Consider the following 57,671-nt stretch of genomic DNA (forward strand, 5'->3'; position numbering starts at 1 on the left):
AAACCGTTCTTCGCCATCCCTCGACTGGCTCGGGATGGCGTCCTGAGCTCGTCGAAGGACGCCATGTCCGGAGACTGCGGGCCTTGCTGCGCGGCTGAAGATAGGGTGTCCCCTTTTAGGCTGGCCCTGTTTTGAGGAACGCTCGCAATATAAGGGTCCAGATTATTGCCAATGCCAAGGTCCTCGGTCTCCATTTCAAGCTCTTCGAGTTTTTCCTTCAACTCCAAATCCAGGTCGTCAAAGGCGATAATGTTTACGATGTAATCCGCGTCCAGGTCTTCAATCGCAAGACCGGCATTCCTGCGCGTCTCCCCCTCCTCTACCAGCGCGTCCTCCAGGCGGTCGGTTACATCGCCGTATATGTTTTCGGTCACGATCCGCATCCTTGTTTCTTCATCAAGCTGGGGAGTGACCCATGCGGTACAGGCATTGAAGTATTTTTTCAGGTCCGGCGTCAACCCGGCGCCGTCCGGGTTCGTCTTTTCGAGGGCCTTGAACGTCTGGTATTCCGCCCAGAATTCGACGGCGCACGCGTATTCGAGACTGTGGTCATACGAAATAAGCAGCCTTCTGAAGTGTATGTAATTCAATATACGATGCTCGAACCACTGCGGCGTATGCGCCGCGAGGCATTTGTAGGATATATCTATCGTCTTCCCGTCAGGGGATATATCCAGCAGGTCCGGGTTCCGGGCAGGGCTGCCGAGTCTTAATATCTCTATCTTAAGTCCGTTATCGATGATATATTCTATCGCCGCGTTGGGCAGCCTGCGCATAATCTCCCCGGAGGCTGTTGGGAAAAGCCCCCATTCGTTTGTAAGAAGATATTCCAGCTCTTTGCGGCATGCCGACTGATGAAGCCTCTTTCTGGCCTCAGCGGCTTTGTCCTTATTTACAAGCATGCCTTGGGCGTCTCTTTTATTGGCCCATTCCATGATCCTGTCGCCGAGCACAGACTTCTCGACGATATCTTCCTCGGACGCGATACCTTCGCTTTCGGCAAAATGCATCCACCCTTTCAGCTCCGACTTCTCATGGATGACCTTGGATCGTTTACGGGCATAAACGGTCAGCTCATTGCGGCCTGCATGGTCTACGTCGAAACCGGGGTTCAGTATTACTACGATGCCGTCTTCCAGCCATAACTTTACAGGGTGCAGCCCCGTAAAAAGGACTATCTCCTGTCCGTCTACATCGTCATCGACTTTGCCTGCGCGCAACATGCGCCTGCGCTCTTCCTCCACTATATCCTTTATCGCTTTTTCTATATCATAATGCATTATGCCGCCGCGGTGAGGACGAGAACCGAGCCGTAAACCGTATATCTTAAGCCTGGCATCCAGCGTGTCCGAGATCTTACGCATCTCCTGAGAGATGTTGCTGTGGTACAGGTCATGCGCCTGCCTGGTCGTGACCGGCGCCAGGCTCGCGGGCATAAGTATATCCCTTGGATAGCGCAAACTGTAGAGCTTCGCGAAAATATTGCCTGTCAGGTGAGCGATCATAAAATTAGCGGCAATATCCGGGAAAGTATTTTTAATACCCGTAAAACAGGAAAGGGCCGCTACAAAAAGCGTTCCAAGCATCACCGCTACAGGTATGCCAAAAACGCGCTGGTACATATCGGCTCCGCCGGGCGGCTCCTCGCCATTATTCATCTTCTTATACAATTCGATGTAGGCGGATTTATTGAAGTAATGGACAGCGATCAAAGTAGCCGATATATAGAAGAAACCAACCCAACCGCCGTTTACATAAAACAAGGCGCGCAACAGCTCCTCTATCAGTGGAGACACAGCCAGGCTCGCGAACCATCCGGTTCCAAATATTGATCCGGGCATTATTGCCGGTTTATCCCACAATTCATTCATGTCGGCCGGCAGTACCGCATACCCCACGCCTATGCCTTTCTGGCGGAGCCTCGTTACTGCGAAATTGACGATAAAGTGCGAGACAGCGGTAATGCCTATGGCTATCCAGGGGCTTGATGCGAGGAAAAATACGGCGATTGTGTCGAAGATGCTTACTATGGCTGGGGCTATCGATTGCTTGAATATCTTATCGGGAGGCGCCCTCATGCTCTTCAAGTGCAAAATTGTAAATATAAGCCCACCTATACCTATAATAGAGGTGAGTATGCCTGTACGGAATATTGATATGGCCGGGAATAAATATTCTAATACCGCAAAGAGGCCGAAAGGTGCGCCTATCTTAAGTATCTGCTCAAACCATGGGGCTATCTCTATAGCTGTACCCCTAAGAAGCTCCTCTTCACCCAGGTTAAGCTTAAGCACTTTGTTATACCACCACCTACCAATAGACTGGGTAAGAGGTAGAGTAGCGGGTTGCCACGGCCTGGCAAACCGAATCTTTATGCGATCCATAGCAGACCTTATCGTCTGTTCAAACGGATACACCCATTTCCCGCTTCTTATCCGTTCGGCATGAAGATAGTCATTATATCTTATGACGATCTTCGGCGCCGCACCCACCTCTTCCGACCGCAAAGACAATTCGTTTATTCCGTCCAAATCCATTCCAAGGGTTGCTATCGTATCGAGGAAGTCGGATCTGGAATCAATTAGATTTTTGCTCTTCTCGAAATACGGCCTTACGATCACTGTATCCTTATAAGTCGATTCAAACTGCCCGAATGAGGCGTCAATATATAAAGACGGCTCCTCGTCTCCCGTATACACGGCTATCCATTGATGATATACAGGAAGCGCGTCTTTATACTTATAATACCCGGGGATAATTTCAATCCTCACACTATCATTGCCTCCTATCGGAATATTAAATCGCGCGGACAATATTTCCGCCAGGATATTGGATGTTATTATACATTCTTGTCTTGCGTATTTAGGCAGAAGCAGCCCTTCCTGTTTCAGCGCGGCGAAGAAATCGCTTTGGATGCTTCCGGCAAAATCTCCCGCCATGTCCGGGCCTTCCTTCTTCATGTGTGCTTTAAAAAAGTTCATTAACCGGGGTTTTGCAGATGCGTTATTTGTAACGAAATAATAACCGAACAGCCCGCTGTTTCCAAACTCCTCTCTACGGGTAAAAAGTGCGCCCTTGTATCCGTTATTTCTGAATAGATAACTTACTATAAAATAGGCCATCCTGTTATGAGCGCCTGCCGGATGAGGTAAATAAGAATTAAAGGCGTTTACCGGCCGATATTCCCTGACTGTATCAAATCCCGGCAAACCTGGTTTTGCATGCGCCCTCCCTTCGCCTTTCTTAGCATGATCTATCAATATCTGCCGGCCGATGATATAAATATACAGATCGACTGCCGCGTCGAATAAATCATTCTCATTGTCGAATCTGGTATTGGCTATTTTCAATATATCCGTATCAACCGGCAACCTTTCCTTTAGCGTGCGTAATCTCTCTGTCCTGATCTCATCGCTATACTCTTTATTTTTTCTGTCCCCCCTGAATAATTCGACCACATCCAAAACCTTCTCCCAGGTAAGCGGTTCCAGCGGCAGGCCCGAAGGCTTGGATGAAACCAGCACTTCAGAGTTGAAATAATGGACTGCTTCCATAAAATTGTCATCGACTATTCTATTATCCACATTTAACCGCAGAGACGGCACCACCGAAACTACTCCAACCTTAGCTGTTGCCTGCAGCGTCGCGTACCCTATTTCATGGCCTCGCATGCGCAGCCGCATGATGATGAAGTTTACGATAAAGTGCGAAATTGCGGTAACACCTATGGCTATCCAGGGGCTTGTAGGCAGGAAGAATACGGCGATTGTGTCAAATATGCTTATGATGGCTGGGGCGGCGAGTTGCTTAAATAGGGACTGTCCCCGGACTGTAGAATCCACCGAGGTGGGGACTGTCCCTATTCTTACCGGAGGCGCCCTCATGCTCTTCAAATGCAGAATTATGAATATAAGACCGCCTATACCTATAATAGAGGTGAGGATGCCTGTGCGGAACAGGCCTATGGCCGGGAAGAGACGTTCGAGTATAGCGAATAATCCGAAAGGTATGCCGACTTTGATGAGTTGCTCGAACCATGGGGCTATCTCAAGAGCCGTTACCCTTAGAAGCTCTTCCTCGCCAAGGTTAAGCCTCAATACTCTGTTATACCACCATCTGCTTATAGACTGGGTAATGGGCAGAGTTGATGGGGCAACTAATCCTTTTGCTGCCGTGGCCGCGGCAAGCGCCCTGCTCTCGCGTAAGCTAGGCAGATACATATCTCTCTCATAATCGCCGGCGAACCTTCCCATCGTAAAGTGCGCCATAGTATCGTATACGGCATTCTTTGAAAGCTCTGCCCAGCGGTTTTTATTGTTCGCGTAAACTTCCATGACTTCTGTAAGCGCCTTTAACATATTGTCGGCCGTCTCTTCATTCCTTCTATTGGCCGACTCAATATCCTTATCGTCTTTTACTTTTATTGAACTTTCATTAAACAGGAACGCCGCCCCCTTTATCTCGCTTAAAGGTTTCGGTTGATTCTTCTCCTCATCCCACGCGTTCTCGGCTTCCAGGACCCATCCGTCCGGCGTAGAGACGCTCAAGGCTCCGCATAATCCGGCCTTCATACCGCTCGTTCCACTCGCCTCAAGCGGCGGTATGGGATTATTCAGCCATACATCGGCTATAGAAGCGAGGTGTTTCGCTACGTCGATATCGTAATTCTCAACGAAAAAGACATCACCCTTGTTACGGTCGCTCAAGATAAACTCATTGATACTTCTTATTATATCCTTCCCTTTATCATCGGCCGGGTGCGCCTTACCGGCGAAGACTATCTGTAGCTTTAAACCGCGTTTTGTTGCTTCCGCGCGTAATGTCTCTATCCTCTTCAATACCAGGTCGAGACGCTTGTATGGAGCGGCGCGCCTCGCGACGACGATGGTAAGGGCGTTATCATCAAGGCCTTCGAGCCGGCTTGCCGGACGCTTCTGCCTCAGATCCTCAATAGCGGCCTTCTTTGCGGCTTTTCGCATCGCGAGATATTTGTCCGGATCAGCGTAGCCGATGAGCTGGCGTATCTGCTCTTCATTCAGCCTATCCATTGCCATCCTTTTCAAATAACCAAGGGATTTCGCATGCTTAAGCAGGCCCTCGAGGAAGGCCTGCATCGGTTTCATCTGCCAGAACCTGCGGTGGACAGCGTTTGTTATGGCTATTATCTTGTTGCCGTTCTTATAAAGCGTCCGCGAAACCCTCGCATGGCTCTTCGCCACTGCGTTGGCCCTGCATGACAGTTCTAATGCCGCGTCCGCCATACAGACCATATCTTGATTGTTAAATCTTCTGCTCGGATGCAGAAATATCTTCTTTATATCCTCATAATTCAAGCCGTTCAGATTCGCGTAATGCTCAAAATAATCCCTGAATAACTCTTCGTCAAATTGTTCGTTGCCGGCTTCTATGGGCGTGTGGGTCGTAAATATCATGCGGTCATGCGCGGCGCGTTTCGCGTCTTCGAACCGGGACCCTGCCGGCGCCCCCGCCGATCGCCTTTTTTGCTCCTGACTTATCAATTCAAGACCGGCGAAAGCGCTGTGGCTCTCGTTCATATGCACAAGCGCCGGCCGCATCCCGCAGGAGGCTACCGCCCTCATGCCTCCCACTCCAAGAAGAAGCTCCTGCATAAACCGCAGCTCATCCTTGTGGGCGGGCACAATACTTCCGGAAGCGTCTTTGCCGCGATCGTAAAGATTATTCGTAAGCTCTTTAGCCCTGGGATGCGCGTCGTCTTTAGTATGGTTCTCGGGAATGTTTGTATCCAGCAGGTACATCTCGACCCGGCCCACCCTGATCCGCCAGATCTTCGCGTAGATATATTTGTCGCAGCCCGCTTCTATCTTAAGGACGATGTCGTTCTTTTTGCCGGTCAGGGCATCCGTCTCCTGGACAATCTCCCCTAATTTTGAAAAATCTGTAGGCACGTTAATTTCGACCTGAGATCCTACCGGTACGTTTCTATGATGATCGTTAGCATGGTCTTCGGCAGTCACTATATGCTGTTCAAAATATCCGTTCTTATACGCCAGGCCTACACCGACAAATGTGTTGGGGCCGTATCGGTCGTTCAGTCCCCGTATAGTGTCGCCCGACAATATACCCAGGCCCCCGCCGTATATCCTAAGCCATTCCGAAAGGCCGTACTCGAGGCTTAAATATACCACCCTCTCGTCATCTTTAAGCCCAAGCTTCCTTGATGCCTGCCTCTGTATCCCGGTTCCTTCGATGTATTTGCGGTATGCCGATTCAAGGCGGAGATAGTTGTCGAAATTCAACCGCGCCGGGTCGGCGAGGACAGCCGCGAGTTCCTCTCTAAATGGGACCGCTGCGCCTTCCTCATTCACTACCAGGCCCTCGACCACAGCAAGGTCCTTGCTGATCGTTTCCAGCCGCCTTCGGGCGGCCCCCGGCATCTGAACATCCTGCCGGGCAAAGAATCGCGTAATAGTTCCGGCGACTACTTGATTAGCCGCGACAAAAAGCAGCCTTGCCGCCAGCTGGCAATAGAATATAGTATCTTCGCCGGGAGCACCGGTTTTTGCGCGCGAGATGACCTCATCTGTTAGGCGCCTGTTAAGCCCTGCTATCTCTTTCGCGTCATGGAGGAGGACCTCCAGGGTACCTGAAGCGGCAGCGTCCTCTGCCTTGACGCTTTCTCTCATATCGTCGATCATTCTTTTATATTTATCAAAAAACTTTTCGGAGAACGGCGATTCGGCTTTGAAGAGCATCCACTGCGCGGCGTCGACGGTATCTTTATTATCGCTTTTATTGTACGTGAGGATAACAGCCCTGAACACTTCCAGGAAATTTTCTTCCTGCCAGTGATTCCGGTGGCCGCTGACAAATTCCCTGGCCCAACCGGCCTGGTATTTCTGACGCAGGAGATCGGCCTCCATATCGAGCAATCTGCCAAGAAGAGCCTTCAAATCACTATCTGCCTTAATATGGCCTATGACCATCCGTACCGTGCCGACGGCTTTGTCAATAAGGCACTCATTTAAACCGGGCATCTTCTCGGCGGCCGCGAGGTACTCCCTCAATCCATCCAGCGCCGACTGATCGCCCTGCTTAAGTCTCTCGCCGAAACCGGCAAGCGTGTCGGTGTGTTCTCTCATGAATATAGCGGAGAATGCCGAGGCAGGATCAAAAAGTATCCACTGGGCGGCATCATGAAGAGCATCGTCTTTTTCAAGGTTCCATTCAAGGACCAATGATTTGAAGGCAGAGTACCGGCCGGGTTCGGTCATGTCATACTTATGGTTTTCGATGATCGCGCGCGCCCAGGCGATATTGAGCGTCTGACGCAAAAGCATCGCTTCCGCCGAATAGAGCGTTCTCAATTGCTCATGCTCATTGAAATGGGCAATACCGGAACAGACAGCGTTTACCATCTCGCTGGAAACGCGCCTTGCCAGACCCGGTATTTCGATAACTTCGTCAATTAGGCCCTTGAGAGCTTCGATGGCCTGTATATCGTCATGCTCAAGCCTGTCTTTTACCGCGGATATCCTTGCCAAATAATAATCCCTGAATCTGGAAGAGAGCTCTGATTGCGGATCATAAAGCATCCAGCCTGCGGCATCGCGGTCGGCCTGAACGGCGCTGCGGCTCCAGGCAGCAACAGCCTGATAGCAGGATGCAAAGAATGTCTCATTACCAAAAGCTCCTTTGCGCGATTCGAGGAATTTGCCGGCCCACTCCGGGCCATGCTCCTGTTCGAGTAGGGCTTTTTCCAGGTGTAGAAGATTCGTTATCTGCGGTATAGAGAGCCCTCCGAGGTCTGGACCGAATGCGTGAGTTATTTTAGCCAGGATCCGTTCCCTCAATCCGGAAACAATGACCGCATCCGCTACGAGCTGGCCTAACGCTATTCCGGCTTTCATATCACCCGTATGCAGAGAGTCCCTTACGATAGCGAAATTACCTTCCTCAGCGTAGTCGAATTCCTGCTTAAATCCTCCATCAGCACCTGTCAGTATCCAGAGAGAGCCTTTTTTCATGTTCTCGTCGCCGTAGCGCAGCATGAGCCGGACAGCCCTTCGGACCTCATTGAGGGGCGCCTGCCATGCGCGGCATTCATCGCACAGCTGCAGGGCCCACGCATGATTGGTCCCGTCGCCAAACAGCTGCCGGGCGCGCCTGTACAGCATACTGCCGTTTACGATATCCCGTTCATGCAGTGTTGTGCCGTCGACAAAGTAGACGCGCACTTCCCATGGCAGAAACTCGGCCACGGTCTTTTCAACATCCGGCATATTGAGATATTTCGTGATCTCCAGCGTACGGGGTTCGGGAGAACGGTTTGCCACAACGATAGCGGTCCTGCCCTGATAAGAACGCGTGAAATATACGCACTCATCCTGCGGAGGAGCGTTAAGCATCACCCCTTTACGGAATATGGGATCGCCCTTGGCATTTATCACGTTTGCCACGCCGCCGGCTATCGATGTGTCATACGGCAGGGCTTCGTATGTCTCGCCGTCCAGCGGCCTTCCCTCATTCGTCTCCTTTACAAGCTGCCGGAATTTCTCATAGGTCGCGTGTCTTCGTATATCATGCCGGAGCTCGCCGGTATGGCGATCACGATATCCGGGCATCATAAACCCAAGCGCGTCCGGGAAGTTGAACATAAAGTATCCCGGCAAAAACGCCGTTATTGCCAGGTCACACAGGTATTTTTCCCTGTTGCCTTCATACATGCTAAGGGCAACGTCTTCATCGTGGTTTGATACGAAATTAACAAAGATGCCTATAGTAAGGTACTTTTGAGCATTATATAACCACCTCTGTACCGGCGCGGCAGAGTCTTCTTTCGAAAATTGATCGCGCAGGCGCGTCCAGAGTTCCGAATAATCATAGAATTCATCAATGCCGCTTTTCCTGAAAATATCGATAAGCGCCCCGAAAAGATTGTAATGTTCGGTGATGAACCTTGCCTGCGGGAATTCTTTTCTAAATTCAGCCAGAAGTTCTATCGGAAACCTGTCCGCCATATCGATACGGAAAACGGTAACCCCTGATTCGATCCACGCCCGGATAGTATTGAGTAAATACCGGTGCACTTTGGGATGGCGCAAATCTAATGCAGCGGTGCTGGTCATAGCGCGATGCGTCCGGTTGTGGCTTATCAGAACACGGATCCTGCCTGTTGGTTTACCGCCGATCTTCTCTATACCCGAAACAAAACCGCGTTCTTTTAATTTCACGACCAACGGATCATTGGGATCGTTGCAGGGAACGTATAGCAGGAATGCGGCACTGCGCGGCCCTTCGCTGACTCCCTGTGTTTCCAGTATCTGCTGTTCGGACAGGCCTTCAGGTATGCCGTCGGCGCGCCACTGGACCGGGACATTCGTATGTGGAACGCACCAATAAGGATGTTTAACGACGAGCGGGCTATCGGGAGTTAAATGGCCGGTGATATCCACTGCCGTGGTTATTTTGCGGCCGGCCAACCATTGGCTACACGTTTTTACTTTGTCAATAACATCAGGGTCAGCCATATCAGAAACGGAAAAAGCCGAAGCCGTCTCGTTTTTCCGGGCCTTTGGAGTATCGCGCACTACCACCCTGTATTGAACCCTTTCCCCTCCTATATCCCTCGTGTAAAGATGATCCGGTGGCGATAATTTCGAGTCATTGAGCATCTTCCCTATTTCGCCTTCCCTGTGGACGCCGACGAGATAGATGGTATTTCCTTGCGGTATAATGATGGATTCCAAAAGACGTTCCAGATTCTGACGAAGCCTGTCCAGTCCGCCTAAAAATCTCACCATGACCTGCATAATACCGGGACGCTCTTTATCAAACGCGGGAATGAGGTGAAATACCTGGCCTCCCTGCGGGATCGAGACAGGAAGAGGCTCCGCGGTCAATTGCCTTTTATCTGTCGTGCGCTCCGACCTTTTCGTGTTAATGTCGAACAGAAGATATGTGCCCGAGAAACCTTCGATAGCGCCCGCTTCAGGCAGAAAACCAAAACTCTCCGGCAGGATGGCGCCGGTGTGGTTATCTCCTAAGAAAAGTAAATACACCTCGCCGTCCGCGATTAAAGCAAAGGCATCCATCGATTCTTCGGACTTAACCTTGAGATTTATTAGCCTGGGCCGCAACGGCTGGGCGCCTGCAATATCACAGGTGTTTTCCGCCTCTACCCAGGCATTCTGCCGGGCTATGTCATTTAACGTTATGCCCGTATCCTCCTCTGTGATTTCGTATATATCTTCTCCATCCGAGCTCTCGCGTTTCCTGACAAACACTTTGGCCGCCACGGCAGGAGTAATCATATCTTTGATCTTCCCGGCCCGCATCATGGGAATCTGCTTATACCGCCTCTGCATCAATGCCTCTTCCGTGCCCGCCGGCATTTTCAATCGTCCCGCCTCGGCGATTAACGGTAAAGCGGCAGGCATCGAGGAAAAGACCTCTTTCATAATCTGAGTGCGAAGATTGATATCATCGACTGCCATCGCCGCGCTCATAAGCTGAGCAATGATCCAACGCTGCTTTGCCGCGGAAACGAGCTCGAAAAATTTGATAATCGCTCCAAGGCCCGCGAATTTATGGTCCAGGGCCAACGGCAGAACCGAACGGTCACCCGACCCCTGAAGCAGATTTTCCAATTGCTGGTTATCCGCCGCACTTAAAAATGCGACAGGACCTAAAAATTCTTCATGTGAAATGATCCACGCCGTCCCCCGCCTTATTATATCCTGATTCGAAAAAAGAAGCCGTTCCAGTACATCCTCAAACACCGCCTTGAATTCGGCGAAACTTATCTCGTCCTTATGATGGGAGTAAAAATTGCTTGCCCATGCGGCGCCGTCACCGCCTTCACTCTCCGGGCGGGCTCTTGTATATGCCTCGGCTAAAAGCGCGTCCGCGCTCTCTCTCCCATTCTTGTATGCCTCTGTTTGGCGGAATACCAACCGGCAACGGCCGTACTTAGGCAGTTCGATAACAAGTGTTCTCGGCCCAAAAAACACCTTCGTTCCAGTTGATAATACTACATTGCTCAATTCCCCTTCCATTGAATCTCCTGCCGCGCCCGGGCCAAAAATACGGTCGAGGCAGATGGTTGTCTCGGTGGGGACATCTGAATCATTAACGACCTCAAGGACATCTTCCTGGCCTGTGTGCCGCACCATCGGTATAAGGCCGCTGTTTTCCAGCGTATCGACGTACCATGGAACCACAATCGTATGTGTCACTCCGTCGCTTCTTAGAGCAACGGCTACATCCGGTTGAGATTTGCGCACGCTCTCGGCATGCGCCCATCGCCTCTGAACACCTCTATGCGGCCGATGAGTAAAGGAATTACTTTCTTCCGCGAGCCCGATGTCCAGATTCTCAAAAGGATACTCTGGGATATAAACAGCAGAGTCACGCCAGTTTTTTTCCGCCGTCTTTTCGCGAGTCGGCGGCCGCTCGATCGGCAAAAACTCGATAAATGGAATAAGCATGTACCCGCCTCCCATTGCGCATATTGCCGCTGCCGCGCGGACATGCTCCATCGACCCAAGGCGTTCAAGTCCTACTCCTTCATCATGATTTGTGTACATAGTCGCGTCTCGCGCCTGCGCGCTCGTCCCGCCTGCCCCAAAAAGATAACCCCTCACGGCCTGGGCGGTTCCGCCGCTAAGTGTATCAGCGAATTCCTTGTTGTAGCTTACAGCGCATCCCCCCTGGCGCATACCCATCTCTCTGAAAAAGACCCTGTTGTTCTCTCCGTATACTTCACCCAGAATTAAGAGGCCGGGATGTTTTTCGCGCAAACCGGCCATAAGATCATCCCATATCTCGCGGGGCATCATCCTGCCGGCAGCTTCTCTTGATATGCCCCAGGGCTTGAGCTTTTCATCAAAATACCTGTTCCAATAGATCCAGTCCGCCAGGTCCGCCCTTACACCTCCCTCACAGGTCATGTCCGCGATAGAGCCCAATATGTCCGCTATCTTCCCGCGGTTTTGGCCCTTTGAATAATTTATCAGCGCGAGACTAAGCGCCCCTGGCGCCATGTGCCGTACAATTCGCATAGAATCGTGGTATCGCGCGGGAAGTATTCCCTCGTCCATCCATCGCGCCATCTCTCCATCAGTCACCTCCGCTTCGAAGAACATCCCTTCAGCCACCCATGAGAATTCGCGGCCCGGCCCTTTAAGAAGACGCGCCTCCAGCTCCTCGTCGGAAAGATTTTTAAGATCCGGGTTCCCGCGCGCCCATCCGAAAAATTCGTCTCTATCTTTCCATGACCAGAAGAGCCCCGCCGACTCTTCGCTAAAAATGAGCGGCGAGTCGGAGGCAAACTGGTTCGTGACAAAGTCGAGATCGCACTTAAGGCCTTTCGGCTTAAGCCTCTCCCGCACAAAACGCCTGAACCCTTCGTTGGTATTATCGGAAGCGATAAGCCTTGGGTCTATCTTATAGTCATAGACGTCGTATTTTGAGCCGCTTTCCCGCGTTGCTCCCGGGCTCTCCTTGCCGGATGCGACATCGCGCTCATGCCACTCGCGAGCCATAGCTTTAGAAAGCGGGCTCTCCTGCCAGACGCCCTTAAACCATATATGGCCGGCCCCCAATTCATAGGCATACCAGTCCCATATATCCTTTATCAACTTCGGGTCACAGTGCAGATATCGGGGATTAAGGTGCAGGCGTTTAAGTCCGCTGCTATCGTCTATTATCTTCGCTGGAACGCCATCCCCGAGATTCTGGTCCATGACCACATCCGGAATCTTGTCAAGAGTCGTCCCGAACGCCCGGGCAAGTCCGTGGGCGTCTACTTCAATAATAAGCTTGTCCGAACGCTCAGAGGCCCTTACGGCTTCGCATAAACAAACTATAAGATCTTCCCGCTTATCTTGGACAAGAAAGTTGTCATCAATATAGAGCGTCTCATCGGCATACACCGCTTCAACGGGCATCTTCGCGAATCGAATCCTGCTCCTGGCGTAAAGATCGGCTAGAAGCATCACGGCGCCATTATCTCCGCCGATGCGGCTTTTCGCCTCGGCGAGGACTGCGGCGAAATCGCTCTGGGCTTCCTGGTTTAACTCTATCTCTTTGCCCATGCCGCTTCGAATATCCGCCATTGCCGCGCCGATATTATCCGGCTTGAATCGGCAATATCCGATTACGGCCGACTTTGCCCTCACGTTTCCTGCGCCGGCAAGGGGAGTATCCGACTCTAGCCTTCCGAGCCCCCAGAGCACGGAAGCGTTTGACCACGCCTGCCTCCAGCACCCTTTGGGGTAATTCTTCTTACCCTCTCCGCCGGGGATTTGCGATGCCTCCGCATCAACGAGTTCCGGAGAGCCTCCGTTAAAGAGGTAGTCACCGCCCGTATACGGATCGCGCGCGAGCTCCATGCACTCATCCACCATTTTCGCTTTAGCCTCTTCCTTCGTCATATATCCGTATTCGGCCGCGCATAACATATAGAAAGGATAGAGCCACGGCCAACCGGTTCCGTTGTGATATGCCTTATCCCGATCTTCCTGTGGTTTATCCTTATCGTAATATCTGTAATAATACTCCCCGTAACCTTTGGGCCAGCCGATGACCTTGCCCTCTTCGTTATCGCGCGTATCCTCTACATACATCTTTACAGGCGGCGCGAGACTGCGCAAAGCTCCCGTTCCCGGAATAAGCAGGCGGTCGCGCGTTGATTCCACTATCCGTTTAGCGTGTTCGCCGGCCGCAAGGCCGAAATATACGACGAATATCTGGTTTGGCCTGACGCATGGGTCGCGCCTATTTTCCTGTTTCGATTGCTCCGCCGTCTGGAAACCCTCGGTCCCGAGGATGTCGAAGACCGTGCCCTCTTCCTCGTTCCAGAAATATTCATCGAAATTATTCCGGATTTTTTCGGCGGTCTTCCTATATTCTGTCCTATTTTCAGGGTCTAATTCCCTCATCCTGTTCAGGGCATTGAACCATAGCGCCTGTATCTCGACCGGATATCCCTGGCGCAGGGTATTTTTGGTATCCATCCAGGTAAATCTGGCCGGACTATAGATGAAACCTGTCGCCGCATCGGCATGAACGCTTGACGGGTCATCGCCTGTGGTAGAGTATCTGGTCATGATAGCACGAAGAACGTCGCTCACCTTCCTGTTGTTTTCGCCTACTGCCATATCCAGGATCGCTATATCGTTAAATTTGTCGATGTGCCTGTAAATGGCCTCGATGAACCATAATGCGGCGTCCGACGATTCATACTTGCCGTGCACATTCGGGATAAGCCCATCTTTTTCCCATCGGGCCCATTTTAACAGGATCGCTCTAGTAGTATCGAACCGGCCGGTCTCGATGGCCCCAAGAAGAGATATCATGCTGTCACGGCCCCATTCCTGATGAGGAAAATTCGGAACGCCGGCTTCTATCGCGGCCAACCCTTCGCCATCTATGAAAACGCGCTCAATAAAAGAGTCCATCATTCTTGCCTCAAGAGCTTTCTCTTTGTTTATTGTTATCTCAAATTCATGTTTCCGGCCGGGCTCAAGTTCGTAATAGATACTGCCGTCGGGGGAAATATTCTCCCCGGGTATAAACATTACTTCGCTTCCGGTGGAAAGATCCACATGCCTGGACGGCTGCGATACATCTACCCCCAGATGGTGAAGTTTTAAGGGGGCAATGCCGGACTTGGCCCGGTCCGAATGGTTCACAACGGACAGGCGCACCCTATCACCGTCTTTCTGCCATCTGGCCGCGATCAATATACCGTCGGAATCCGATATGATCCTGGATTCGGTAAATGTCCCATCAGCGGCCTGCCCTACCAGCTGCTGGCCCGCTGCCATACCGACCGCAAGTTTCAGCAGCCTTGCGATGTCGCGGTTATAGAAGCCGTGACCGAGGGTTATGGCTGTGACGAGGGCTGCGGATATGGTTATGAATATAGATATGGCCGTTACATGGGGTAAAAATAGGAACGGAATGATATATATGCTTCTCAAAAAAGTGCCAAGCCCTAAGATGGTGAGTATCTTTAAGGCGAAGTCCTTGGTTAATTTGGGAGGCGCGCGGGTGAGTTTACCGCTCTTATCGTATTCGTAGACTCCGCCCATATGGCCGATTGTAAATAATAAAACGGTCGCAGCCGAAATGCATGCGAATATACCTGTGTGATCATAACCTATTAAATACTGTGCTATACCTAACATACCGCCTATGATGGCCTCCTCGCGTAAACCGCATACAAAAGCGATATTTTTATCCTGCCATCCCCTGCCCCGCAAATACGCGATGACAGGCGCAGCCTTTTCAGCATTTATCCTACCTTCTGTCTTGATCTTATTCCCAATATAACCCGGCGAACAGATGTTCAGGTCGGAGTCCGGAGGCACGGCGAAAAGATCCTTTTTGCCCGATGCGACAATAACACCGTCTGTCGTCTCAACCTCTATATGCGCGTCGTAATGGCCCGGTACTCGGGCGGCCCAGTCGTTATGCGTCCATTTTTCATCTCCGGCGGGAAGCCCGGCGCTGACTACGCATTTCGTCATCGGCACTTTGACTTCGTTGCCGCCTGCAGAGACTACCATATTGACAGACTTGACGTCACCCCGAACATACGCATCTACGAGGAACGGCTCGCCGACAACGCGTATCTGCTGAGTCTGCGGCTCTACATTGAGGATCTCTGTCACGCCTGTTTTATGTTCAGGCGGCTTTCTAAAGGATTTGAGATGCATGAGCAATTTTACCGCTTCAGTCGCGCGTGCGGTCGTCTGATGCGCTTCTGCGCCGCCAACCCGCTTCAAGTTTCTCGCGGCGCCCAATAGGTCCTCCACCGTGACGTCGCCCGGCAGCCTCATCTCCCACTGCGCCGTCTGCACACCGGGGCGGTTCAGCCTGTATTCATCTGTAAGGCCCAGTATATCGAGCCAGTTAAGCACTACCATGCTTCCGGGCGAGGCGTATATCATCTCCAGTATCTTCTGGTGGACCTCCGGCGTGAACGCTCTGTAGCTCCCTTCCGGGCCGACAAAACGACTGTCTTCCGTTTTCCATTTCTTTATGAGCGCAGTCTTCTGAGCTTTAAGATCGGGATTACCATCCATCTCCTCTTCCCACCTCGTCCTGATGGTGCATGAATCTGAAACGCTTCCCGTTACGAACGCGTTAGGCAGGTGCTTTGACGGGTGGAACATATCACCGGGATCAAGCCCCCATATCACAGGAGTAAGTATCGAGCCGCCCAACCGGCGTGTCGACTGGTTGATATTTTCGGGAAGCGCGCCGAGCGTCTCCCATATCTCGACCATGCCTTCCTCCTGGGCGAACTTCAGGAATTCCGACAGGACACTCTCGCCTTTCGCGAGCTTGAAATAACCCACCAAAACGCTGTCATTGGCTTGCGGCGGAAGCGCGCCGTCTTCAGGGAAGAGGTATTGCACCATGAAGCCGCCGTCTTTGAGCATATCGCTCGGCGTAAGCCGTATGAAATCCCACATCGGCTCGCCTTTAAATACCTTCTTCTCGACAATATCCTCCCTGACGCGCGGCGAGCCTGGCGGGAGCATTTCGCCGTGCTGGGCCTGCGGAACCATTCTCCCCATCTTTATCATATTATCAGGCCGTAAATTTCCGTGCTCATCAAAAAGGAGCTGTAATGCGTCTTCGGGTAATCCCGGATGTTCTCCGCGTTGTCTCATATCCAAAAGCTTACCTTTAATAAGCCCCATGACTTCTTCACACGCTTTCTTTTTAGACTTCTTTCCGGCAAGAACCTCTTGCCGTATCGCCTCTATCTTTTCGAAGAGGCCGAGTTTCTCAAGCGTCATATCTTCATCTATGTCCTGACTTATATGATAAGTACGGTAATATCCCAGGCCGTGGTCTTTGCGGTTATACATAAAACCGAGCTCTTTATACAACATGGCGTTGGCCTTAAGAAACTCGAGCGTTGCGGGATTATCCCAGTCGAACGGATAGAACTGCCAGTGCTGACCGGCTGGATATGCCCCTTCGGGCGGGACGCCTTGCACGGTAAGGCGCCGGTAGCCGTTCTCTTTTTTCAATCCGAATACTTCGGGGTGAAGCCACGTATCTGCGCCGCCGAACGCGAACGGATGGTCTATGGCGAATTCGACGCCCTGTCTTCTGCCGTATCCCATAAGCTCTTCGAGCTGGCGGCGCGCCGCGAACTGGACGAATAACTGGAACTCTATCTCCTTGGCATGCCGCTGTCTGGCCCTCTCGATGGCCGGATTCGGCTCGCCTGTCCGTCTCGTCAGTCCGTAATCGCTTAAACCCTTGTCGTAATCATTCCATCTTCTCCAGTCCCATCCGCGCATGTTGTTATTCAATAGCCCTTCGGTTTTAAGCTGACGATAAAGTATATGGTCGCTCAACTCCGAGCCGTTCTCCCGCAAGAATCGCTCATATTCGGCGTATAGCGGATTTGATTTATCGTCTTTAAAATTACCCCAGACGCGCCTTAAGCAGTCGAGCTTTAATTGCGCCACCCTATAATGGTCCACCCTCTGCGCCGCATTAAGCCTGGCGATCTCTGCCTGATTGTCCTTTATAAAATCGGACCCATCCTGCGCAGGATAATCTCTTAAGAATGCGGGAACGCTAAGATATTTAGGGTCAATGAGCTTGGAGCTCTCCATAGAATAAGGCGAGTTGGAATAAGAATCGGAGACCATGATGGGAAACCACTGGATGATATGCTGCCCCATCTCAGCGTTAAAATCGACCAGGGGCTTTACTGTATCGAAATCGAGCACCCCCCAGTCCTGCCTCGAACGGCCCTGCAAAAGCGGCATGAAATTTCCGTCTACACGCCGGCCCGCCTTGACGGGCGAGACAAATTTTTGCGAAACCAGGGCCTGCGGCTGCGAGGCGGTTCCGGAGGTTATTTTGCGCAGGTTCAGAAAATAGGCGAAGAATATCGCAAGCGTGCTTCCCGTGAGGCAGGCCAGAAAAACACGGATGTAGACGTCCGAAACCAGCTGTATTCCGACATGACGCAGAAAATCGCCGCCTACTTTCCATAAGAAAGGTCTCTGTATGCGTTCCCTCACTTTTTGGACAGAAAATTCTTCTGCGCGTTCGGATCTTTCGCCTTTATAAGATACATTGTGGATTATCATAGACACAACCGCATACCAGATCGTAACGACTATGGTGCAGCACGTTGCCAAAATAACTTTCATAAAATACGGCGTCGGCGACGCATAAACGTAATATAGGAATGGCCCATTAAGCACGCCCACAAGAAGGCCCATTCCGAACACCTGGTTTATGTCGACTTTCCTGTTCGCGGAATACTGCGAGGAGAAATCTATAAGCATATTTGAAACTACGGTCATTATTGTGGAAAAGACGACCTGGTAATAGGTAAACGAGGTGAAATAAAGTCCTATAAGCCCTATTACAGAGACAAATACAATCGGAATAATGAGACGCTTATTCAGCGTCTCGCCGGGCAGTGTCACCGAATATGACCAGCTCCTGTTTGGAAGCACGAGTTTAACCAAAAATTCCGCTATTACCTTTAACGCGGACGTGCGTACTTGCGGAGAAACAGGTTGATCGGTACCTCGAAACTGCGCTATCTCGCGCACCGACCTCTGCCCCGGAATGCTGTCATCCTCCTTGGCCATGTCCGGAGATTCGCCCTTGCGGCGGGGGACAGCTTTTCCCGCGACCGGGCCGGTTTCAGCGGGTTTTTTATATACCGTGATTATATCGACCGGTTTGTTCGGGACCATCTGATTGCTAAGGGTATAAAGCTTCTGTTCATGCCGCAGGCCTTCAAATCCCTCCGTAATCAATATCGAGTCCTCGATAAGCGCCGCTCTCTCCTTCTGGCCGGCGAGCTTCCATTCATCGACCGCTTCAAGTTCATAATAATCGTCTGTGAATGCTATGAATAGCGCTCCTCCGGACTTAAGCACCCGGGCGATCTCCTCAAATAGCATGCGGTAATTTTTGGGCTCAAGATAGGCCATTCCGCTCGTTATCATAACGACATCGAAGCGCCCGTCCTCAAAATCGAGCCTTTGGTTTTCATTAAGATCCTGAACCACAGATGCCGTGAGTCGCCTATTGCCGGCCAATTCTATCCTGTTTAAACCGATACCTACGACCTCCTCCACCGGTATCGAGCCGGGAATATACGTATTATATCCGCTAAACAGGTCAAGCACTTTTAATGGCCGGCCGGAGCTTCCGCGCGGCAATGACTCCCTGGCTTTCTGTAATATTATCCTTTCGGCGGGCTTGACAAGATATGATCGGGTCCTAATCTCCCGGACAAAGCTTGAGGAAGGACGTTTCCGGCCGGACTGGCTCATATCGTCTGCCATGTCCGGCACCTTACCCTTGCGCCGCGGTTTGTTCGCCGCCGATCTGACTTGAGCAAGTAAAGCCAATACCGGCGGACCGCCGAACCACCTCGAAAGTGTTGAGCGCCATGACACCGCCTCATGCAGCTTGTCGAGCGACCACCTGGCCCATACGCCGACGTTACCATCTTCGGCAGCCGCCTCTTCCAGGGCGCTGAGCGTGTCCTTTATATCGGACTGGCTCATCCCTTCGCATACGTACGAGAGCGCTTCAGCTGCGCTCCTCCTGACAACGGCCGGCCTGTCGGACCGCAGGATATCGATGAACTTTATCTTCGCCGCCGCCCTCAACGGGTCTGCCGGGTCCACCTTGAACGTGAAGACCCTTCCGAGGACGAATAGCGTGTTCGCGAGCTCGTCATCTTTCAAGCTATCGAGTTTCGCCAATTCTAAGGACGCGTCGATATTGCCGTAATATACCTTGTCATGCGCTATCTCCGAAGCCGCGATTATCAGAGCGTATTTTTTCGGTACCGCTCTCTTCGTATATATGGCCGCCCTCTGGGCTATGACAGGGTTTGAAGCGCCTTCCTCAAGCAGCTTCTTCTTCTCCACCCTGATCTTATTTGAAAGCTCCTGCATTATCTTATAAGGATGCGTCTTGTAGCCGCCTGCCTTATACATCGCAAGTATCGTCTTTGTGATAGAAGTAGAATAATCAGATATGGCATCCAGGACATGGCTCTTCAGTCCTGTAAATACCTTCATGTAATAATGGATCACCTCTTCGGTGGAGGTGTATATGCCGCCGCCGTTCGCGACAGGGCCCGGTATATAGAGAATTCCCATCTCGTGAAGAATGTTCTCGAGACCGCTCTCGAACGCGTTGTTCGACCCCTCGACTATGAGCTTCGCCCTTATCCTTGATATATTGTTCTTCTGTTTTGTAAATATATTAGACCCCGCCGCGAGCACAAGCGCCGTGCAATCCTTATACAGGATCTCGTCCGGGTCACCGTCATATCTTTCGACGCCCTCGCCTTGATAAGCCTTGGCCAATTCAAACTTCTCGCCGTTCTCGAACATCTGACGCAGCCTCATCAACTCATCGATATCGAGGCCCTTTGCGGAATAGACGGCTCCGAACTTGTCCGAGACACCTGTTATCTTGAAGCCGAGCCTCTTATATTCGGTAAGAAGGAGTTTTACAACCCCGCTTCCTACATCGCCGAAGCCCTGGATTATTACCGTCTTATTATTTTCATCTATCTTTACCCCGTGATGCGCAAGCGCTTCAGTATCTGAAATTGCTACGGCAAGCGAGTCAACGACTCCACGGCTTGTAACCATCCATGGCATATGCGGAAGGCTTCCCATAGCCTCGGGCCTGCTTGTGGTGGCAAGTATAGAGCGCTTACCGAGGGGCTTCAGGATCTTATTACGGATTACTCTTTCCCGGAATCGCTTATCGGCCTCATCCTGCAGCCACGTCATCTCTGTTTCGCCCATATCCATGTCCGGGCCGGCTATGTAAAGGCCGCACAACATGCCTGACGCTATGGATGAAGCCACCCAATTCCGTATCACGCTCTCTTTGTGCGCGCCCGGAACGGCCAGGAAGACTGTTTTGCCGCCGTCAAAGAAGACGTCCCACAAGGGATTTTTGTCTCCCATCGCTTCCGCAAGCCGCGCGGATTCGGCGAGGACCTGGCCTGATTTATTCGCAAATTCGGCTTCACTTGTGAACTGATACCACCGGCACCCGCCCTTCGCCAGCGTAGTGCCTGCGTCGCCCGAACAGCTGTTCACTGAAGTAACGACAAGAGAGCCGTCTTCCATCACGGTAATAGCGACCCTAAAGGGCTTCTTATCCTTATACCAGCTGAACATCTCTGAATTAGCGGAGTCGAACATAAGAGTAAGCGGCAGTTTTCTTTTAACACAATACCTGTAAGCGTCGGCGTCTTCTATGAGGGCTTTTCTTAATATATCTTTTGCGTTGGGAAGATCGGCGGGAAGAAGGCGAGTCGCACAGGCTGTCAACGCCTCATCCAATTTTTGTTCCACTGTAAGCGCTAACTCTTTCTGCGCGAATAAAACCCGGTTCACCGCCCGGAACGCCGCAAACGCCGCTGCTGCTCCGGCGGCCGCGCCGAAGAACCAGAATAACGGCCCGAATATTACAGCGATATAGATATCATCCAGAAGCCCCGGCCCACGGCACAATCCGATCACCGCGAGGGACGACATAAGCGCCGCGCCTATCGCGGCAGATACGCCTATGAACTTCAGTCCGATGCGCTCCCTTAGCAGGATCAGCTTATCCAGCGGCGATTCGGTAACCGGCGAATCTTTGCGCTGCGCCTGTCCGTCCTCATCCTCCGCCGCCATGTTCGGGCTCTCGGTCTTTGCCCTGACAAACATCCCGGCAGCATGCCTTCTCTTCGCGACCGTTACGACAACCGTCTGATCGGCGTCGGACTCTTCCATTTGGGTGGCTATCTCAAGACGGCCGTTATCGTCTATCTCCCGCCTAACTACATCGGCGGTCAGATCGCTCTGTCTGCTGTCTAATATTTCAATAAATATCGCCATGCCCGGCGGCGACAAAAGTTGAGCAATGTTGCTGAATAGCATGCTTCTTGCGTTTACCGGCTGCGGATCAAGCGCGCCTATCCTCTTCTCCTGGTTCATTGAAAATTCGTCATAACCGCTCGCGATCCTTCCTGCCTCATGCAGCGTCCTATTTACGGATATGACATCGAAGCCGCCGTTCATCCGTTTCGGAAATGCCCGGTCCGTTATGTCGTCCTCGACTATCTCCACATCGAGCGGACCGATAGCGCCTGATGACCTATAGTCATTTACGAGCCTGAGATACTCGGCCAATATTGTCGCGATGAATGAGTTATTATCGACAAGCGCGATCCTCTTCCCCGGCTGCGCGACGCTTATCCAATATAATCCTTCGAGTCCCGCTCCGAACAGCGCAGCCCGGCCTGATTCTATCATCTCTTTTCCCAGTGGTTCGGAATCGGGTATCAATATTTCCGGATTGCCGCCCGTCATCATCGGAATGTAATAATTCCGGTAAACATACCGCGCATAGGCGCACGCGAAAGATATGCGGTATCGTTCCAGCATATCAGGCTTTCTATATAGAACATTAGCCAACGTGGTCAATAGACGAGATAAGGCTTTCGAGCCGTCATCGTTTTGCATCTCTTCCGACAGAAGATTGAGCGTAGAAAACCTGGGCTTAAACTGGTGCGGAAGGTATAAAGGCGCTGTCAGGATATAACTTATGGCATCCGGGTCGATCCTGCGAAGGGTATCCTTCTCCCCTTCGGATAATTCGGCAATCTCTTTTATGACATCCGCGAAATCTTCGCCTCCGGCGGCGTGGCTCACGTAGATGTGCGCGCCGTTTAAAGTACCGGATGATATATGAAGTTCTGAGTTGCTCCCCACGGCGTTGCTTACAAGCGATAAAATTATCGAGGATATGCCTCTGTCCTGGTAATTCACTCCGCCGACATCTGCGCGAATGTCCACAACTCCCAAATCGAGGGTCAGATTGCCGTTTCCGTAGTTGGTCTTGAAACCGAATTCCATAGTCCCAACTACCGCGCCGTTCGATCGGCGTAATATCTCGATAGTTATCGGCCCCGGAGCCTCGACACCCCTTAAATTGAGCCTGAACCGTTCGCCTGTATTATCGGCGAATTCATCGTCCTGCAGTTCCAGCACCTTTGCGATGCTCAGCAGGCGGCTTATTAAACGGCCGTCGTGCTCTATCGCATCTTCGGGATGCTCTGCCCCGGCTATAACGCCGTGGTCGTTTATAATCCTGCCACCCGGTAGTTCATATCCGGGTTTTACTATATGCTGGCACTCTTCCAGGAGCAGTTGCGCAAGGTCTTCCGCCGATAACTTATTCAGCAAGATCTCCCCTAACCACATTGTCGGCTTAAGGCCGTGTATCTCTTCGCTAAAACCTGTTCTCGTACTGCATAATATATTCCTGCCTTTATCATTGCCTATAATCACGCAACCTGCAATAACGCTTATAGAGATATTGCGCGCCGTTTCGATGATATCGACCCGCTGTTTAGCCGTAAGGTTTCGGAAATTCGGCCTCTCCGACAGTATCATTGCCAGCCGCCCGGGCTCTTTAGCCTCCCGCATCTTTTTGAAGAGGCCGTTTGCGGCGTATTTTTCCTGCAACGCCTGCGATTTCTTGTCGGCGGTCGGCTTATAAGGCAGCCTCCTGATTCGTTTTGCCGTATCGGTATTGTGGTCCAGCTCAAAGGCATGTTCCGCACTTATATGATAGCGTAAGAATGGATTAGTATGATCTACATCGTCTCCGGGTTCATCCTCGATATCGGGTAATTCATGCCGCCGTAGGGGCGAATACGGCCCGCGGCCTTTTGCGCGATACCCTGCGCCGGGAATAGCCATGTTAGGAGCGACGCGTTTCCTGCGGCGCTCTTCGTTCTGTAAAGAAATTAGGCCGATGACACGCGACCTGTCCAGCTGCGTGGCTATAGCAAGCGGCATGATACAGGCCGCAACACAAACCGTCCGCCTTATTCCGGGATAGGACTCTGCCATGCGCTTTGCGACGCCGGCAAGGTTCAGGATGCTCTCAGGCGAGCCGAGGCCTCCGTATGCGAGATGGAGGAGCAAAGCTGCGATCGTAATAGATACGGCTGCGCTGACAGCAGGGACAATAGCGCGCCGCAGGTTGAAGAAGGGCCATGAAAAGCGCCTCCCGGGCTCGGCGCGGCTTGCGGGAATTGCTTTAGTCTCGATGGCGGGCAATTTCTCTTCAGGTTCTTTTGCCGCTACTTGTTTTTCCGCAGGCAGAGATTTAGCCGGCGCAACCTGCTCCTGGGGCTCGACCTTGCCGGCTTCCGGAGACTCGAAGAGCTGCTCATATAGCAGCTCTCTCCGGTTAACCGGTATCGATACCATTACCTTCTTATTACGATATTTGTTTATATTAGATTCTAAAGGATCAAACTTAAAATACCGGAGGGTATAACCTGAAAAATTTATGAGGACTTCGTCATAAAATATATTGCAGACCATTCCATTGTCCTGAAGCCACTCGTGGTCCTGTTCTGCCATCGTCCTGACAGCCTTCTTGACATCGTCCAGGGTTAGGTCAGCCTTTTCCTTTCCAGAAAGCCTCTGGATAAGCACGTCAATGAACCTGACGCTTGCCTTAGGACCGGAATCTTTGAGCTTCAGGAAAGATTCAACCGCTACTTTGTTATTCCGGGGCTTTCTTTCGCTGAAAAAGTCGGGGTTCGCCCAGGTGATATCCTGGGCAATAAAAGTGATGACAAGGATGGCTGCGATTATCCTTATGGGCCGGTTGAATCTTCTGGATGGTGTTTGCATAGATTTTAAAAGTTTTGTTAATCACCAAAAAAGATAGACCAGATCGCCAAGCATAGCTTTCTAGGCAATCTGGTCTGTAATAGCTACAATAACATAGCACAATAAAATTTCTATGTTACTGCACTGTCTAAGACCCACGATCTTCCCCGAGTTTTATTAAAAATCAGGGATCCTAGAAACAATCTGTCAAACAAAGTACTTGTATATATATTATCATATAAAAGAAATGTGTCAACAGATTGATTCTGGCTTTTTTATACCTTAACGTAAATGTAGCGGAATATTAATTGCAGTAGAAGGTTTGTATATATTGCGGCAACTATGTCATCGAACATGACGCCCATCGATCCGGTCATTCTCTCCATCTGTTTCGCGGGTGGTATCTTCAATATATCGAATATCCTGAAAAGGAAGAATCCCAGGACCACAGCCAGCAGGCTGTAAGGCACAAAGAAGAGGCTCAAAAGCATGCCGCAGGCCTCGTCTATCACTATCATCCTTGAATCCTTGCGCCCGTATATATTCTCCGCCTCCCCCGCGAATATCATGCCCAGGATGAAGAGGAAAAATATGCAGAAGGCGTAAAGTATCTCGTTCTTCCTGACAAGAAAATATACCACCAGCCCTCCCAGGCTGCCCATCGTGCCCGGCATATAAGGAGAGTGGCCCAGATAGAAAAAGCTCGTTATCAGTTTAACCCTTTTTCGCATTGGTTATTACCTCCCTGTTTTTCATTAGAAAGGATACCCCGCTCGCCAATGTAAACGCAACCGTTATCAGCATGATAACATAGATAACGTTTGAATATATAAGCTCCGGACGCCCGCCCCAGAACCCGAATGCTGCTCTGCCGCCTTCTCTCAATATAAGGAATATAAGTATCACATATATCGAGAACATCTGCCAGACCGTCTTATGCCGTCCGCTTCCATCGGCGGGGATCACTCTTCCTTTAGTAAGCGCAAGCATCCGTATCCCGGTTATCGCAACCTCCCTGAAGACGATGACGATGACCATCCATGCCGGGATAATCCCCATTTCGACAAATACGAGGAAGGCCGACAGGACAAGAATCTTGTCCGCGACGGGATCCATCAGTTTTCCGAAGTCCGTAATCTGGTTGTTGCGTTTAGCGAGGAATCCGTCAAGGGCGTCCGTGATGGACGCTAAAAGGAATACGAGGAAAGCCGCCACTTTCGCCGCAAGGCCTGCCGACAATATTAAAAATATAAACGCGAAAGCGAGGATTATCCGCAGTATTGTAAGTTTATTCGGAAGGTTCACCCCGCCCTTCCTTTCTTGAGTTCCCGGCCCTCAGGAAGGGCGGGGTTCATACTTTTTTCCCGACCAGGTCGTACTCCAGCGCTTCGGTTATCCTGACATCGCAAAAACCGCCCACTTTTACGTTCTTGCCGGAAACGTGCGCCACGCCGTCCACCTCCGGGGCATCGCCCTGCGTGCGGCCTTCAAATATATCCTTCTCACCCTCCGTCTTATCATCAATCAGCACTTTGACCGTCCTGCCGATCAACCGTTTATTTTTGGAAAGCGAGATGCGCTGCTGCAGCTTCATGAGGCAGTCGAACCGCTCTCTCTTCACGCTCTCCGGGACCTGCCCTTTCATCTTCGCGGCCGCGGTCCCTTCCTCCCTTGAATAGATAAACGCGCCGCACCGCTCAAAAGCCGTCTCTTTCATAAAAGCCGTCAGTTCTTCAAAATCCCTGTCTGTCTCGCCGGGAAACCCGACTATTATCGAAGTCCTGAGGACCAGACCGCGAATGTCCTTCCTCAATTTTTCTATCAGGCGCGATATGTCCGCCCCGGTAGTCCGCCTGTTCATGCTTTTTAGGACCTTGTCCGAAATATGCTGTATCGGCAGGTCAAGATATTTACAGATCTTTTCTTCTTCACTTATGGCGGATATCAGCCCGTTCGTGTAGTGCGCGGGATGGGTGTACAAAATGCGGATCCACTCAACGCTGTTCTTAAGAGCGCATACCCTCCGCAACAACTCTTCCAGGCCCGCCTGCCACGCAAATGTTTTACTGCCGGCGGGCAGGCGCTTCTTGCCGTACCTGTCATAGCCGAACAGGGTCGTGTCCTGGCCGATCAGGTTCACCTCTTTCAACGTCCCCGAAACAGATAACTTCTTTATTTCGTTTATAACGGAATTTATCGGTCTCGACCTGAATGTGCCGCGTAACCGCGGGATTATACAATAACTGCAGTGGTTGCAGCAGCCCTCCGAGACCTTGACATAAGCGTAATGGCTCGGCGTCATCATATATCTCGGAGTATTTTCGCTGTAAAGATAATTTGGCGCGCGCGATACGTGGGACCTCGGCTTTCCGCCCTTAAGGTTTTTGATAAGCCGCGGCAGTTCAGGGAAATCGCTTGAGCCGAGGAAGAGGTCGACTTCGGGAAGTTCGTCGATTAGCTTCTCTTTATACAACTGCGGCAGGCATCCGCACACGACGATGCGCTTTATCCTGCCTTCTTTTTTCAGTTGGGATATTTCCAGGATCGCGTCGACCGACTCTTCCCTTGCCTGGCCGGTAAAGGAGCAGGTATTTATAACGCAGATATCTACTCCGCTCCCGACACCGGCAATCTTCAGACCCTGTTTTTTCAAAGAACCTGCTATCACTTCAGAGTCGAGCAGATTTCTGGCGCAGCCGAGGCTGATTATTCCGACTTTGATCATATGGACGTTACGTAATGTTAATTAAGGTTACGTAAGGTTACTTTTCTCTTGGTAACATTACGTAACCTATTTTACCCTTATCCCTTTTCTCGTGATCTCGATATTTTCGACGACGCCTTTCCCGGGAGAAAAAGATTGGCCGTTAAGGCTGAGTTCTATCGATTCGGCCTTAGCGACATAGATGTTAAAACTGTTTTTGGCGGTAAATGTCTCCACCGAGCCTTTTGGCATGACGCGTTTAAAGATCAGCCTGTCGTCGGCCTTCAACCCTATGAGGACAGCCTGTTTTACGGTCAGTGACAATTTTAACGGCGTATTTTTAGAAACTGTTATCCTGGGCGAGTCGGATCTATTGACTTCTTCTTTAGGGGCCTCTTTCCTGCTTGACGTTCTAGCCGGCGCCACATTAGACTTGCGCGCAGCAGTCTGCCTGGGAACAGTCTTTGCCGCCTTTACCGGCCTGGAGGCGTGGCTTAGCCTGACTTCTTTGAGGAAATGCACAGCTTTGTTCCAGACAAAAGCAAATATGAATACCACTACTATAAATATTATGACGGATCTTGCGAAACGCATGAGCCCGCCGATACTGAAGGACCTGTCTTCAAGCGGCGACGGCATGTTGATAACCTGGTTCTGTAATTCAGGGTGAACCGCCGCATAAGCCTTCTGCGTCTCTTTCTGGTCCAGACCCAAATACTGAGAATACTTTTTCAGGAAGCTCTTCACATACGTCGGCGTCAGCATTTCATCGCATCTTCCCTCTTCGAGAGCCCTGATGACGCTCGAATGTATGTGGGTATGCTTCTGGGTCTCCTCTATCGTAAGGCCCTTCTTTTCCCTGGCCTCTTTCAGCTTCTCGCCTAAGCCGGCCATGGAGATCGCGGTCGATTCAGTATTATTGGTTGCCACTTTTTGCCTGATACTCCTCTAATGTCATAAGCAGGTCCCTGGGCTTGGATCCCTGATAAGGGCCTACTATCCCTTCATCCTCCATCATGTCTATGAGCCTCGCGGCCCTTGTATACCCCAAACCCAGTCTTCTCTGCAGGACAGATACAGACGCCTGTCCCGTCTCCAGTATCATCTTCACTGCCTCTCCGTATACCTCGTCCTTCTCAAATTTCTTGAAACTCGTCTTCTTCTGGACTTCCAGTATGCCTTCGACGTATTCCGGCTGCCGCTGGCTCTTTATGAAGTTAGTTATGCTTTCGATCTCCTTATCGGAGATAAGGCTGCACTGCGCCCTGACTGGTTTTGCTGCGCCGGGTTCCACGAATAGCATGTCTCCTCTGCCCAGCAACTTGTCGGCTCCGTTCATATCCAGGACGGTCCTTGAATCGACTTTTGACGCGACCTTGAACGATATCCTGGCCGGGAAATTCGCTTTAATGACGCCGGTAATGACGTCGACCGACGGCCTCTGGGTAGCTATTATGATATGTATCCCAACCGCTCTTGAAAGCTGGGCCAGGCGCGTAATCGCCCCTTCGACATCGGCCTGCGCGACCATCATCAGGTCAGCCAACTCGTCGATTATTATAACTATATACGGCAGCCTCGCTCCGGCGCCATTGCCTGCCCCGCCCCTCGCCTCACTCCCGGCGGGGCCGAATTTAGCATTATAAAGGTCTATATTCCTTACACCGAATTTCGCGAAGAGCTCGTATCTCGAATCCATCTCGCTCACGACCCACGCAAGGGTGCTCTCCACCTTTTTGGTATCGGTCACAACCGGCGACAGTAGGTGCGGGAGACCGTTAAAAACGGCCAGCTCTACTCTTTTCGGATCGATCATTATGAATTTGACGTCTTCAGGCGTGGAATTATACAGCAGGCTCGTTATGATAGTATTGACGCAAACCGTCTTACCCGAACCGGTCGCGCCCGCGATCAGCAGGTGCGGCATAGTCGCAAGGTCCGCCACAACCGGCATGCCCGCTATATCTTTCCCTATACCGAGTTTCAACTTGGATCTCGAGTCCTTATATTCGGGTGAATCTATGACCTCCCTTAAATACACGAGCGCGCTCTTCGAATTCGGGACCTCAAAACCTACGGTGCCCTTTCCCGGTATTGGGGCCACTATCCTTACACTCTGGGCTTTCATCGCGAGAGCTATGTTATCGCCAAGCGAAGTGATCCTGTGGAGTTTGACGCCGGGCGCAAGCTCAAGTTCGTATCTCGTTATAACGGGCCCTTTGTTTATCTCCACGACCTTGCCTTCGATGTCGAAATCCCTCAATGTCTCCTCCAGGATACGGGCATTGCCTTCAAAATCATCTTTTATCTTCCTTGATTCCATAGGCGGCGGAGAATCCAGGAGATCCAGTCCGGGAAGTATATATTTTGCGACGGGCGCGGAGGCGGCTGCCATGGACGGGACTGCCGTTTTAACGGTCTCCTGGGACGGCGCCTTGACGGCTACCGCAACCCGCGGCGCGGGTTTTTTAACAACAACGTCTTTGCGCTCAGGCGGAAGGTTTATCCTGATAGGGACTTCCCTCTCGGGTTTCCGGGCGATCGGCGGCCTTGCAGCTTGCGCCGCGGATTGTTTTTCACCGTTAGCGATCTTTATAACCGGCTTCCTTACCGTAAATAAAGGCTTATCGCGCCGCTCCGCAGCGCGTTCATCCGCGTTCTCTCCAAAAGCCTTTAGCCTCCCAAATAGCCCGGTAAGAAAAGGCAGCAGCAGGAATTCTGTGGCGAGAAGCACGGATAACAGGAATAATACCGCTATAATAAGGAGCGCTCCGCCCCTGCCCAGATATTTTACCAGGAAATCAGAAAAGACCAGGCCGGCAACGCCGCCGAGGCTGAAACGGAAAGAGTTGTCTCCCTTACCTATCAAGGAAAATATGGAGCTTGAGGCAAGTATGAGGAAGAACGTGCCGAATATCTTGAAATATATCTTTTGAGGCGTAATGCCGGACAAACGCGCTACAGCCCATGAAAGTATGAGAAGCGGTATAACATATGAGCTAAGGCCCATCATGAAGATAAGGGCAGCGCCCAGGTAGACGCCGAAGAGCCCTGCAAAATTCCTGACCGGCACATTCGGCTTTGAAGTGAAAAGCTGTAGATCTGAAAAGCTGAAAGTGATGAGACTTATAAAAACGAGGATCGCCGCGGCGAATAATACGATAGCTTGTATCTCATTCCATCTTGTCTTGTCCATTTCTTATCTCCTAAAACCGCACAATCACAATGAGCCCGACAATGATGCAATATACGCCGAACATATAAAATTTGTCGCTCCTGGCCATCTTCAACAGAAGTTTTATGGCGATGAGGCCTACGCACATCGCCGCAAGCCCTCCGGCAATAAACGTCAGCGGATCCTGGCCGGTAAGAGCGCCCGCTATCTTCCTGGCCTTAAATACTATCGCCCCTAATACCGCGGGTATAGAGAGAAGGAATGAGAATCTTACGCATAACTCTTTATCCAGGCCCGCCAGGAACCCCGTAGCTATAGTAGCGCCGCTTCTTGATATTCCAGGAATTATCGCTATCCCCTGGGCAATTCCTATCAGTATAGAATCGGCTGCGGTCAACTCTTTCCTCGTCTCGATCTTCTTAGAAAACAACACCGACGCTATCAACCACGCCCCGGTCACAAGAAGCATGTATCCAACGACTTTCGGCGCCGCAAACAGCCTCTCCGCCATATCCTTAAAAACGATCGCGATGATGAAAGTCGGTATCGAGGCGATAACCAGGAACAGCAGAAGCTTCCTCTCTTTCCCGAAAAGGGCCAATATCTCTTTTCGGAAGAACGCCAGTACAGCGACAAGCGTGCCGAAATGAAGAAATATGTCAAAAGCTATCTTGGATTCCTTCAGACCGAATATGCCCTGCAGCGCCACAAGATGTCCCGAGCTCGATATAGGAAAAAATTCCGTTATACCCTGGACAATGCCGAGTATGATTGCCTGTGTAATAGTCATGCTGTAAGTTACGTAAGGTTATTGAAGGTTAAGTAAGGTTAGGGAACGTTACGTCGGCACCCTTACGTAACCTTACATAACATTCTCTACCCTTACGTAACATATTATTTAAGTCCCGCTATGCCCGAATCCGCCGTGCGATCTAGCGGTATCATCCAGTTCTTCCGTTTGCTTTACGTCGGCTCTGATGACCTCTTTTATGACCATCTGGGCGATCCGCATCCCCCGGCTTATTTTAAAAGGCTCTTTCCCGTGGTTTATCATTATGAGGCTCAATAGGCCTCTGTAGTCGGAATCTATCGTCCCGGGCGTATTGACCAGGCTTATGCCGTGTTTCAGGGCCAGCCCGCTTCGCGGCCTTATCTCGGCCTCGTAACCTTCCGGGATGCTTACATAAATGCCAGCCGAGATAAGTCTTATCTCGCCTGGCAATATGACAGCTTCAGCTTCGACGTCGGCCGCAAGATCCAACCCACTCGAACCCGCAGTGGCGTAAGCCGGCAACGGCAGGTCCTCGCAGCCATTCTTCTTTTTTATAAGGACATTTACTTTTTTCAACTCTTTTTGCGCCGGGAGGCGTTTTCATCGGACTCCGGCTTATAGTCGGGGTCAGCCTGTTTTTTAGACAGGTTCACCCTCCCCTGTTCGTCTATCTCTATTACCTTGACCGTGACCTCATCACCGACCTTCACTACGTCTTCGACGTTCTTCACGAACTTATTCGCCAGTTCAGAGACATGTATCAAACCTTCCTTGCCGGGCATAATCTCGCAAAAAGCTCCAAAGTTCATTATACGCTTTACCTTCCCGCTGTATATCTTTCCGACCTCCGGCTCTTCGACCATCCCCTTGACGATATTGACGGCCTTTTCTATCGCCGCGCCATCCTGCGAAGCTATCTGCACGACGCCGTCATCGTCTATATCTATGGTAACACCGGTATCCTGTATTATCTTCTTTATATTCTTTCCGCCCGGCCCTATGACCTCCCCGATCTTCGATTGACTTATCTTGAAACTGACTATATGAGGAGCGAATTGCGATATAACGCCTTTGGGCCCCGATATCGCCTCTGCCATCTTGTCCAATATGAAGAGCCTGGACCTCTTACCGATCTCGAGGGCCTTCTTTATGACCGACATGTCTATACCCTGGACCTTCAGGTCCATCTGAAGGGCCGTGATACCGTCTTTAGTCCCCGCGACCTTAAAGTCCATGTCGCCGTAATGGTCCTCGACCCCTCCTATATCCGTAAGAATGATCGGCTCTTTCCCATCCATAATAAGCCCTATCGCGATCCCGCTTACAGGCTTCGTTATCGGCACGCCCGCGTCCATCAACGAAAGCGAACTCGCGCATACCGTAGCCATGCTCGAAGACCCGTTCGACTCCAATATCTCGGACACTACCCTGACCGTATACGGGAAATTCTCTTTGTTGGGCATTACAGCCTTCAGCGCTCTTTCCGCTAACGCGCCGTGGCCTATCTCTCTCCTGCCGGGACCTCTCATCGGCCTGGTTTCTCCGACGGAGAACGGAGGAAAATTATAATGCAGCATGAAGCTCTTCTGCGTCTCGCCCTCGAGGGCGTCTATCATCTGCTCGTCGGCGCTCGTCCCGAGCGTCGTGACCGACAGGCTCTGGGTCTGTCCGCGCGTGAATAGTCCCGATCCATGCGTCCTCGGCAGCACTCCGACCTCACACGTAATCTGCCTGATCTCATCGAAACGCCTGCCGTCTACGCGCTTCTTCTTCTCTATAATGAACTTACGCACCGCCTCTTCTTCTACAACGCTTAAGGCATTCTTGACGTCCTTCTCGCTGTATCCGGAATCTTCCGTGGCCAGCTTCTCCATCAGCTCCCTGGAGAGGTTGTCCATCGCTTCTTCCCTCTGCTCCTTGGTGCCGAGTATATTTATGTCGTTAAGTTTAGCGGCGGAGAATTTCTTAACCTCGGCGATAAGCTTTTCGTCTATCTTATAGAACGTTACTTCCCTCTTTTTCTTTCCGCACGCTTTTATCATCTTCTCCTGAAGATCCAGTATGGGCTGCAGGCTCTCATGCCCGAACTTGATCGCGGCGGCGAGGTCATCTTCGCTTATCTCGTTCGAACCCGACTCTACCATAATTATCGCGTCCCTCGACCCTGTCACTACAAGGTCCAGGTCGCTTGAGTTCAATTCCTGGAATGTCGGATTGATCACGAACTTCCCGTCAATCCTGCCCACTCTGACAGCCGCAATGGGTCCGCTGAACGGGATATCGGATATCGAAAGCGCCGTCGAAGCTCCTACCATGGCCAGGACATCGGAATCGTTCTCCCCGTCGCTCGACACCACTATGGCGACCAGCTGCACTTCATTGATAAAACCTTCAGGGAATAGCGGCCTGATCGGCCTATCCATCAACCTTGCTGTAAGTATCTCTTTTTCAGACGGCCTCCCCTCACGCTTGAAAAATCCTCCAGGGATCTTCCCGGCGGCGTATGTCTTCTCCTGGTATTCGCAGGTAAGAGGGAAGAAGTCGATATCCTCCCTCGGTTTCTTTGAGCATACGGCGGTTACCCACAACAGTCCCACCGAGCTGGACCGTGCATGCCCCATCGGCCTGCTTGGCCATCCTGCCGGTCTCTATCACCAATTCAGACTGCCCTAATTTAGTTTCGAATTTTTGTACCATTTTTTTCCTTTTCTTTGAGCGCAGATGACCGCAGATTAAAAGATAAAGATGACCACGGATCTGTGATCATCTGCAAACATGTAAATGACTCTACTCTTCCGATAGTCTAAGGTTATTATTTCCTCAGGTCCAACTTCTTGATAATATCCTGGTACCCTTTCGCGTCTGAACGCTTGAGGTACTCGAGGAGCCTTCTTCTCACGCTTACCATGCGAAGCAGACCCTGCCTCGAGTGATGGTCACGCTTGTGGTTCTTAAAATGCCCTGAGAGGGAGTTGATCCTCTCGGTAAGCAGCGCGATCTGGACGCTCGGCGAACCCGTGTCCTTTTCGTGTCCCTTAAAGGTCTTTATTATCTCTTTCTTCTTCTCTTTAACCAATGCCATTTTGCAATACCTCGCTTTTGCGTTATATTAACATATTCCTAAAATTTTGTAAAGTTATTTATATAATAATTTCTTGGCGGCCGTCACATCCTGTCTTATGCGTCTCATCAGTTCGCCGCGGTCGCTGAACTTTAACTCATCCCTTATCTTCTTTACAAACGATATTTCGAGATCCCTTCCGTAGATATTGCCGGTGAAGCCGAATATATGCGCTTCTATCGCGGTCTCCTCGTCCCTGGAGCCGTAAAAAGTCGGCCGTACGCCTATGTTCAGCACACCCCTGTATGTCTTGCGGCCCAGGCGGACGGTAACGGCATATACGCCTGCCGGCGGCACGGCTTCATGGTGAGGGTTCACATTGGCTGTAGGATAGCCCAGCGCCCTTGCGATCCGGGAACCGCTGACTACCGTGCCGAGCACTGAAACAGGTCGGCCCAATATCCTGGAAGCGCCGGCAAGGTCTCCTTTTAATATTAGATCCCTGGCAAGGCTCGAGCTGGCTATCCGCCCCATTACCATGACCGGCCTTACCTCTATTACTTTTACGCCTAGAGACAGGGCCATATTCTTAAGCTTGCCGGTCCCTGCCTTCGCGCCCTTGCCGAAATAAAAATTCTCTCCGGCGTATATATATTTTACGCCTAGCCTGCCGGCCAGGACATCTTTAAGGAATTTCTCCGGCGAGAGACCGGAAAAATGTCTCGTGAATTTCAACACCACCGATATGTCCACCCCGCGTTCGGCTATGAGCCTCATCCTGTGATCCAGCGAAATAAGGCTGGGCACGTTGGGCCGGGGATACAGGACCTTTGCAGGATGAGGGTCGAACGTCAGGACGATACTCTTTAACCCCGAAGCCCTGGCGCGGGAAACGGCCATATCTATGATCTTCTTATGCCCGATATGGACCCCGTCGAATACGCCTATGGTCGCGACCGACCCGCATACGGGCTTCTCGATATGATGTAAACCGTATATTACTTTCATAAATTCAACCCGCGCAATTAACGAGCCTCTTCTCCAGATCACCCATCCCGGAACCCAACAGCTCGTCCATCTTGACGGCCTTATCTATCGTAAAAACGCCCGACCTCATCCTCTTCAGCTCGGAAAGATACGCGCCGCTGCCAAGAGATGCTCCGATATCCGCGCATAATTGCCGGACATACGTCCCCTTGGAACACGTGACGCTAAAATTGACCTTGGGAAGTTCTATCCTGGTTATATCGAACCGCTTGATATGGACCTTTCTCGGCTCACGCTTCACTTCTATTCCTTTTCGCGCAAGTTCATAAAGTTTCTTGCCCTGCAGTTTCACAGCCGAATACATCGGCGGCAGCTGCTCGATCTCTCCCATAAAACCGGCAAAGGCCTTCTTGACGTCCTCTTCTTCTATGTCCGCCGTTCTCCCGCCAGGAGTTATTTTACCCCACGCGTCGAGTGTATCCGACGTCGCGCCCAGGACGAGCGAGCCCTCGTAATCCTTGTCGTCGGAAATGAAACGCCCCGATAACTTCGTGCACTTCCCGATCAGCAGGACGAGGACGCCTGTCGCCATCGGGTCGAGCGTCCCGGCGTGGCCGGCCTTCTTAACCCGGAATTTTTTCCGCACGAGGTCCACGACGTCATGGCTCGTCATCCCCTGAGGTTTGTCTATTACCAGTATACCGTCCATACTTTTCCCTTTTTACTTTTTACTTTTACCTTTCATTAGTTCCTCTTCCACCTTCGCCAATACTTTCTCCTCGGCGCTTTCGAGGTTCTCGTCTATCATGCATCCCGACGCTTTGACATGGCCGCCGCCGCCGAAATAAGAGGCGATCTTGTTGACGTCGATTTCGCCTTTCGACCTGAAACTCACATTGATCCTGCCGCCCGCGTCTTCCTTGAATATCACCGCGACTTTCACCTTGTCGATAGACCTGGCGTAGTTCACGAACCCTTCGGATTTCGCCGTATCGGCACCGGTCTCACGCAGCATCTTATTCGTTATCTCGAGATACGCCACGTCCCCCGTTTTGTTCACTTTGAGCGTCGACAGGGCCATGCCGAGAAGTTTTATGTCCGCGATGGAGCGGCGCTCGTATACATTCTCCGAAACCTGCGCCGGCTCGAGCCCATACCCGAGCAGCTCGCCCGCTATCTCATGCGTGATCTTCGAGGTGTTGTCGTAATTAAATGAGCCCGTATCGGTCAATATCGCTATGTAAAGGCACAACGCCGTTTCTTTCGTCAGCTTCACCCTTGCGTCCTTGAAAAGCTTGTATACCATCTCTCCGGCGGAACTGGCGTTCGCATCGACCCAGTTTACCGTTCCAAATTTCTCATTGGAGATGTGGTGGTCTATATTTATAATTACCCCGTATTTGGAAATCATATCCTTGACCCGGCCCGTCCTTTTCAGTGTGGGGCAATCGACGACAATGGCCGCGTCAAAATCAGGGGCGTTCTCGACATCATTCGATATCTCCCCGACCTTGGGAAGGAATTTATAATGATCCGGCACAGGATCGCTGTCGACTATTGTCCCATTTTTGCCCAGGCCGGCCAGGAGCTCTTTCATGGCAAGCTGGCTGCCGATCGAATCGCCCTCGAGATTGACGTGAGCGGTTATCAGGAACTTGTTATGCTTCTTTATCGCCTCTATTATCTTCTTCATTGGTTTTCTCCCTTTTGATTTTATCCAATATATCGTATATCTCCTGCGCGCGCCCAAGCGATTCATCTATCTTGAATTCTATTTGCGGCATGAATCGCAGTTTTATCTTTTCCGAAAGCAATCCTTTAATATATCCTTTAGCGTTGTTAAGGCCTTTAAGCGCCAGATGCCTGTCTTTTGACTCACCTAAAACGCTGAAATATACGCGGGCGTAACGAAGGTCTTTGGTCAATTCGACTTTTGTGACCGTCAGGAAACCTATCCTTGGGTCCCTTATCTCGGACTGCAGGATCTTGGATATCTCCTGTCTTATAGCTTCCTGCACCCTTCCGGGCCTTTGTGTGCTCATGTTATTCTCCGGATTTGCATTTAACTTACACGCATCTTCTTTTTACCAGCCTGCCCGCATATGCCAGTTCATCTTTTTTAGTTTTCAACAGGCCGTTTATCCTGGCGTCCAGGACCTTATCCAGGATCAGCTTGAAATCAGGGCACGGCTTCATTCCCATCGATTTCAGATCGTCGCCCTTGATCCTTATCTTGGTCCCATTGTACTTCCGGAAAAAATCTTCGATCCGCGACCTGGCCTTCTTTGAGCCGGACCTCGCCATAATCAACAATATCACCTCAAAAGAAAGCGGTTCCAGCAGGTTATATACCGTGCTCGACTGGACCGCGTTCGCCGGCATCAGGGCTTTACTCACCTTATCCGCCGATTCTTTATATGAAAGTATCCTTATGGTATCGCCTCTCCTGAAGACAAACCTGCCGCACATTGCCGCAACGTCTTTATAGCTTATCTCCTCAATGAGGGCCATGAGATAAATTATCCATTTATCTATATTCCTCTTTTTGAAGATAGCCCTGTCATACCAGCGGCAGGTCTTCTCTATCGACCTGTATAAATTAATGATGCGCCTGTCCCATCTTATGCCCGGGTGAAGGAACCGCAATTCGTCGAGCTCCGCCATTCTCCTCAACGCCTTGAAAGGCTCTTCTTCTTTAAGGATCAGCACGACCTCGTCCCGTATCCTCTGAGGTTCGACCTTATCAAACATCTCGAGGCTGATGGCGTGTTTTATGAGGTCCTCGGTATGGGAATCTATTATGAAACCGAATCTCTGCTCAAAACGGACGGCCCTGAATATCCTGGTCGGGTCGTCTATGAAACTCCCGTCGTGCATAACCCTTATGCGTCCGCGCGCCAGGTCTGCCTCGCCGCTAAAAAAGTCGACCAGCCGGCCGAAGCTCGCCTTATTCAGGCTTATTGCCATCGCGTTTATCGTGAAATCTCTGCGCACAAGATCGTTCTTCAGGGAGCTGAATTCCACAGTGGGAAGGGCCGCGGGCCGTTCATAGACCTCTTTCCTCGCAGTGGCAAGATCTATCTTCAACCTGCCCTTCGTAATGACGGAACATGTCCCGAACCTCCTGTGCGCCACAAGCGAAGCCTTGAGGTCGCGCGCGAGGACGCGCCCCAATTCTATCGCCGCGCCTTCAACTACTATATCGAGGTCCAGGTTCTTGACCCCCAGCATCAGGTCCCTCACGAGCCCGCCTACGCAAAAAGCGCCGTAGCCCAACGAATTCGCTTTCCTGCCTATCTTCCCCAGGAGCGTCATTATCTCCCCGGGAAGGAGCGCGCTCATCTTCTTAGACATATTCACGACTACCTGTTTTTTCACTGCGTGCGGCTTAAGAAAAAGGCTGTCGTGTATATTCCTCAGGATATCGGTCCTGTTTATAACTCCCACCACGCGCTTATTGCTCATCACGGGAATGACCCCGATATCATGCTCCGATACTATCTTCCTGACGGCATGCAGGGGAGTGCCCGGTTTTACGCTCACTATATTCCTCGACATGTAACCTTTTACGCGGGAATGGCCGAGGCCGCCCTTATCCGCCTTATTCAGGCAGTCCGGCGTTATTATACCGACCACCTTGCCGTTGTCCATGACCGGCATCCCGCCGAGCTTTGTATCTGAAAGCGCTTTCCTTGCAGTATCTATGCTGTCATTTACGGAAAGGGCCTTTACTTCTTTTGACATCACATCCTTAGCGTAGCTCCTGACTTTTATATTATCTTTCAATACTTTCATAAGCTTGTCCCTTACTGCGCCTATGTCGGTATCGCGTATCTTGGCGCTCGCGGCGCCCGGATGGCCCCCTCCGCCGAAATGGGCCATTATCTTATTTACATCTACTGCCTGCAGGGAACTGCGCGCTATGATATCCACTCTTCTTCTCGGGCTGTTAACCAATACGAACAGCACAGGGATGTTCTCTATCTCCATCAGCTTATGCATGATCATGCCGAGCTCGCCTGCGTAACTTTCGCTGTCGAGCTCGATAAGCGAGACATTTACGCCTTTGGCCACTATCCTTTTCGTCCCACTGATCAATTTTGTCAACATCGAAAGCTCGCCCTCGGACAGCTCCCTGTTGAGATAGCTGGAGACCACAGATAAGCTGGCGCCCTGGGACAGCAGAAAGCTAACCATATCGACGTCGAGTTTGGTCGTTATCCTGTAAGTAAGGGATCCTGTCTCTTCATATATTCCGAGGAGCATTATGGTCGCTTCCAGAGGCGACAGCCTGACGCCTCTCCTCTTCAGCATATCGGCTAGCATAGTGACCGTTGCGCCGACCTCCTCGGATATGTCTTTGTCCGCGACTATATCGCCTTTCATCCTGGGATGGTGGTCAAAAACGTGGACCTCGACGCCTTTATCCAGCAGGCTCGCCGCTATGCCTATCCTCGACTTGTGGCGCGTATCGACGAGGACGAGCCTGTCGACATCATCGAGGGAGCACTCTTTCTCTGACTCCACCACTATCTGCTCTTTGGCCAGCGAGAGGAATTCCCTTACGGATCTTTCCTGCGATCCGGGCAGGAGGAGCCGCGCGTCAGGATAGAGCCTCTTCGCCGCGACGAGCGACCCCAGCGCGTCGAAATCAGCGTTCATATGTGTGGTGATCAGATCCATAATTTCACTCTAATTTTCCAAGTTCCTTCTGCTCAAACCTAAGCACTGAAAATATTCGCTCATTATGAAATTTTTCCAACCTATCCCCAATGGCCATCTCGGCCGTGGGCTTCGCCTAATTTTGCTTTCAAGAATGATCAGTTTTGTAGAAATTAATCCGTTTTATTCAGTTCTTATGGATACCCTGCTCCAATATGCTTTGGGTAATAGCTATAATCTTAGCAAAATTTACGGCTCCCGCCTGCCAGCAAGATACTCTTTCAGGCGGGCAGGGAACTTGCGGGCGGTTCCCGGAGATGCTTTTAACCAGTCTCCTAACAAAAATATCTTCGCTCGGACTGCAGGGGCAGATAACGGCAGGTTGCCCTTGAGGCGTTATATTTTGCCGACACCGCGCTACACCCAAACTCCTTAAAGCCTTTGTTTCCATAACGGCAAGATTAAAATCCATAATTAACACTAACCTATATAATATTGACGGCAAAATTAGCCGAAAGGGCGCCTGCCGTTAAGCTGCCCTGTGGCGGGGCGAAAAATTTCATTCTCTTCATGCTCTCGGGTGAAATTGTCTGTGTATCGACTTAAGCCTCTCTTTATCTATATGCGTATATAATTGGGTTGTCGATATATCGGAGTGTCCCAGCAACTCCTGCACCACCCTTAGATCGGCGCCTTTTTCCAGAAGATGCGTCGCGAAGCTGTGCCTCAGCGTATGCGGCGTTATCTCTTTCTTTATCCTCGCCTGCTTAGCGTACTTCTTTATCATCTTCCAGAACGATTGCCTCGAGATCTTCCTACCCAGCCTCGACAGGAAGAGATGATTATCTTCACGCTTCTTAAGGAGGCGGGCTCTCGTCTTTTCTAGATAACGCGCAATGGCTTCCTGCGCCTTCTTGCCTATAGGCACAAGCCTCTCTTTATCGCCCTTGCCTCTGCATTTTATTATTCCAACATCCAGGTTGAGATCCTCTTTTCTGACTTCTACCATCTCCGAGACACGCATTCCGGCCGCGTACATAAGTTCCAGCGCGGCCTTGTCCCTTATACCCATCCAATCCCTGATATCCGGTGCGGAGATGAGCCTGTCGACCTCGGCGATATTCAGCACGTTCGGAAGCGTCTTGATCAGTTTAGGCGACTCAAGTATACCGGCAACATCGTCTTTGGCAAGGCGTTCCTGCACCATGAATTTGTAAAACATCTTTATCGCCACAAGCGCCCTGGATATGGAGTTACTGGATATGCCTTTATCTTTCATGTAAAGAAGGTAGTCGGATATATCCTGCCTCTTGACCCTATCGATATCTTTGATGCCCCTGGCCTCAAGCCGGGCCGCAAAATGGACCAGGTCCGCTTTGTAAGCGGCTGTTGTGTTTTTGCTCAGGCCGCGTTCGACAGAAAGGTAATTCAGGAACTCGTCTATCAATACTTGCATTCTATCTCCTCACTCGGCAATGAATGGATTCCCTGCCTTCTCAGCCTCTATAGTAGACGGCCCGCCGTGCCCGGGATATATCTCCGTATCATCGCTATAGATAAGAAGCCTCTTCTTTATCGAGTCGATCAGGGCGCGGCCATCGCCGTATGGAAAATCAGTGCGTCCTACGCTCTGTTGAAAAAGCGCGTCTCCGGTAAATATCACATCTTCGAGTTTTAACGATATCGACCCCGGCGTATGTCCGGGCGTATGTATCACCTCTAACGTCAGTCCGCCGAGCCCTAGCTTATCGCCATCTTCCAGCAACTTCGCCGCCGGCCTGGAAACTATATTAAATAAAAAGGCGCGCGACATGTTCTTTACAGGGTCCGCGAGAAAATCCTTATCGAGCTTGTGTATATATAATGGGACGTCAAATGAATCGTTGGCCGCTATATGGTCGGCGTGCCCGTGCGTATTTATTATAAATTTCAACCGGAACCCGTTCTTATCTAAGGCCTTTTTCAGGATGTCCGGGTCGGCGCCCGGATCTATCAGGCAAGCCTCTTTAGTGGCCGGATCCGCCACAAGGTAGCAATTTGTCTCCAGTGGCCCCACTACAAAATTTTGTATAAATAATTTATTTCTCGTTCTCGGACTCCTCTTCGGCATCGGGTTCTTTCCTGATATAGTCTTTTACTTTCGTGTATTTGAATTCCCTCTTTATGGCGCGGTCTTCCCGCTCAAGCGTCATCAAGACATAGTTCTTATTGAACTGCGTGAGGTCCTCCTTAAATATGATCTCCTTGACCTTTACTAACTTATCAATATGGCCCCCCAACCTGTCGGCCTTTTCCGGCAGGAGCAGGTTCTGCATATCTTTAAGATTGTTCACAGACTCTTCTACGCACTTCACGTCTTTTTTGTGGTTCTTCCCGAGGGTCTTTATGAGCTCGGAATGCCACGAGTCCCAATACGAGAAATGCTTTTTATACAGCTCCGGAGCGGGCTTCTTGTAATACATCTTTGTCTGGTATATCTTGGGTATCTTCACTACGGCCTTCTTCTTTCGGGTGAATTTCTTCTTGAGGGTCTCGCAACCCGTAAGATTCGCCAACAGACAAACGACCAGCAGCGCACTCAATAATTTTCTCACATCATCACCTCGCGTTTAGCAAAGCTTCAACCTACAATCTTTCTGAAATCATCCTCCGAAATAACCTTTACGCCCATGGCCTTCGCCTTATCCAGCTTTGAGCCGGGCTCAACGCCCGCCACCAGAAAATCGGTATTCTTGCTTACGCTCGAAGACGGGCTTCCTCCCAGTTTTCTCACCAGTTCTTCCGCCGCGGATCTCGAGAACGATCTCAGCGTGCCTGTAATTACTATCGACTTGCCTTCAAGTTTACCGCCGCTCTTCAGGGACGATGACTGCGACATACGAAGCCCTGCGTCCTCCAATTTCTTCAGTATCTTAAGATTATTTTTATTATGGAAAAAATTATATATCGATCCCGCCATCACCGGACCGATCTCTTTGATATCCGTCAGCTCCTGTATATCCTGCTCTTCCAGTTTTTTCATGGAACCGAAATGCTCTGCCAGTATCCAGGCGGCGTTCTCGCCCACATGCCGGATACCTAACGCGAATATAAGACGGTTGAGGTCGTTGGACTTACTCTTTTTTATGGCGTCTATCAGGTTCCCGGCGTTCTTCCTGGCCATCCTTTCCAGTTTTTCTACATCTGCGGCCCTCAGGGAGTATATATCACCGTAATCTTTTATAAGGGCCTTGTCGACGAGCTGGTCGACGATCGCGTCCCCCATGCCGTCGATCTCCATGGCATTACGCGACGCGAAATGGAGGACCGCCTCCTTTATCTGCGCCGGACAGCCCGCGTTCTCGCACCTTATCGCGACCTCTTCTGGCAAACGCGACAACTTCGAGCCGCAGACAGGGCATTTCACCGGTATACGGAACGTCTTTTCGGCCCCGGTCCTCATCTGCTTAGCGACACTGAGGACCTTTGGGATTATCTCGCCGGATTTTTCCACGTATACCTTATCGCCTATCTTCGCATCGAGCCTCTCTATCTCGTCAAAATTATGCAGGGTCGCTCTCGACACGGTCGTACCCGAGAGATGGACGGGTTTTAACAAAGCTACGGGAGTTATCGTCCCGGTCCTTCCGACCTGCACAATTATATCTTTTATTTCGGTCAATGCCTTTTCAGCCGGGAATTTATACGCTATCGACCAACGCGGGCTCTTGGACGTAAAGCCTAACCTCTGCCGCTGTCCGAGATCGTTCACCTTAAGGACCATGCCGTCTATTTCGCAATCGAGCTTCTCTTTCGCGTTTTCCCATGAATCGCAGTATGCGATGACTTCATCGATCGTCCTGCAGAGCTTATAGTGCGGATTCACCCTGAAACCGCAACTCTTCAAATAATCGAGGACCTCTATGTGCGTCCTGAAGTCGATGCCTTCGTAATGGCCTATGCCCCATACATAGATATCGAGCCCGCGCGCCGCTGCTATTTTCGAGTCAAGAAGCTTAAGCGAGCCGGCAGCGGCATTCCTGGGGTTGGCGAAAAGCTCCTCGTTCGCCTTCTCTTTTTCGCGGTTCAGTTTTTCAAAAGCTTTCTTTGCCATATATACTTCGCCGCGGACCTCTATCGCTTTAGGGACGCTCTTTGCTTCATCCCTGAAAACCAGCGGTATGGAACGTATGGTCTTCAAATTGGCCGAGACATCGTCCCCTTTTTCGCCATCCCCCCTGGTCGCGCCCAATGACCATCTCCCGTCTTCGTAAAGCAGCGATATGCTGACACCATCGAATTTCAACTCAACGACATATTCGACGTCTTCGCTTTTCAGGTTCTTCCTTACCCTCTTATCGAAATCTCTTATCTCTTCCGCGGAATAGGTATTATCGAGACTGAGCATGGGGGCTATATGCTTCACAGTCCGGAATTCTTTTACGGGTTCCCCGCCGACGCGCATCGACGGCGAATCCGGAGTGATAAGCTCAGGATGCGCCTCTTCCATGTCTTTCAATTGCCTGTAAAGACCGTCGTATTCCCGGTCGGATATCTCGGGCTTATTCAGGACGTAATACAGGTGGTCGTGCCGCCTGATCGTATCCTTTAATTTTTCGATCTTATCTTTAATCTCTTTCGAAGCCATCTTCATCTTCCTTCGGCTAATCTGTCGGCAAGCATTGTGGGAAGCCCGGCCTTCAATATCTTGACCTGGGCAGATTTGATATCATAAGGAACCCTCCTTATTTCAAATACCGCGCTTTCCGTATCGTAAATTACAAATGACGCCCTCGGATCCCCGTCGCGCGGCTGCCCTATGCTTCCGGCATTAACTATATACTTTTCACCCCGCACCGCCTTCTTTGAGTTACTAACAAACTCCATCCTGCCTTTATCGGTATAGAATATACCCGCAACATGAGTGTGGGCCGCGAAGCAGATCGGCGCTTTCATGATCTTCATTACGGCAGAGGCCTGTTTACTGTCCCATATATAATTAAATCCGGCCGGATTATAGAGCGAGCCGTGAACGAGAGCAAAAGAGCCATCCTCATGTACAACATCGAACGATCTCAGGTAATCAAGTTCATCGCCATCCAGGACGCTCTTCGTCCAGGCAACTGCTTTTGCGACATAGTCGTTGAAGTAGCTCTCATCCAGCAGGCCTAATACTCCCCACTCATGGTTTCCGCTTATCAATATCTTCGGCCGTATAGACCTTAAAAGCTTTAAGCACTCTTTCGGATCGGCCCCGTAACCTACTACATCGCCTATGAAAAGAAATTCGTCTATCTTCTCTTTGGAAAGGGCTTCCAGCACAGCCCGGAACGCCTCCAGGTTGCCATGTATGTCGGATATCAGGGCATAGCGCATGGTTAGAACCTTACGTCGAACCCGACGAACTCGCCGGTCGCTTCCACCGTTTCTTGATCAACGTCGCGGATGTATTCTTTAAAGACGGATGCGATCTTTTGTAAAAACGCATCGAGGTCTGCCTTCTCGCCTTCACAGACAACTTCAACACGGCCGTCATCCAGGTTCTTCGTCCATCCGGTTATACCCATGACGCTAGCGGCCCGTTCAGCCGTAAACCTGAAACCGACGCCCTGGACAGAACCCGAATAATATATATGGAGGCGTTTTTTCATTTAAGGTAGAAAAAGAATGGATATTAGCAAAAAACTTGTCCTACGAAGCTCTACCGCAGTTTGACTGCCTCAAGAGCGAAGTAGGATGGTCGGGGCGGACGGATTTCCCTACGCGCGCACCTTACGTGTTCGCGCTTCGGGCCGGCCAAATTCCTGCCGGGCCAGAGGCCCTTCCCCTCCCTATTCGGTCGGCGGAATTTGGCTTCAAATCCATACACTCTTCCGACTTAAATGGTCGGGGCGGACGGATTTGAACCGTCGACCTCTTGGTCCCGAACCAAGCGCGCTAGCCAGCTGCGCTACGCCCCGTAAAATGATCAAAAATGTAACACTACGAAATTCAGAAAACAAATCTTATTACGAATATCAGGGTTATAAACTTACAAGCTCGTGGCCTCAAACTAATCGCGCTAGCCTCCGCCTAAACCCGACTCTAAACAACTCATGGCGGATCCGCCTTCGGCGGAAGCTGCGCTACGCCCCGTGAAATTTTCGATAGAAAATTTCATCCCGAGGTTGCGATGAATAAGAGCAACCGAGGGACTACATCATCTCTTTTTACGTAGTTAACATAATAACATATATTATAATTATGGGCAAACGAAAAAGACCTACGAGGTGCAATGAGTTTAAGTGATTGCTCCTCGTAGGTCTGTTCAAAGGGTTAGACTGACGGTTACCTCAGCTTGCGTGTTTACCAGTTTTCCTCTTCAAAGAAAAATTCCGGGTCTACCAGTATGGGCGTATAGTCCTTAGGAAACGGGAGCGGGAACGTGGCTACTTCATAAACACCGACGACAACGCGTATGCCCATCTTGCCGATACCTTTCAGAACGCCCCATGTACTGGCAGCCGCAGGGCCTTCCGAATTATTGACCCTGGATATTTGCAGAGGCAGTTCGAACGGGCAGGTAACAACATTGCATAATCCGCGTCCCAGCTTTTTTATAGCGTCTCCGCAATACGCAGGAGTTGTAAATAATACAGATAATAAAAATATAAGACCGGCAATCAATAATATTTTCCTCATTGAGGACCTCCGATTTGCTGTCATCACACTCAAGCAACAAGGGACTACCTTTTGTTCTAATATAGCATATGAACGCATGATTTACAAATATTTATTTATTACCCGGGCGCTCTGCTAAAACCCTTTTTCCCTTAAAAATTTTTCGTTAAGAATAGGATTTTTCTTCGATCCGTTTACATCCTGACCAGCCAGATATTTTGCAATATATTTTCCTATGACGTCGAATTCAATATTCACTTCATCTCCCGGATGCTTTGATCCGAGAGCAGTATTTCCGAGCGTATGCGGTATTATATATACTTTGAATGAATTTTCGGAAGGTTTGGCCACCGTCAGGCTTATGCCATCTAACGCGATAGAGCCTTTTTCAACGATGAGATTTGAATATTTGGCAGGCATGTTTATCTCCAACATAAATTCGCCGGAAAATTTTAGCATATTTTTTATCTTACCAATACAATCTATATGCCCCAGCACAAAATGCCCACCGAGCGCGTCGTCAGTCCTCAGGGAATCTTCAAGATTAACAAGGTCGCCCCGCTTCAATCCTTCCAATCCCGATTTTCTTAACGTCTCCGCCATTACATCGAAAGCGAGCGTGCCATTCCTCTTTTCTACAACCGTCAAACAAGCGCCGTTAACAGCAACGCTATCGCCTATGACGACACGACCGCATATATCTTTGGCGGATACATCGAGCCTGCGCGTCTTGCCTGATCCGCCAAAACTCCGGACCGTACCCAATTCTTTTATTATACCGGTAAACATTACCTTGCCCTCGCCTCTATCAAGACGTCTTCCTCAAACCTCTTTATTTTTATATCCCGGAGCATCACCGCTTTACTCATCTTTCCAACGCCCAAACCTTCGACGGCTGTCACGGCATCTCTGCCTCCGACTATCTTAGGGGCGATAAAGAATAGGAACCTGTCGGCCAGCCTTTCTTCTATCAGGCTGGCAGCCAATTCCCCGCCGCCCTCGACCAGTACGTGTGTTATGTTAAGAACGCCTAATATCCTGAAGAGGTCTTTCAAATCGACTCTTCCGCCTTTTGCCTTCGCCCGCAGGAAATTTACACCTTTAGCCTTGTAAAGCCTGGTTTTCCGTTCCGGCATGTTCTTAGTAGTCGCTATGATGACCGGAGAAACGGCAGTAGTAGAAAATATCTTGGCCTTCAGAGGCGTCTTGACATGGCTGTCGACTATTATCCTTATCGGCTCTTTGCCGGATGACGCCCCGCTCAAGAGCGTGGGATCGTCCTTTGCCGCGGTGTTGGATCCCGTCATGACGGCGTCCACCCTCCCCCGAAGCCCCCTGACATAATGTCTGGCGTCTTCAGACGTTATCCACTTTGAGTCGCCCGTCCTTGTAGCTATCTTACCGTCAAGCGATTCCGCCATCTTAAGAGTTACAAACGGCATGCGTGTACTTATAAATTTAATATAAGGACTGTTCAGATCCCGCGCTTCCTGCTCTAAGACGCCGACGGTGCACTCTACTCCGGCCTTCCTTAATTTCCTGAAGCCTTTACCGTTATTTATAGGATTGGGATCTCTCATAGCAGCCACTACTTTTTTTATTCCGTGCTCAATAATCGCGGCGGTGCACGGCGGCGTCCTTCCGAAATGGTCACAAGGCTCGAGAGTGACGTAAAGGATAGCGCCCTTTGCTTTCGAACCGGCCTGTCTTAAAGCAATAACTTCGGCGTGCGGCGCTCCGCACTTCTTATGGTATCCGCGGCCGACTATCCTGCCGTTCCTGACAATGACCGCGCCGACGGCCGGGTTGGGGCTCGTCAAACCTTCGGCCTTCCGGGCCAGGTCCAGGGCTATACGCATGTATTCATCGTGGGCATTCATAACACGAAACCTTCAGTCTGACCATTTGAGCAGACCTACGAGGAGTGATTACTTTAACTCGTCACACCTCGTAGGTCTTTTGTTTGGCATTGACCTGCGAGGTCGAACCGGTTTAAGTAATTCGTCCTCGCAGGTCTAAACTAGTTACTTTCTATTCTCAGCCTTTATTCTGTCCGCCTCCGCTTTTAGCTTATCCACCAGTTCATATGGGACTCTTGTAGTGCCGATCAGGACCCTGCCTTTGCCCAGGCCATGGCAATCGGAACCGCCTGAGGCAAGAAGCCCGTACATCTTCGCGATCTCTTCGTAATGCCTGGTCACTGTAGGCGTGTGGTCTGTATGGTAAACCTCGATGCCTTTCAATCCGTATCCTATAAGTTCCGGGATATGCTCGTCCTTGCACATTATTCCCGGATGGGCCAGGACAGGCACGCCCCCGGCTTTCAATATCAGCCCTATCGCCTCCTGAGGAGTAAAGGCAATGTTCGAAACATAACACGGCTTTAAAAAACCTATATATTTATCGAACGCCTCTTTCAGCCTCTTTATCTTTCCTGTCCTCAGCATAGCCTGGGCTAAGTGCATCCGTCCGACCGAACCTTTGCCGGATATTTTAAATACATCGCCGGCGTCCATCCTGACGTTTTCCTGCGCCAGTTTGGCGACCATCTTGTGTATGCGTTCTATCCTGATGCCCTGGATCTCTTTGAGCCGCTTCCGGAGCCACTCCTGTTCCCAATCGATGAAATACCCGAGGAGGTGTATCTCGGCGTCGGGTTTTTCCACTGTAAGCTCTATGCCGGGCACTATTTCGACTCCGGACCGCAGCCCGAGCTCCGTACACGGCCCTATCCCGTCTATCGAATCGTGGTCGCATATCGCTATGGCGGCCAAAGCCTTGTTGCTTGCCGTAGCTACGACCTCTTCGGGCGAGAACGTAGAGTCGGAATAGAATGTGTGTATGTGCAGGTCGGCATATTTCATGGTTCGATTCGCTCCGCTCGCTCACCATTACCCTGAGTAAGGCTATTATTTGAATAGAGGCCGCGTCGAAGGGTCATTTGGCCGGTTTTCTTTCTGTCTTGTTGATATTGTCGAGGACTCCATTAACGAACTTCCCGGAATCCGTGTCCCCGTATTTCTTCGCGATATCGATCGCTTCATTTATCGATACCTTGGGCGGTATCTCTTCCATATAGATAAGCTCATATGTGGCGAACCGCAGCACGTTCCGGTCTATGACGGCGATCCTCTTCAGTTCCCAGTTCGTCGTATGTTCGGATATCAGGGCGTCTATCGCCTCTCTGTTCTTGATGACGCCGCGAACGAGATTCTCGGTAAATGTCCTGACCTGCGGCTCCATAACATCGCTGTTCTGCCAGTAGTTGTCGACGCACTTCTGCGGGTCCTCGTTCGTTATGTCTATCGCGTAGAGTATCTTAAGCGCGCATTCTCTGGCTTTGGTCCGTTTTCTCATAGTCAGAATACTCCTTGAGTGATTAAGCGATTCTGAAGTCAGACACTCTTGGCGATTCTATAAGCAAACTCTCGCAGCGATTAAGTAAAAACTTATTGATTTTAACCCAGACTTAATCACTTAATCGCTGACTCACACTAACTCAAAATCGCCAAGCGAATCTAACCGAAGAATCACTTCTATTATATTTTCTCCCACAAACTCGCCATCTCGATCGCCGATAATGCGGCGTCGCGGCCCTTGTTGCCGTCCTTGGTACCGGCCCTTTCGATGGCCTGCTCCAGGTTGTCGGCTGTAATCACACCGAATATACACGGCGTTCCGGTATCGAGCGAAACCTTGGCCACGCCTTTTGCCGCCTCGCTCGCAACGAATTCGAAATGCGGCGTTGCGCCCCTTATAACCGTACCAAGGCATATGACCGCGTCATACTTTTTCGACTTTGCCAGTTTTAACGCAACTATCGGTATCTCGAAAGCGCCCGGCACCCAGACCACATCCTGGCTATTATCGACCGCGCCGTGCCTGGCCAGAGTGTCGAGGCACCCTTCCAGGAGCTTCGACGATATGAATTCGTTAAAACGCGATATCACTATCGCGAACTTCTTCCCTTTCGCCATCAAGTCAGACTTTATTACATTTGCCATGCTTCACCCTCCGATTTGTTGTTATCTCACTCTTACAAATCGTCCCGAGCCACAATAATCGAACTCATGTGGCGAGGGACTACATTTAATTTTTATACTCCAATAACGTGCCCCATCTTCTTCTTCTTCGTCTCCAGGTATCTCTTATTAGTGCTGGACGGCCGCATCTCTAACGGCACGCGCTCCACGATCTCCAGGCCGTATCCTTCCAGCCCTACCACTTTTTTCGGATTGTTGGTCAATAATCTTATCTTTTTTAATCCGAGATCCGCCAGTATTTGGGCGCCTATGCCGTAATCCCTGAGATCGGGCTTAAACCCCAAGGCCTGGTTCGCCTCGACCGTATCGAGGCCTTTGTCCTGAAGTTCGTATGCCCTCAGCTTGTTGGCAAGACCGATACCCCGGCCTTCCTGCCTCATATAAAGGATGACCCCTTTGCCGGCCTCATCGATAAGTTTCATGGCCGCGCGCAATTGTTCGCCGCAGTCGCACCTCTTCGAACCAAAGACGTCGCCCGTCAGGCATTCTGAGTGGACGCGCACGAGCGTCGTCCTTTTATCCGGCGACCCTTTGACCAAAGCGAGATGATGATACTTATCCGTAAAAGATTCGTAAACAAATACCTTAAAGTCGCCGAAATCCGTAGGTACCGTCGTCTGGGCAATCTTCGTTATAAGTTTCTCGGACTTTCTCCTGTATTCTATAAGGCTCGCTATTGTGCATATCTTCAGTTTATAAGCCTTGGAGAATTCAAGCAGGTCCGGCGTCCTCGCCATGGAGCCGTCGTCTTTCATTATCTCACAGATAACGCCTGCCGGATACTTTCCGGAGAGCCTCATGAGATCGACGCAGGCTTCGGTATGGCCGGCGCGGACCAGCACGCCGCCTTCATTCGCGCGAAGCGGGAATATGTGGCCCGGCCTTACCAGTTCGTCAGGCGTCGATTTCGGATTCGCCAATATATTTATCGTACGCGCTCTGTCGGGAGCGGAGATGCCTGTAGTTATTCCGCTTTTCGCGTCGCATGAGACCGCCCAGCCGGTTTTGTAGGGGTCCGGCGCCTTGGCCGACATGGGATGCAGATCGAGCTTGTCCAGCCTCGCTCCTTCCATGGGAACGCATATAAGGCCGCGGCCGTATTTAGCCATAAAATTAATATCGGAGGCTTTTGTGCAGGCCCCTGCCATCACGAGATCGCCTTCATTCTCACGGTCTTCATCGTCTATGACTATGACGATCTTCCCGGTCTTTATGTCGTCCAGGATTTCCGGAATCGTATTGAGTTTCATGTCGCCTTTGGCTGAATGATAGTTATAAGTTATAAGTCGTAAGTTGTAGTTTTTTACTTACAACTTATAACTTACGACTTACTACTAAATAAAAACCCCAGAGAGTAATCTCCGGGGTCTGATTCGACTGTCAACTAATAATCTATCATCTTCTTCCATCCCGACTATACGGTCGGCACTTGAATTTCACAAGTTCAGTCCGCCATTGAAACATTGGCGGACTCGCGGGCTATCGCAGATTTTGTCTTATCAAAATCTGCAGGCATAGGAAATTTTCAGAGAAATTTCAAATGCACACCGCCGGTCGAGGGATATCACCTCGCCCCGAAGACAAAATTATTGTATCAATTAACAACATATTTGTCAACTCCTTTTAGAAATTGACACCGGGCAGATAGTGTGATATACTTCAACCTACAAGCGAGGAGGGTAGTATGAGTAAAAAAGTATTTGTTGTGTTTGTAGCGATAAGCTTTTGCGCGGTAGGCATATTCGGCCTTGCGTGCGCAGCAGAACAGAAGGCCCCTGCGGCAAAGCCTGCCAAAACGGCCGTTCCAAGTCCGAAGGTTCCTGTATTCCCGACCAAAGCGAATGTTCCGCCGATAAAATCCACTTTCGGCATGATCACCGGGACGCTGGTAAAGGTCAATAGTACGGATCCGGCAAATACCACGCTGGAAGTGAAGAACGACGCGGACCAGACTACACACGTAGTATCGCTAACGCCGTGGACGAACGTTACAAAGGTAACGGATGTCTCCGAGCTTAAGACAGGCGATATGGTCAGGGTCATGACCAGGAAGATGGATGATAAAGAAGTGGCGATGGGCGTTATGTTCGGTAAGATCAAACCGATACCCAGGCCGAAACCGGCCGCCGCAGCCCCGGCTGCTCCAGCTGCCGCGCCAGTCAAAGCGCGATAATCTATTCTGCACTTGTTCAGGTTAAAGCCATAGAATCCCTTGACTTTTGGGTTCTATGGCTTTGGCTTCTATCGGCCGGCACAAGATCGGCGCAATTTTATGGATAAAGAGAAGAATCTGAAAGAAGAGCTTGGGCGACTCAATTGGGAGTTCTCGCTGCTTTACGAGATCTCCAATGCGATGAGGACTACGTTGAAGCTTGACCAGATATTTTACATAATCCTTACCGCCCTTACTTCACATGAAGGGCTCGGTTTTAACCGCGCGATGCTATTTCTGGTAAACCAAAAAGAGAACGTCCTTGAGGGCGTCATGGGCATAGGCCCTCATACGGCGGAAGAAGCCGGCAAGATATGGCACGCGATATCGCAGTCAAAGATGTCGCTTGAAGACTTCATCTCGTCTTATGACAATTTCAAGAGGGACACCGAATCCAGGCTCAACAGCATAGTCAAAGGAATAAAGATACCTCTCAGGGAAGACATGGGGATCCTTGCGCTTACCATACTCGAAGGCATGCCTTTTGAAATAACCACCCAGGAGGCGCGGCGTCTGGTCGACGCGGAGACCCAGAAGATGTTGAGCACCGACTTCTTCGTCACGATACCCATGAAGGCAAAGGACAAAGTGCTGGGGGCGATCCTGGTAGACAATATATTCAACAAAAAACCTATAACGAAATCGGACGTAAGGATGCTGACGATGTTCGCCAACCATGCGGGACTCGCCATCGAGAATTCGCGCCTTTATGAGGAAACCGTATACCTGTCAAATACGGACTGGCTGACAAAATTATGGAATTACGGCAAGTTCCAACTAAGTCTTTCTTTCGAGACAGAGAAGGCCAGATTCAATGACACTAACCTTAGCCTTGTAATGGCCGACGTTGATAACTTTAAGAATTACAACGATACCAACGGGCATATAAAAGGCGACGGGGCCCTGAGAGAGATAGCAAATGTCCTGCAAAGCAAGTCAAGGAAGATCGATACTGTGGCGAGGTACGGCGGCGAGGAATTCGCCATAATAATGCCGGGCACGACTAAAGAGAACGCCAGGTTATTCGCGGAGCGGCTCAGGAATGAAGTAGAGAAACTTTTTGCCGATGACGCCACGATCACCCAGGACAAACGCCTTACAATAAGCTGCGGCATTTCCACCTATCCGGAAGATGTCTCCACAAAAGATGACCTGATCGCAAAAGCCGACCTTGCATTATATGAGGCAAAACGCGCGGGAAAGAACAGGACCTGCATATACGTAACGGCTATGGGCGAGAAAAAATAAAGACTACCGGGAAAGTTTAGACTGCCTGCTGGGAGGTTTCCGGAACCGGAGCGGGCGATTCTACCAGCGCTGCCGGGGCCTTGCTTTTTTCATTAGAGAATTTGACAGAGACTATCTTAGAAACACCCCTCTCCTGCATCGTAATACCATACATCACGTCCGCCAGTTCCATTGTCCGTTTATTATGGGTGATTATGATGAACTGGGATATCTTCAGAAAATCCTTCAATACTTTTGAGAACCGGGTGACATTCGATTCGTCAAGAGGAGCGTCGATTTCGTCCATCACGCAGAACGGGCTCGGCTTCACCTTGAATATCGCGAAGAGGAGCGCTATGGCGGTCATGGCCTTCTCTCCTCCGGATAATAGCATTATATTCTGAAGCTTCTTCCCGGGCGGCCTTACTACTATCTCTATCCCGGATTCCAATATATCCTGTTCGTCTATAAGCACAAGTTCGGCCTGCCCTCCGCCGAAGAGCATCCTGTAGAAATTCTTAAATTCGACCTGTATCTTCTGGAACGTATCCAGGAACAGGTCTTTCGTCGTCTTATTTATCTTCTGTATCGCCTTGTGGAGCGAATCTTTTGCGTTAAGCAGGTCTTCCTGCTGGTGGACAAGGAAGGAGTGCCGCTCTTCCAGTTCCTTATGCTCATCTATTGCTACCAGATTCACCGGACCCATCTTCTCGAGCCGTTCTTTCAATTCTGTCACCTGGGACCGCAGGGCTTCCCAATCAATGCCGTCTTCCAACTCCATATGGGTAGTCTCAAGGTCCACTTTATATACCTGAGAGATCCTATCCTTAAGGTTTGTCTTCTGGTAACTCAACTGCGTTATCTTGACGTCCAGGTCCCTTATCTGGTTCCTGAACCCCTCAAGGCTCTTCTCCTTCTCTTTAAGCTGCAATTCGTCGAGGCTCAACTTATCGGTAAGCTCCGACCGGGATTGCTCTATCCTGGTCATCTCGTCTTTAAAGACCTTGAGATCCTGAGATATAACGGCGTTCTGGGCCGTAAGGTTCTCAATCTCTTCCGCAAGACTCTTTTCTTTTTCCTGCGACTCTTTCAGCAGGGTTTCTTTTGAATATACGGCCTCTTCCAGCTCAAAGGCAGCACCCTCCTGGCTCTTTAAACTGACGGCTATACCCTCTTCTTCTTTCTCGAGAGACATGGCTTCAGCTCTTAAAGTGGCTGTTTCAAGCGCCATCTTCTCCCGCAGGCTCCTCTTTTCCCCGATTAGCGCCTGGGATTCATCTATGAAATTTTGCGTCTTCGCCTTCTCGATCTCTATATTGTTAAGCTCACGATTGAAATCTTCGCCTTTTTTAGTCAGGTCATCTATAGTCTGGTTGACCTCGTCCAGTTCCGAGATTAAAAGCGTTACCTCTTCCTTCAATTTTCCCGAGTTCTCTACCAGACCGTTTTTTTTGACCTTTATATTCGACAGGTTCATCTCTTCGGCATGCATCTCTTTTTCCAGCGCGTCTATCTCTAATGTAAGAGCCCGGCCGGTCTCGCGCGCGAGCGCGCAGGCGGAATTAAGGGATAACATCCCGGTCTCGATATCATTCAACATGGCCTTAAAATCTTCAAGCCTGTGTTTGCGGCCTATAAGCAGCGATTCCTCGCCGTCTGAAACGCTTCCGCCGGATATCTTTCCGTTGTCGAACATGGCGCCGGATTTAGTGACGGCCTTAACGGCGCTTGAGCCGTCGAAGCTCCTGATATGCCCTTCCAGCGACTCCGCTAAATAGGCGTCCCGAAAAAAGTGTTCTGCCACATCCTCGTGTCCGGGTTCGGTCTTGACAAAGGTCATAAGGGGCGTAAGACCGCTCATTTCGTGCCTTGCGCCCCTCGCGACGCGTTCTCGGCCTACCCTTCTTAAAGTCTCACGGGAAATGAAACCGGCCTTGCCCAGCTTCTTCTCCCCCAGAAATCCGATTATATTCGTTATGTCGCTGTCGGTCTCTGTTACTATGACCTGCGCGTCGTCTCCCAAAAACGCGCTTACTGCCTCTTCATACCCTCTATCTACCTTTATTATATCCGCCAGGACTCCCAGTATGCCGGGGAAGTGTATCCTGTTCTCTTCAGCGAGGAGGTTCTTGACGCCGAGGCCGAAACCTTCATACCTCTTTACACTCTCCTCCAGCAATTCTATCTTAGACCTTACGGATGACTTCCTGTTCTCTTCCTTCGATATCTTTTCTTCCAACTCCCTGGCCTCGGCAAGAGCGTTTTCATTAGCGCCTTTTTTAGACTCCAGGTTAGAACGTAATACCATGAACTTATCTTCTACGGCTTTGAATTCCGACGATACGCCTTCCAGCGCCTTCTCGACAGATCCTAACTCGCCGGCGACCGTATCTTTTTCTATCGATATCCTTCGCTGACGCGACCGCCTGTTCTGCACATCGGCCCCGATCTTGATGAGCTCATTCTTCAGGTGCGTCTCTTTAGATAGATGGTCTACTGCCTGGACCTTGCATATCCTTACGCGATTTTCAATATCCTCAACATCTTTTGACAGGTTATTCGAAAGGAGCTCTTTCTCCTCTACCGATTTCTGCTTCGACGTCTTCAGCAATGTCGCCTTGCTTAGTTCATCCTTCAGCTTTTCCAGCAGAGCCTTGGCGCCTAACATCTTCTCTCTTATCGACTCTATCTCTTTTGTAATGCCCCCCTGGGCGAAGCGAGCCTCTTCTATCCTCTCCTTGTCGATCGCGATCTTATGAGAATTCATGTCGAGCTGGCTCGATTGGCCGGCATACTTATCTTTGAGCTCCGACATCTTTTGATTGACCTGGTCCAGGGAGCTTCTATACCCGGATATGGTGACTACAACCGATCTTATTTCTAAATCGAGCTCTTTTTCGCGCGTCTTCGCGTCGTCGTTCTCAACCGAATGGGTCCTCTCCCGCGTCTTCAGGTTCTTATATTCAGAGAACGATAACTTGACCTCCATATCTTTCAATTTGTCAAAATCGACCTTGTATTTTTCCGCCTTGCGCGCCTGTCTCTCGATCGACGATATCTGGCGCTTCACTTCCAGTATTATATCGTTTATGCGCAACAGGTTCTGCTCGGTCTGCTCGAGCTTTCTCAATGCCTCTCTCTTCTTCGATTTAAATTTTGTGATACCGCTCGCTTCCTCAAATACATAGCGCCTGTCTTCGGGGCGGGAGCTCAAGATGAGGTCCATCTTCCCCTGTTCCATGATGGAATAGCTTTCAGTGCCTATTCCTGTTCCCATGAGCAGTTCAGATATGTCCTTCAGCCTTACAGGGGTCTTATTCAGAAGGTATTCGGTCTCGCCTGAGCGGAATACGCGGCGCGTTATCGTTACTTCGTCGTAGTCTATAGGGAGTGTTCTTTTTTCATTGGAGAATGTGAGCGATACTTCGGCAAAATTGATGGGCTCTTTGTTGTCTGTGCCGTTGAATATGACGTCCTGCATGCTGGAC

The 57,671-nt window shown here is 50.6% G+C and carries 31 protein-coding genes, 1 tRNA gene and 1 riboswitch (1 of these 33 running past the window's edge); of the genes, 2 read left to right on the forward strand and 30 right to left on the reverse strand.

Translation table 11 applies throughout. The features are described 5' to 3' along the window. The 29 genes from WC592_04160 to WC592_04300 all read right to left on the reverse strand — a co-directional run. On the reverse strand, positions 1-24,722 hold a 24,722-nt coding region (locus tag WC592_04160), incomplete at its 3' end, for a 4-alpha-glucanotransferase (GenBank protein MFA4981645.1). 254 nt (positions 24,723-24,976) lie between these two features. Continuing rightward, complete coding sequence (locus WC592_04165) at positions 24,977-25,432, reverse strand: phosphatidylglycerophosphatase A (GenBank protein ID MFA4981646.1); 456 nt, start codon at positions 25,430-25,432, stop codon at positions 24,977-24,979. Further along, a complete protein-coding gene (gene pgsA, locus WC592_04170; protein ID MFA4981647.1) occupies positions 25,416-26,006 on the reverse strand; it encodes a CDP-diacylglycerol--glycerol-3-phosphate 3-phosphatidyltransferase in 591 nt (196 codons plus the stop codon). Before pgsA ends, WC592_04165 begins: the two co-directional genes overlap by 17 nt. A gap of 46 nt (positions 26,007-26,052) precedes the next feature. Further along, the gene (gene rimO, locus WC592_04175) at positions 26,053-27,426 is read right to left on the reverse strand and encodes a 30S ribosomal protein S12 methylthiotransferase RimO (protein ID MFA4981648.1); all 1,374 of its coding nucleotides are present in this window, start codon (positions 27,424-27,426) and stop codon (positions 26,053-26,055) included. A gap of 66 nt (positions 27,427-27,492) precedes the next feature. Beyond that, positions 27,493-28,335 (reverse strand): helix-turn-helix transcriptional regulator, encoded by an 843-nt coding sequence (locus WC592_04180; GenBank protein MFA4981649.1) that lies wholly within the window; start codon positions 28,333-28,335, stop codon positions 27,493-27,495. Continuing rightward, positions 28,322-30,601, reverse strand: a complete 2,280-nt coding sequence (locus WC592_04185; protein MFA4981650.1) for a DNA translocase FtsK — start codon at positions 30,599-30,601, stop codon at positions 28,322-28,324. Before WC592_04185 ends, WC592_04180 begins: the two co-directional genes overlap by 14 nt. 10 nt (positions 30,602-30,611) lie before the next feature. Then, positions 30,612-31,370: an undecaprenyl-diphosphate phosphatase gene (locus WC592_04190; protein MFA4981651.1), complete on the reverse strand. Its 759-nt coding sequence runs from the start codon at positions 31,368-31,370 to the stop codon at positions 30,612-30,614. A 108-nt stretch (positions 31,371-31,478) separates the two neighbouring features. Continuing rightward, entirely contained in the window at positions 31,479-31,928 is a 450-nt protein-coding gene (gene dut, locus WC592_04195; protein ID MFA4981652.1) for a dUTP diphosphatase, read from the reverse strand. Beyond that, the gene (gene pnp, locus WC592_04200) at positions 31,925-33,973 is read right to left on the reverse strand and encodes a polyribonucleotide nucleotidyltransferase (GenBank protein ID MFA4981653.1); all 2,049 of its coding nucleotides are present in this window, start codon (positions 33,971-33,973) and stop codon (positions 31,925-31,927) included. Before pnp ends, dut begins: the two co-directional genes overlap by 4 nt. A 191-nt stretch (positions 33,974-34,164) precedes the next feature. Then, a complete protein-coding gene (gene rpsO / locus WC592_04205) occupies positions 34,165-34,434 on the reverse strand; it encodes a 30S ribosomal protein S15 (protein ID MFA4981654.1) in 270 nt (89 codons plus the stop codon). Between the two features lie 54 nt (positions 34,435-34,488). Next, positions 34,489-35,421, reverse strand: a complete 933-nt coding sequence (locus WC592_04210; protein MFA4981655.1) for a bifunctional riboflavin kinase/FAD synthetase — start codon at positions 35,419-35,421, stop codon at positions 34,489-34,491. 4 nt (positions 35,422-35,425) lie between these two features. After that, the gene (truB, locus tag WC592_04215; GenBank protein MFA4981656.1) at positions 35,426-36,109 is read right to left on the reverse strand and encodes a tRNA pseudouridine(55) synthase TruB; all 684 of its coding nucleotides are present in this window, start codon (positions 36,107-36,109) and stop codon (positions 35,426-35,428) included. A 12-nt stretch (positions 36,110-36,121) separates the two neighbouring features. After that, positions 36,122-37,093 (reverse strand): bifunctional oligoribonuclease/PAP phosphatase NrnA, encoded by a 972-nt coding sequence (locus tag WC592_04220; protein MFA4981657.1) that lies wholly within the window; start codon positions 37,091-37,093, stop codon positions 36,122-36,124. Next, positions 37,059-37,442 carry a 30S ribosome-binding factor RbfA gene (rbfA, locus tag WC592_04225; protein ID MFA4981658.1) on the reverse strand — a complete coding sequence of 128 codons (384 nt, stop codon included), beginning with the start codon at positions 37,440-37,442 and terminating at the stop codon, positions 37,059-37,061. The genes WC592_04220 and rbfA overlap by 35 nt, the downstream gene beginning before the upstream one ends. A 25-nt stretch (positions 37,443-37,467) precedes the next feature. Further along, on the reverse strand, positions 37,468-40,083 hold the full coding sequence (locus tag WC592_04230) for a CBS domain-containing protein (GenBank protein MFA4981659.1): 2,616 nt from the start codon (positions 40,081-40,083) through the stop codon (positions 37,468-37,470). Between the two features lie 547 nt (positions 40,084-40,630). Next, on the reverse strand, positions 40,631-41,518 hold the full coding sequence (gene xerD / locus WC592_04235) for a site-specific tyrosine recombinase XerD (GenBank protein MFA4981660.1): 888 nt from the start codon (positions 41,516-41,518) through the stop codon (positions 40,631-40,633). Between the two features lie 9 nt (positions 41,519-41,527). Then, positions 41,528-42,172, reverse strand: coding sequence for an MBL fold metallo-hydrolase (locus WC592_04240; GenBank protein MFA4981661.1), 645 nt, complete (start codon positions 42,170-42,172; stop codon positions 41,528-41,530). After that, positions 42,141-42,656, reverse strand: coding sequence for a hypothetical protein (locus WC592_04245; GenBank protein ID MFA4981662.1), 516 nt, complete (start codon positions 42,654-42,656; stop codon positions 42,141-42,143). The genes WC592_04240 and WC592_04245 overlap by 32 nt, the downstream gene beginning before the upstream one ends. 26 nt (positions 42,657-42,682) lie before the next feature. Then, positions 42,683-44,695: an NAD-dependent DNA ligase LigA gene (gene ligA, locus WC592_04250; protein MFA4981663.1), complete on the reverse strand. Its 2,013-nt coding sequence runs from the start codon at positions 44,693-44,695 to the stop codon at positions 42,683-42,685. Continuing rightward, positions 44,692-45,417 carry a metallophosphoesterase family protein gene (locus tag WC592_04255; GenBank protein ID MFA4981664.1) on the reverse strand — a complete coding sequence of 242 codons (726 nt, stop codon included), beginning with the start codon at positions 45,415-45,417 and terminating at the stop codon, positions 44,692-44,694. The genes ligA and WC592_04255 overlap by 4 nt, the downstream gene beginning before the upstream one ends. Before the next feature lie 2 nt (positions 45,418-45,419). Beyond that, entirely contained in the window at positions 45,420-45,692 is a 273-nt protein-coding gene (locus WC592_04260; GenBank protein MFA4981665.1) for an acylphosphatase, read from the reverse strand. A 232-nt stretch (positions 45,693-45,924) separates the two neighbouring features. Then, positions 45,925-46,001, reverse strand: a tRNA-Pro gene (locus WC592_04265). A gap of 385 nt (positions 46,002-46,386) precedes the next feature. Next, positions 46,387-46,722 carry an exosortase system-associated protein, TIGR04073 family gene (locus WC592_04270; protein ID MFA4981666.1) on the reverse strand — a complete coding sequence of 112 codons (336 nt, stop codon included), beginning with the start codon at positions 46,720-46,722 and terminating at the stop codon, positions 46,387-46,389. A 114-nt stretch (positions 46,723-46,836) separates the two neighbouring features. Next, positions 46,837-47,490: a riboflavin synthase gene (locus WC592_04275; GenBank protein ID MFA4981667.1), complete on the reverse strand. Its 654-nt coding sequence runs from the start codon at positions 47,488-47,490 to the stop codon at positions 46,837-46,839. Continuing rightward, the gene (gene ribD / locus WC592_04280) at positions 47,490-48,581 is read right to left on the reverse strand and encodes a bifunctional diaminohydroxyphosphoribosylaminopyrimidine deaminase/5-amino-6-(5-phosphoribosylamino)uracil reductase RibD (GenBank protein ID MFA4981668.1); all 1,092 of its coding nucleotides are present in this window, start codon (positions 48,579-48,581) and stop codon (positions 47,490-47,492) included. The genes WC592_04275 and ribD overlap by 1 nt, the downstream gene beginning before the upstream one ends. Before the next feature lie 144 nt (positions 48,582-48,725). Continuing rightward, entirely contained in the window at positions 48,726-49,565 is an 840-nt protein-coding gene (locus tag WC592_04285) for a PHP domain-containing protein (protein MFA4981669.1), read from the reverse strand. Positions 49,566-49,638: 73 nt separating this feature from the next. After that, positions 49,639-50,058 carry a transcription antitermination factor NusB gene (nusB, locus tag WC592_04290; GenBank protein MFA4981670.1) on the reverse strand — a complete coding sequence of 140 codons (420 nt, stop codon included), beginning with the start codon at positions 50,056-50,058 and terminating at the stop codon, positions 49,639-49,641. 182 nt (positions 50,059-50,240) lie between these two features. Continuing rightward, complete coding sequence (ribE, locus tag WC592_04295; protein ID MFA4981671.1) at positions 50,241-50,705, reverse strand: 6,7-dimethyl-8-ribityllumazine synthase; 465 nt, start codon at positions 50,703-50,705, stop codon at positions 50,241-50,243. Between the two features lie 92 nt (positions 50,706-50,797). Continuing rightward, positions 50,798-51,994 (reverse strand): bifunctional 3,4-dihydroxy-2-butanone-4-phosphate synthase/GTP cyclohydrolase II, encoded by a 1,197-nt coding sequence (locus WC592_04300; protein ID MFA4981672.1) that lies wholly within the window; start codon positions 51,992-51,994, stop codon positions 50,798-50,800. A gap of 143 nt (positions 51,995-52,137) precedes the next feature. After that, positions 52,138-52,330: riboswitch (FMN riboswitch) on the reverse strand. 98 nt (positions 52,331-52,428) lie between these two features. Here WC592_04300 and WC592_04305 point away from each other — a divergent pair. Together WC592_04305 and WC592_04310 are read left to right on the forward strand one after the other, a co-directional pair. Next, positions 52,429-52,917, forward strand: coding sequence for a hypothetical protein (locus WC592_04305; GenBank protein ID MFA4981673.1), 489 nt, complete (start codon positions 52,429-52,431; stop codon positions 52,915-52,917). A 99-nt stretch (positions 52,918-53,016) separates the two neighbouring features. Next, positions 53,017-54,204: a diguanylate cyclase gene (locus WC592_04310; GenBank protein ID MFA4981674.1), complete on the forward strand. Its 1,188-nt coding sequence runs from the start codon at positions 53,017-53,019 to the stop codon at positions 54,202-54,204. A 16-nt stretch (positions 54,205-54,220) separates the two neighbouring features. Here WC592_04310 and smc read toward each other — a convergent pair whose 3' ends face one another. After that, positions 54,221-57,671, reverse strand: the 3' portion of a protein-coding gene (gene smc, locus WC592_04315) for a chromosome segregation protein SMC (GenBank protein ID MFA4981675.1). It continues 1,847 nt past the right edge of the window; only the last 3,451 of its 5,298 coding nucleotides appear in the window; its start codon lies off the right edge, out of view; the stop codon is at positions 54,221-54,223.

The organism is Candidatus Omnitrophota bacterium, from assembly GCA_041648975.1.
In the GTDB taxonomy this organism is placed as follows: domain Bacteria; phylum Omnitrophota; class Gorgyraeia; order 2-01-FULL-45-10; family 2-01-FULL-45-10; genus JAQUSE01.

What these genes read in the sequence shown, in the direction of transcription:
- WC592_04165 (MFA4981646.1), bottom strand. Translation starts at nt 25,432, where the DNA reads ATGCGAAAAAGGGTTAAACTGATAACGAGCTTTTTCTATCTGGGCCAC.
- rimO (MFA4981648.1), bottom strand. Translation starts at nt 27,426, where the DNA reads ATGATCAAAGTCGGAATAATCAGCCTCGGCTGCGCCAGAAATCTGCTC.
- WC592_04185 (MFA4981650.1), bottom strand. Translation starts at nt 30,601, where the DNA reads ATGGACAAGACAAGATGGAATGAGATACAAGCTATCGTATTATTCGCC.
- WC592_04190 (MFA4981651.1), bottom strand. Translation starts at nt 31,370, where the DNA reads ATGACTATTACACAGGCAATCATACTCGGCATTGTCCAGGGTATAACG.
- pnp (MFA4981653.1), bottom strand. Translation starts at nt 33,973, where the DNA reads ATGGGGCATGCACGGTCCAGCTCGGTGGGACTGTTGTGGGTAACCGCC.
- rpsO (MFA4981654.1), bottom strand. Translation starts at nt 34,434, where the DNA reads ATGGCATTGGTTAAAGAGAAGAAGAAAGAGATAATAAAGACCTTTAAG.
- WC592_04210 (MFA4981655.1), bottom strand. Translation starts at nt 35,421, where the DNA reads ATGAAAGTAATATACGGTTTACATCATATCGAGAAGCCCGTATGCGGG.
- truB (MFA4981656.1), bottom strand. Translation starts at nt 36,109, where the DNA reads ATGGACGGTATACTGGTAATAGACAAACCTCAGGGGATGACGAGCCAT.
- WC592_04220 (MFA4981657.1), bottom strand. Translation starts at nt 37,093, where the DNA reads ATGAAGAAGATAATAGAGGCGATAAAGAAGCATAACAAGTTCCTGATA.
- rbfA (MFA4981658.1), bottom strand. Translation starts at nt 37,442, where the DNA reads ATGAGCACACAAAGGCCCGGAAGGGTGCAGGAAGCTATAAGACAGGAG.
- WC592_04230 (MFA4981659.1), bottom strand. Translation starts at nt 40,083, where the DNA reads ATGGATCTGATCACCACACATATGAACGCTGATTTCGACGCGCTGGGG.
- xerD (MFA4981660.1), bottom strand. Translation starts at nt 41,518, where the DNA reads ATGCAAGTATTGATAGACGAGTTCCTGAATTACCTTTCTGTCGAACGC.
- WC592_04240 (MFA4981661.1), bottom strand. Translation starts at nt 42,172, where the DNA reads ATGCCGAAGAGGAGTCCGAGAACGAGAAATAAATTATTTATACAAAAT.
- ligA (MFA4981663.1), bottom strand. Translation starts at nt 44,695, where the DNA reads ATGAAGATGGCTTCGAAAGAGATTAAAGATAAGATCGAAAAATTAAAG.
- WC592_04255 (MFA4981664.1), bottom strand. Translation starts at nt 45,417, where the DNA reads ATGCGCTATGCCCTGATATCCGACATACATGGCAACCTGGAGGCGTTC.
- WC592_04260 (MFA4981665.1), bottom strand. Translation starts at nt 45,692, where the DNA reads ATGAAAAAACGCCTCCATATATATTATTCGGGTTCTGTCCAGGGCGTC.
- WC592_04270 (MFA4981666.1), bottom strand. Translation starts at nt 46,722, where the DNA reads ATGAGGAAAATATTATTGATTGCCGGTCTTATATTTTTATTATCTGTA.
- WC592_04275 (MFA4981667.1), bottom strand. Translation starts at nt 47,490, where the DNA reads ATGTTTACCGGTATAATAAAAGAATTGGGTACGGTCCGGAGTTTTGGC.
- ribD (MFA4981668.1), bottom strand. Translation starts at nt 48,581, where the DNA reads ATGAATGCCCACGATGAATACATGCGTATAGCCCTGGACCTGGCCCGG.
- WC592_04285 (MFA4981669.1), bottom strand. Translation starts at nt 49,565, where the DNA reads ATGAAATATGCCGACCTGCACATACACACATTCTATTCCGACTCTACG.
- nusB (MFA4981670.1), bottom strand. Translation starts at nt 50,058, where the DNA reads ATGAGAAAACGGACCAAAGCCAGAGAATGCGCGCTTAAGATACTCTAC.
- ribE (MFA4981671.1), bottom strand. Translation starts at nt 50,705, where the DNA reads ATGGCAAATGTAATAAAGTCTGACTTGATGGCGAAAGGGAAGAAGTTC.
- WC592_04300 (MFA4981672.1), bottom strand. Translation starts at nt 51,994, where the DNA reads ATGAAACTCAATACGATTCCGGAAATCCTGGACGACATAAAGACCGGG.
- WC592_04305 (MFA4981673.1), top strand. Translation starts at nt 52,429, where the DNA reads ATGAGTAAAAAAGTATTTGTTGTGTTTGTAGCGATAAGCTTTTGCGCG.
- WC592_04310 (MFA4981674.1), top strand. Translation starts at nt 53,017, where the DNA reads ATGGATAAAGAGAAGAATCTGAAAGAAGAGCTTGGGCGACTCAATTGG.